This window comes from Terribacillus sp. 7520-G, assembly GCF_002271665.1.
In the GTDB taxonomy this organism is placed as follows: Bacteria; Bacillota; Bacilli; order Bacillales; family Amphibacillaceae; genus Terribacillus.
Genome location: NZ_NQFP01000011.1, coordinates 57,672 through 115,342, shown reverse-complemented (window position 1 = coordinate 115,342; position 57,671 = coordinate 57,672). Strand labels below are relative to the sequence as shown.

General features: G+C 47.2%; 60 protein-coding genes and 2 riboswitches (2 of these 62 cut by a window edge). Of the genes, 52 read left to right on the top strand and 8 right to left on the bottom strand.

Annotated features, from left to right (window positions below):
- Positions 1–12, top strand: partial view of a sugar-binding transcriptional regulator gene (locus CHH53_RS05255; RefSeq protein WP_095215073.1) — the final stretch only. 924 nt of this gene lie to the left of the window's left edge; 12 of the gene's 936 nt are visible here — the last part of the coding sequence; its start codon lies beyond the left edge, outside the window; its stop codon occupies positions 10–12.
- A 34-nt stretch (positions 13–46) separates the two neighbouring features.
- Here the strand turns inward: CHH53_RS05255 and CHH53_RS05250 are convergent, their stop codons facing one another.
- Positions 47–643 (bottom strand): TetR/AcrR family transcriptional regulator, encoded by a 597-nt coding sequence (locus CHH53_RS05250; RefSeq protein WP_095215072.1) that lies wholly within the window; start codon positions 641–643, stop codon positions 47–49.
- Between the two features lie 139 nt (positions 644–782).
- On the opposite strand from CHH53_RS05250, the gene CHH53_RS05245 reads away from it, so the two are divergent.
- The 5 genes from CHH53_RS05245 to CHH53_RS05225 all read left to right on the top strand — a co-directional run bounded on the left by CHH53_RS05245 (position 783) and on the right by CHH53_RS05225 (position 5,974).
- Positions 783–1,553: an SDR family NAD(P)-dependent oxidoreductase gene (locus CHH53_RS05245; protein ID WP_095215071.1), complete on the top strand. Its 771-nt coding sequence runs from the start codon at positions 783–785 to the stop codon at positions 1,551–1,553.
- Between the two features lie 116 nt (positions 1,554–1,669).
- A complete protein-coding gene (locus CHH53_RS05240; protein WP_095215070.1) occupies positions 1,670–3,298 on the top strand; it encodes an ATP-binding protein in 1,629 nt (542 codons plus the stop codon).
- Positions 3,264–3,965: a response regulator gene (locus CHH53_RS05235; protein WP_095215069.1), complete on the top strand. Its 702-nt coding sequence runs from the start codon at positions 3,264–3,266 to the stop codon at positions 3,963–3,965. Before CHH53_RS05240 ends, CHH53_RS05235 begins: the two co-directional genes overlap by 35 nt.
- A 123-nt stretch (positions 3,966–4,088) precedes the next feature.
- Positions 4,089–5,384, top strand: a complete 1,296-nt coding sequence (locus CHH53_RS05230) for a CitMHS family transporter (RefSeq protein WP_095215068.1) — start codon at positions 4,089–4,091, stop codon at positions 5,382–5,384.
- Positions 5,385–5,464: 80 nt separating this feature from the next.
- Complete coding sequence (locus CHH53_RS05225; protein WP_095215067.1) at positions 5,465–5,974, top strand: type 1 glutamine amidotransferase domain-containing protein; 510 nt, start codon at positions 5,465–5,467, stop codon at positions 5,972–5,974.
- Positions 5,975–6,011: 37 nt separating this feature from the next.
- Here CHH53_RS05225 and CHH53_RS05220 read toward each other — a convergent pair whose 3' ends face one another.
- Positions 6,012–6,650, bottom strand: coding sequence for an NAD(P)-dependent oxidoreductase (locus CHH53_RS05220; RefSeq protein ID WP_095215066.1), 639 nt, complete (start codon positions 6,648–6,650; stop codon positions 6,012–6,014).
- 146 nt (positions 6,651–6,796) lie between these two features.
- Between CHH53_RS05220 and CHH53_RS05215 the strand changes: the two genes are divergently transcribed.
- Positions 6,797–7,231, top strand: coding sequence for an Rrf2 family transcriptional regulator (locus tag CHH53_RS05215; RefSeq protein WP_095215065.1), 435 nt, complete (start codon positions 6,797–6,799; stop codon positions 7,229–7,231).
- A 37-nt stretch (positions 7,232–7,268) separates the two neighbouring features.
- Here CHH53_RS05215 and hmpA read toward each other — a convergent pair whose 3' ends face one another.
- Positions 7,269–8,444, bottom strand: a complete 1,176-nt coding sequence (gene hmpA, locus CHH53_RS05210) for an NO-inducible flavohemoprotein (protein WP_095215064.1) — start codon at positions 8,442–8,444, stop codon at positions 7,269–7,271.
- 159 nt (positions 8,445–8,603) lie between these two features.
- On the opposite strand from hmpA, the gene CHH53_RS05205 reads away from it, so the two are divergent.
- The 17 genes from CHH53_RS05205 to CHH53_RS05120 all read left to right on the top strand — a co-directional run bounded on the left by CHH53_RS05205 (position 8,604) and on the right by CHH53_RS05120 (position 25,344).
- Positions 8,604–9,035: an RrF2 family transcriptional regulator gene (locus CHH53_RS05205; protein ID WP_095215063.1), complete on the top strand. Its 432-nt coding sequence runs from the start codon at positions 8,604–8,606 to the stop codon at positions 9,033–9,035.
- 497 nt (positions 9,036–9,532) lie between these two features.
- Positions 9,533–11,278 carry a HAMP domain-containing sensor histidine kinase gene (locus CHH53_RS05195; protein ID WP_095215062.1) on the top strand — a complete coding sequence of 582 codons (1,746 nt, stop codon included), beginning with the start codon at positions 9,533–9,535 and terminating at the stop codon, positions 11,276–11,278.
- Positions 11,279–11,360: 82 nt separating this feature from the next.
- Entirely contained in the window at positions 11,361–12,032 is a 672-nt protein-coding gene (locus CHH53_RS05190; protein ID WP_095215061.1) for a response regulator transcription factor, read from the top strand.
- Positions 12,033–12,047: 15 nt separating this feature from the next.
- Positions 12,048–12,194: a teichoic acid D-Ala incorporation-associated protein DltX gene (locus CHH53_RS05185; protein WP_095215060.1), complete on the top strand. Its 147-nt coding sequence runs from the start codon at positions 12,048–12,050 to the stop codon at positions 12,192–12,194.
- Positions 12,195–12,211: 17 nt separating this feature from the next.
- Entirely contained in the window at positions 12,212–13,717 is a 1,506-nt protein-coding gene (gene dltA, locus CHH53_RS05180) for a D-alanine--poly(phosphoribitol) ligase subunit DltA (protein ID WP_095215059.1), read from the top strand.
- Positions 13,714–14,871 (top strand): D-alanyl-lipoteichoic acid biosynthesis protein DltB, encoded by a 1,158-nt coding sequence (gene dltB / locus CHH53_RS05175; RefSeq protein WP_095215058.1) that lies wholly within the window; start codon positions 13,714–13,716, stop codon positions 14,869–14,871. Before dltA ends, dltB begins: the two co-directional genes overlap by 4 nt.
- Before the next feature lie 15 nt (positions 14,872–14,886).
- Positions 14,887–15,123: a D-alanine--poly(phosphoribitol) ligase subunit DltC gene (gene dltC, locus CHH53_RS05170; RefSeq protein WP_095215057.1), complete on the top strand. Its 237-nt coding sequence runs from the start codon at positions 14,887–14,889 to the stop codon at positions 15,121–15,123.
- Positions 15,123–16,283 (top strand): D-alanyl-lipoteichoic acid biosynthesis protein DltD, encoded by a 1,161-nt coding sequence (gene dltD, locus CHH53_RS05165; protein ID WP_095215056.1) that lies wholly within the window; start codon positions 15,123–15,125, stop codon positions 16,281–16,283. Before dltC ends, dltD begins: the two co-directional genes overlap by 1 nt.
- A 101-nt stretch (positions 16,284–16,384) precedes the next feature.
- A complete protein-coding gene (locus CHH53_RS05160; protein ID WP_095215055.1) occupies positions 16,385–16,969 on the top strand; it encodes a DUF2238 domain-containing protein in 585 nt (194 codons plus the stop codon).
- Positions 16,970–17,164: 195 nt separating this feature from the next.
- Positions 17,165–17,818, top strand: coding sequence for a YczE/YyaS/YitT family protein (locus CHH53_RS05155; RefSeq protein WP_483316335.1), 654 nt, complete (start codon positions 17,165–17,167; stop codon positions 17,816–17,818).
- 138 nt (positions 17,819–17,956) lie between these two features.
- Positions 17,957–18,394 (top strand): GNAT family N-acetyltransferase, encoded by a 438-nt coding sequence (locus CHH53_RS05150; protein ID WP_095215053.1) that lies wholly within the window; start codon positions 17,957–17,959, stop codon positions 18,392–18,394.
- A 158-nt stretch (positions 18,395–18,552) separates the two neighbouring features.
- The gene (locus CHH53_RS05145; protein ID WP_095215052.1) at positions 18,553–19,749 is read left to right on the top strand and encodes an ornithine--oxo-acid transaminase; all 1,197 of its coding nucleotides are present in this window, start codon (positions 18,553–18,555) and stop codon (positions 19,747–19,749) included.
- A gap of 21 nt (positions 19,750–19,770) precedes the next feature.
- The gene (locus CHH53_RS05140) at positions 19,771–20,679 is read left to right on the top strand and encodes an aldo/keto reductase (protein ID WP_095215051.1); all 909 of its coding nucleotides are present in this window, start codon (positions 19,771–19,773) and stop codon (positions 20,677–20,679) included.
- A gap of 159 nt (positions 20,680–20,838) precedes the next feature.
- Positions 20,839–21,462: a TetR/AcrR family transcriptional regulator gene (locus tag CHH53_RS05135; RefSeq protein WP_095215050.1), complete on the top strand. Its 624-nt coding sequence runs from the start codon at positions 20,839–20,841 to the stop codon at positions 21,460–21,462.
- A 180-nt stretch (positions 21,463–21,642) separates the two neighbouring features.
- Positions 21,643–23,118 (top strand): DHA2 family efflux MFS transporter permease subunit, encoded by a 1,476-nt coding sequence (locus CHH53_RS05130; RefSeq protein WP_095215148.1) that lies wholly within the window; start codon positions 21,643–21,645, stop codon positions 23,116–23,118.
- Positions 23,119–23,353: 235 nt separating this feature from the next.
- Positions 23,354–23,848, top strand: coding sequence for a PH domain-containing protein (locus CHH53_RS05125; RefSeq protein WP_095215049.1), 495 nt, complete (start codon positions 23,354–23,356; stop codon positions 23,846–23,848).
- Positions 23,848–25,344, top strand: coding sequence for a PH domain-containing protein (locus CHH53_RS05120; protein ID WP_095215048.1), 1,497 nt, complete (start codon positions 23,848–23,850; stop codon positions 25,342–25,344). Before CHH53_RS05125 ends, CHH53_RS05120 begins: the two co-directional genes overlap by 1 nt.
- Before the next feature lie 34 nt (positions 25,345–25,378).
- On the opposite strand, the gene CHH53_RS05115 is transcribed toward CHH53_RS05120, so the two are convergent.
- Entirely contained in the window at positions 25,379–25,603 is a 225-nt protein-coding gene (locus tag CHH53_RS05115) for a YozQ family protein (protein ID WP_233134859.1), read from the bottom strand.
- A gap of 464 nt (positions 25,604–26,067) precedes the next feature.
- Between CHH53_RS05115 and CHH53_RS05110 the strand changes: the two genes are divergently transcribed.
- On the top strand, positions 26,068–26,583 hold the full coding sequence (locus CHH53_RS05110) for a GNAT family N-acetyltransferase (protein WP_095215046.1): 516 nt from the start codon (positions 26,068–26,070) through the stop codon (positions 26,581–26,583).
- On the opposite strand, the gene CHH53_RS05105 is transcribed toward CHH53_RS05110, so the two are convergent.
- Entirely contained in the window at positions 26,580–26,867 is a 288-nt protein-coding gene (locus CHH53_RS05105) for a hypothetical protein (protein ID WP_095215045.1), read from the bottom strand. The two genes, CHH53_RS05110 and CHH53_RS05105, sit on opposite strands and share 4 nt — an antisense overlap.
- A 226-nt stretch (positions 26,868–27,093) precedes the next feature.
- On the opposite strand from CHH53_RS05105, the gene CHH53_RS05100 reads away from it, so the two are divergent.
- Positions 27,094–27,306, top strand: coding sequence for a hypothetical protein (locus tag CHH53_RS05100; protein WP_095215044.1), 213 nt, complete (start codon positions 27,094–27,096; stop codon positions 27,304–27,306).
- Positions 27,307–27,339: 33 nt separating this feature from the next.
- On the opposite strand, the gene CHH53_RS05095 is transcribed toward CHH53_RS05100, so the two are convergent.
- Positions 27,340–29,082, bottom strand: coding sequence for a methyl-accepting chemotaxis protein (locus CHH53_RS05095; RefSeq protein ID WP_095215043.1), 1,743 nt, complete (start codon positions 29,080–29,082; stop codon positions 27,340–27,342).
- 124 nt (positions 29,083–29,206) lie between these two features.
- On the opposite strand from CHH53_RS05095, the gene CHH53_RS05090 reads away from it, so the two are divergent.
- The 3 genes from CHH53_RS05090 (at position 29,207) to CHH53_RS05080 (ending at position 31,978) form a co-directional block, all read left to right on the top strand.
- Positions 29,207–29,680: a VOC family protein gene (locus CHH53_RS05090; RefSeq protein WP_095215042.1), complete on the top strand. Its 474-nt coding sequence runs from the start codon at positions 29,207–29,209 to the stop codon at positions 29,678–29,680.
- A 176-nt stretch (positions 29,681–29,856) separates the two neighbouring features.
- Positions 29,857–30,672 carry an N-acetylmuramoyl-L-alanine amidase family protein gene (locus tag CHH53_RS05085; protein WP_158221490.1) on the top strand — a complete coding sequence of 272 codons (816 nt, stop codon included), beginning with the start codon at positions 29,857–29,859 and terminating at the stop codon, positions 30,670–30,672.
- Positions 30,673–30,889: 217 nt separating this feature from the next.
- Positions 30,890–31,978 carry an N-acetylmuramoyl-L-alanine amidase family protein gene (locus CHH53_RS05080; RefSeq protein WP_158221489.1) on the top strand — a complete coding sequence of 363 codons (1,089 nt, stop codon included), beginning with the start codon at positions 30,890–30,892 and terminating at the stop codon, positions 31,976–31,978.
- A gap of 37 nt (positions 31,979–32,015) precedes the next feature.
- On the opposite strand, the gene CHH53_RS05075 is transcribed toward CHH53_RS05080, so the two are convergent.
- Entirely contained in the window at positions 32,016–32,291 is a 276-nt protein-coding gene (locus CHH53_RS05075; protein ID WP_095215040.1) for a hypothetical protein, read from the bottom strand.
- Between the two features lie 253 nt (positions 32,292–32,544).
- Between CHH53_RS05075 and CHH53_RS05070 the strand changes: the two genes are divergently transcribed.
- From CHH53_RS05070 to CHH53_RS05035, 8 genes are all read left to right on the top strand, one after another.
- A complete protein-coding gene (locus CHH53_RS05070; RefSeq protein WP_095215039.1) occupies positions 32,545–32,760 on the top strand; it encodes an AbrB/MazE/SpoVT family DNA-binding domain-containing protein in 216 nt (71 codons plus the stop codon).
- Between the two features lie 15 nt (positions 32,761–32,775).
- A complete protein-coding gene (locus CHH53_RS05065) occupies positions 32,776–33,273 on the top strand; it encodes a cation:proton antiporter regulatory subunit (RefSeq protein WP_095215038.1) in 498 nt (165 codons plus the stop codon).
- Positions 33,274–33,276: 3 nt separating this feature from the next.
- Positions 33,277–34,494, top strand: coding sequence for a cation:proton antiporter (locus CHH53_RS05060; RefSeq protein ID WP_095215037.1), 1,218 nt, complete (start codon positions 33,277–33,279; stop codon positions 34,492–34,494).
- 152 nt (positions 34,495–34,646) lie between these two features.
- On the top strand, positions 34,647–35,615 hold the full coding sequence (locus CHH53_RS05055; protein WP_095215036.1) for an AAA family ATPase: 969 nt from the start codon (positions 34,647–34,649) through the stop codon (positions 35,613–35,615).
- Complete coding sequence (locus CHH53_RS05050; RefSeq protein WP_158221488.1) at positions 35,605–36,849, top strand: DUF58 domain-containing protein; 1,245 nt, start codon at positions 35,605–35,607, stop codon at positions 36,847–36,849. Before CHH53_RS05055 ends, CHH53_RS05050 begins: the two co-directional genes overlap by 11 nt.
- Positions 36,842–39,031 (top strand): transglutaminase TgpA family protein, encoded by a 2,190-nt coding sequence (locus CHH53_RS05045; RefSeq protein ID WP_158221487.1) that lies wholly within the window; start codon positions 36,842–36,844, stop codon positions 39,029–39,031. Before CHH53_RS05050 ends, CHH53_RS05045 begins: the two co-directional genes overlap by 8 nt.
- 251 nt (positions 39,032–39,282) lie before the next feature.
- Positions 39,283–40,803, top strand: coding sequence for a glutamine-hydrolyzing GMP synthase (guaA, locus tag CHH53_RS05040; protein ID WP_095215146.1), 1,521 nt, complete (start codon positions 39,283–39,285; stop codon positions 40,801–40,803).
- 103 nt (positions 40,804–40,906) lie between these two features.
- A complete protein-coding gene (locus CHH53_RS05035; RefSeq protein WP_095215033.1) occupies positions 40,907–41,710 on the top strand; it encodes a metallophosphoesterase in 804 nt (267 codons plus the stop codon).
- A 96-nt stretch (positions 41,711–41,806) separates the two neighbouring features.
- Here CHH53_RS05035 and CHH53_RS05030 read toward each other — a convergent pair whose 3' ends face one another.
- The gene (locus CHH53_RS05030) at positions 41,807–42,859 is read right to left on the bottom strand and encodes an FUSC family protein (RefSeq protein WP_095215032.1); all 1,053 of its coding nucleotides are present in this window, start codon (positions 42,857–42,859) and stop codon (positions 41,807–41,809) included.
- 178 nt (positions 42,860–43,037) lie between these two features.
- Between CHH53_RS05030 and CHH53_RS05025 the strand changes: the two genes are divergently transcribed.
- From CHH53_RS05025 to purN, 15 genes are all read left to right on the top strand, one after another.
- A complete protein-coding gene (locus CHH53_RS05025) occupies positions 43,038–44,549 on the top strand; it encodes a UDP-N-acetylmuramoyl-L-alanyl-D-glutamate--2,6-diaminopimelate ligase (RefSeq protein WP_095215031.1) in 1,512 nt (503 codons plus the stop codon).
- A 96-nt stretch (positions 44,550–44,645) separates the two neighbouring features.
- A riboswitch (purine riboswitch) is annotated at positions 44,646–44,747 on the top strand.
- A gap of 111 nt (positions 44,748–44,858) precedes the next feature.
- Complete coding sequence (locus tag CHH53_RS05020) at positions 44,859–46,193, top strand: NCS2 family permease (protein WP_095215030.1); 1,335 nt, start codon at positions 44,859–44,861, stop codon at positions 46,191–46,193.
- 164 nt (positions 46,194–46,357) lie between these two features.
- Positions 46,358–47,128 (top strand): tryptophan-rich sensory protein, encoded by a 771-nt coding sequence (locus tag CHH53_RS05015; RefSeq protein WP_095215029.1) that lies wholly within the window; start codon positions 46,358–46,360, stop codon positions 47,126–47,128.
- A gap of 66 nt (positions 47,129–47,194) precedes the next feature.
- A complete protein-coding gene (locus CHH53_RS05010; protein WP_369819862.1) occupies positions 47,195–47,749 on the top strand; it encodes a DUF2179 domain-containing protein in 555 nt (184 codons plus the stop codon).
- Positions 47,712–47,930 (top strand): NETI motif-containing protein, encoded by a 219-nt coding sequence (locus CHH53_RS05005; RefSeq protein ID WP_095215027.1) that lies wholly within the window; start codon positions 47,712–47,714, stop codon positions 47,928–47,930. Before CHH53_RS05010 ends, CHH53_RS05005 begins: the two co-directional genes overlap by 38 nt.
- 108 nt (positions 47,931–48,038) lie before the next feature.
- Positions 48,039–48,138, top strand: a riboswitch (purine riboswitch).
- Positions 48,139–48,239: 101 nt separating this feature from the next.
- Positions 48,240–48,731, top strand: coding sequence for a 5-(carboxyamino)imidazole ribonucleotide mutase (gene purE / locus CHH53_RS05000; protein ID WP_095215026.1), 492 nt, complete (start codon positions 48,240–48,242; stop codon positions 48,729–48,731).
- Positions 48,718–49,845: a 5-(carboxyamino)imidazole ribonucleotide synthase gene (purK, locus tag CHH53_RS04995; protein WP_095215025.1), complete on the top strand. Its 1,128-nt coding sequence runs from the start codon at positions 48,718–48,720 to the stop codon at positions 49,843–49,845. The genes purE and purK overlap by 14 nt, the downstream gene beginning before the upstream one ends.
- The gene (purB, locus tag CHH53_RS04990) at positions 49,842–51,137 is read left to right on the top strand and encodes an adenylosuccinate lyase (RefSeq protein WP_095215024.1); all 1,296 of its coding nucleotides are present in this window, start codon (positions 49,842–49,844) and stop codon (positions 51,135–51,137) included. Before purK ends, purB begins: the two co-directional genes overlap by 4 nt.
- A 25-nt stretch (positions 51,138–51,162) precedes the next feature.
- Positions 51,163–51,876: a phosphoribosylaminoimidazolesuccinocarboxamide synthase gene (gene purC, locus CHH53_RS04985; protein WP_095215023.1), complete on the top strand. Its 714-nt coding sequence runs from the start codon at positions 51,163–51,165 to the stop codon at positions 51,874–51,876.
- Positions 51,873–52,124, top strand: coding sequence for a phosphoribosylformylglycinamidine synthase subunit PurS (purS, locus tag CHH53_RS04980; RefSeq protein ID WP_095215022.1), 252 nt, complete (start codon positions 51,873–51,875; stop codon positions 52,122–52,124). The genes purC and purS overlap by 4 nt, the downstream gene beginning before the upstream one ends.
- A complete protein-coding gene (purQ, locus tag CHH53_RS04975; RefSeq protein WP_095215021.1) occupies positions 52,121–52,804 on the top strand; it encodes a phosphoribosylformylglycinamidine synthase subunit PurQ in 684 nt (227 codons plus the stop codon). Before purS ends, purQ begins: the two co-directional genes overlap by 4 nt.
- Positions 52,788–55,010, top strand: a complete 2,223-nt coding sequence (gene purL, locus CHH53_RS04970) for a phosphoribosylformylglycinamidine synthase subunit PurL (protein ID WP_095215020.1) — start codon at positions 52,788–52,790, stop codon at positions 55,008–55,010. Before purQ ends, purL begins: the two co-directional genes overlap by 17 nt.
- Positions 54,986–56,398, top strand: a complete 1,413-nt coding sequence (purF, locus tag CHH53_RS04965; protein ID WP_095215019.1) for an amidophosphoribosyltransferase — start codon at positions 54,986–54,988, stop codon at positions 56,396–56,398. Before purL ends, purF begins: the two co-directional genes overlap by 25 nt.
- 10 nt (positions 56,399–56,408) lie before the next feature.
- The gene (gene purM / locus CHH53_RS04960) at positions 56,409–57,434 is read left to right on the top strand and encodes a phosphoribosylformylglycinamidine cyclo-ligase (protein ID WP_095215018.1); all 1,026 of its coding nucleotides are present in this window, start codon (positions 56,409–56,411) and stop codon (positions 57,432–57,434) included.
- A protein-coding gene (gene purN / locus CHH53_RS04955; protein ID WP_095215017.1) for a phosphoribosylglycinamide formyltransferase crosses the window boundary here: on the top strand, positions 57,431–57,671 show its start. It continues 314 nt past the right edge of the window; the window shows 241 of its 555 coding nt (coding positions 1–241); it begins with the start codon at positions 57,431–57,433; the stop codon falls past the right edge of the window. The genes purM and purN overlap by 4 nt, the downstream gene beginning before the upstream one ends.

Sequence of the window (57,671 nt, the reverse complement as noted above, 5' to 3'; positions counted from 1 at the left end):
CTGTTGGAGTAATAAAAAAGAGTGTGCCCGGCGGGTACACTCTTTTCTAATGCCTGATCATGATACTTTCCGTATGAAACCGGAAGATATGCAGCAGCTGTTCAGCCATGAATGAAGCAGGTTTATCGAACCCTTTCTGTATCCATTCCACGATCAACCCGATCATGCCGTGGATACGGTACGTACAAAATAAATCAAGGTCTATTTCTGCGTCGATCTGGCGGAAGTAAAAGGCGTAATCAGTCCGGAAAAAGTGATGGAGCTGATTCGTCATCTTTTCCTTGAAGAAACTATCCGAGGCGCTGCCCAGCATCAATTGATAGAACACTCTATTTTCCAGGAAATGGTCGAACAAAACGATCGATTCTGGCGGGAGGCTTCGGAAGTCGACCATTTTTGATTGCTCATAAGGTTTCCGGAAAGAAATGGTCATTTCATCAAGCATATCCTCGGATAACTCCTCAAGAAGATCCTCCTTTTTTTCATAATGCGTATAAAAAGTCCCCCTGCTGACACCGGCGGCTTCGGTTATTTCAGAAATGTGTATTTTAGGCAGCGGCTTATTAGCCATCAGTTTCAGCAAAGCTTCTTTCAAAGCCTGCTGTGTCCTTTCGACACGTTTGTCTGGATAGGTGATACCCACACGCTTCCCTCACTTTTTTTGAACAGTTTGGTCTTACTTGTACAAGATAATCCGCCAACCCTATTATGGCATATTGCCGAGTGAATCGGCCTCTTTTATTCTTGAATTGTAAGCGTAGGACATGAAGGGGGAATGGAAGATGACATATCCAGTATTGGAAGGTAAAGTAGCTATCGTGACTGGTGCAGCAATGGGGATGGGGCTGGCAACAGCGAAACTATTCGCCGAAGCGAAAGCGAAAGTCGTCGTAGCTGATTTCAATGAAGAAAAAGGCAGAGCTGCAGTGAAGGAGATGGAAGCAGCTGGTGGTACAGCATATTTCGTGAAAGTCGACGTTTCCGATTCCGCACAAGTCAAACATATGGTGGAAGAAACGGTATCCAAGTTCGGGCGTCTGGATGCAGCCGTCAACAACGCAGCCCTTACACCGGATAATGCACCAGCAGCCGAATTCGATGAAGCATATTGGGATAGATTGATCGCAGTGGATTTGACAGGTACAGCACTTTGTATGAAATATGAATTGCAGCAAATGATCAAGCAAGGTGAAGGAGGCAGTATCGTCAACATCTCCTCTGTGAGCGGCTTCCGACCGCAGCCGAATAACATCGCGTATGTTGCGGCTAAGCATGGTGTTGTCGGCATGACAAAAGTGGCGGCGCTTGAAAATGGCCCGATGAATATCCGGGTGAACACAGTTGCTCCAGGAGCAATAGATACACCGATGCTAAGGGGATCTCTGGAGGAAACCGGCCAGACAGAAGAAGAATTTGCACCGAAGCTCAGCCTGCTGGGCAGATTCGGTCAGCCTGAAGAAATCGCGCAAGCAAGCCTTTGGCTGGCATCCGATCAGTCATCCTATGTGACTGGAACAACGATTCACGCCGATGCAGGATATACAAGCAGATAATGATCAAAGGCATCCGCTTAAAAGAGCGGATGCCTTTTTATTTTCACTGTCCTTCTTCTTTCTATAAGTCATAGGTAGTAAAATGATAGAAGAGGAGAATAAAGGGGACTACTTATATGAGGGGATTCCGTTTTGGCTTGCTCGGTCAGATTGTCCTGCTGGTGGCCATTCTGCTGATAGTGAGTCTATTGTTTGTAAGCGCTCTATTCGTGAGGAAGGTAGATGAAATAGTAGAGGAGGATGCCGGAAGTACGGCGATGGCTGTCGCAAAACTGGCAGCCAAGGACGAAACGATCCTGGAGCACCTGGAGAATAGGAGTAATGATGATATCATCCAGGAGGAATCGCTGAAAATCCAGCATAACAGCGGAGCGGATTATGTAGTCATCGCTGATACGGAAGGAATTCGTATCTCGCATCCAGAACCGGAGAGGATCGGGAAACCGACCAAGACGAGCAATGAATCTGTCTTGGAAGAAGGCCAGGAAGTCATCTATGAAGGATACGGTATTTCGGGCTATGCCATAAAAGCGAAAACCCCGATCAAGAATGAAGCCGGAGATATCATTGGTGTGGCATCCGTCGGCTTTCTGAAGCAAAACTTAAATCACCAGATCGTTTCATATCTGCAGGAAGTGATTGTCTGGTTCGTGCTCATTTTCGCTTTGGGGCTGGTTGGCGCCTATCTTGTGGCCAAGCGAGTGAAGAAGCTGATTTATGGGCTGGAACCTGGGGAGATATCCTTTTTGTTCAAGGAAAAGGAGACGACACTGGCTTCCATCAAGGATGCCACCATCGCTATCGATCGTAGAGGCCACATTACGTCGATCAATCGCAGGGCCAAGGAGATATTCAAGAAAAAGTCTGTTCTGGAGGATGCGATCGATCAGACCAATCTGCAATCTCTTTATCAGGCGGTTTTGGCAGACGGTCAAGGCAAATATAACAAATATACATTTGTTGCAGGCGATATTTATATTGTGGATGCTTCGCCGATAAAAGAAGCAGAGGAAACATTGGGAGTCGTATTCACATTGCGTCCTGAAACAGAAGTGATAGATGTCTCGGAGACCATTGCAAAAATGAAGCAGCAAGCTGATCAGATGCGTGCTTCCAATCATGAATTCATGAACAAGCTGAATACATTATATGGTTTGATCCGCCTGCAGGAATATGATAAAGCTCTGGTACTCATTTCAAAGGAAGTGGAGGAGCAGCAGAGTGTTGTCAACTTACTGATGACCAGCATAAAAGAACCAATGATTGCAGCAGCCTTATTGGGGAAATTCAATCGTGCCAAAGAGCTGAAGGTATCATTGACAATCGATGAAAGCAGCAGTCTGGATATTGATTTGGGAGCGGAAGCCACAGAAAAAATCGTGACAATCATCGGCAATATCCTGGAGAATGCACTGGAGGCCGCTTCAAAGTATCAGGGTACCGAAGGGAAAGTCTTTGTTTCTTTTACGGACTTAGGCGAAGAAGTTATATTCGATATCGAGGATAATGGCAAGCGGCTGTCTGATAAGGAAAAGCAAGCAATTTTGGTTGATGGTTATTCGACCAAACAGGAAACGAGCGAAGAACATGGAATCGGACTGACCATCGTCCAAGCGGCGCTCGAAAAGATGAATGGAGCTTTGTATTATGGAGACAGCGAAGCAGGAGGCACACTTGTGACGGTTGTTCTCCCGAAAGGAAGCGTGGAAAATGGATCGGATGAATGTCCTGATAGTGGAAGATAATGTGGAAGCATCGATCATATTCGAGAATTACCTGAATCAGATGGAAGGATACCGACTGACTGGGGTCGCGGAAAATGGGGAACAGGCGAAAAGTCTGATTCGAGTATTGCAGCCTGACTTGGTGCTGCTCGACGTCTACCTGCCTGATATGAATGGAATCGAAATCCTTTGGTTCATCCGTCGATATTCCCGCCGGACGGACGTGATTCTGCTGACGGCAGCGAATGATACAAATACAGTGGGAGAGGCAATGCGCGGGGGTGTATACAGTTATTTGATCAAGCCGATCGATGGCGATCGGTTCCAGCGGGTGCTTAAAGAATATGCTTCCTATAAGAAAGAGCTGATGACTGGCAATAAAGTCGGTCAGCAAGAAGTGGATTCGTTTTTCCATCCCAATTTACATACTGCAGAAACAACAGATCACGAGGTGTATCCAAAAGGAGTGGATCGGCACACCCTGGAGTCGGTCCGGCGGGTGATGAAGGAGCAGCACTCCAGTGAAAAGGCGGAAGAAGTAGCTGCGAAAGTAGGAGTAAGTCATTCCACGGTCCGGCGATACCTGGAGTATATGGTGTCGAAAAAGGAAGCAGAGGTGGAAATCAGCTACGGAACGGTCGGAAGGCCAGTGCGCAAGTATAAATACATACCCAAAAACTCTTCCTGATCCTCGTGAAAAAAATGAAAAAAATGCACTTAATGTAAGTAAACTGTGCATTTTGCGGACGGAATGTTACACTTCTTTCAAATGAAAGCGCTAACAAACATGCTGTTGAAGGAGGACTTTTTGTTGTTATCTTTATTGGGATTCTCCATGGTTGCCGTATTCATGTATTTGATCATGTCAAAAAAGCTATCGCCGCTTGTGGCGTTGACATTGATTCCGATCCTGTTCGGTATAATCGGGGGCTTCACCACTTCGCTGGGGCCTATGATGCTGGAGGGTGTCGAAGGAATTGCAGCTACCGCGATCATGATTTTGTTTGCCATTCTTTACTTCGGTGTCATGATCGATGCTGGTTTGTTTGATCCGCTGATCAATTTCATCTTAAAGGTTGTAAAGGGTGATCCGATGAAAATCGTTGTCGGGACATCCATCCTATCCATGATGGTTGCCCTTGATGGGGATGGTACAACGACCTATATGATCACTGTTTCAGCACTGCTGCCGCTTTACAAACGGCTTGGCATGAACCGCTTGATCCTGGCAACGGTCGCCATGCTTTCCATGGGTGTCATGAACATCACTCCTTGGGGCGGTGCTTCTGCTATGACAATGGCTGCATTGAATTTGGAAGCATCCGAGCTTTTCATTCCTGTTATACCGGTGATGGCAGTCGGACTTGTTTACGCTCTTACAGTGGCATTCATCCTTGGTAAAAGGGAAAGAAAGCGTTTAGGAGTCGCGCAGCTGGATAATCAAGCAGTTCAGGAAATCTCTGCAGCGGAAGAAGTACCTGCATATCGCAGACCGAAGCTCGTCTGGGTCAACTTGTTACTGACTATTGTATTGCTCGTCTGCCTCATCCTTGATTTTATTTCCTTGACCATCTTATTCATGGTCGCTTTCGCTGCAGCTTTGATGATCAACTATCCGCGTATGAGCGATCAGCAGGAACGGATGGCGGCACATGCCAAAAATGGATTGGCAGTCACAACCATAGTGATAGCTGCCGGGATCTTCACCGGTATCATGTCCGGGACAGAAATGATCGATGCAATGGCGAATACACTTGTTTCCATCATCCCAGAGTTCATGTCGCCTTACTTGGCTGTGATTGTTGCCATCATCAGTGCACCATTTACCTTCTTCATGTCCAATAATGCATTCTATTTGGGGGTGCTGCCGATCCTGGCCGAAGCTGCGCAGGCATACGGTGTCAGCAAGGTGGAAATCGGGCGGGCGGCATTACTTGGCCAGCCGGTGCATGTGTTAAGTCCGCTTGTTGCCGCCGCCCATCTTTTAATAGGAATGGTGGGTATCCAATTCGGGGAATTGCAGCGTTATGCCATGCTTTGGGCCTTCGGTTCCACGATTGTGATGACCATTGCAGCACTGTTATTCGGAGTGATCAGTATCGGGTGATATACTTTGAGCATGATAGTTGAATAAAGTGAAATGCTTCTGGTAATCTTGAATCAGAGTTGACAGAGGAGGGACTATATATGAGTAAAAAAATCGCAGTATTAGTCACAGATGAATTCGAAGATATCGAATATACAAGTCCGGTAAAAGCATATGAAGAAGCTGGCCACAGTATCGTGAACGTGGAGCTGGAAGCTGGTAAGGAAGTCACTGGTAAGCATGGTGAGAAAGTGACAATCGACAAAGCGCTTTCCGATGTGGACGCAAGTGAATTCGATGCACTATTGATTCCTGGAGGCTTCTCTCCTGATTTGCTTCGCGCGGATGATCGTCCTGGTGAATTCGCAAAGGCATTCGTGGAAAACGAAAAACCTGTATTCGCCATCTGCCACGGTCCGCAAGTATTGATCGATACTGACTTGCTGAAAGGCAAGGATATCACAGGCTATCGCAGTGTCCGCAAAGACTTGATCAATGCTGGCGCAAACTACAAGGATGAAGAAGTGGTTGTCAGCCATAACATCGTGACAAGCAGAACACCCGATGATTTGGAAGCATTCAACCGCGAATCATTGAATCTGTTGAAATAAGGGAAAAGCGCTGGATCAAAAGGTCCAGCGCTTTTCTTTATTTTTCGCCGACGACGGAGAAGCGTTCATTCGTATGGGCTGGATTTTCGATTTCGTCCAGCACAGCCATCGCATAGTCGGCGTAGCTGATGTAGCTTTCGCCTTGCTTATTGAGGACCATGGTATCTCCTCCTGTTTGATAGCTGCCAGTCCGTTTTCCATCAGCGTCGAAGACACCCGCAGGGCTGATATATGTCCATTGAATTCCTACACTGTTTTCAAGTTCCTTCAGATTTTCTCCCATATTGGTTGCTGTCGGTAAAAAGGCATCCGGGAAGTCAGGAGTTTCGAATACGCGCGTTGTCTTCTGTTCATCTACGAAGAGACTCCCCGCTCCGCCGACAACGACAAGACGAGTGGAAGGCGCATCTTTCAATGCTTGAATCAAAATGCGCCCAGCTTCGATATGCTGTTCTTCCTCACCGGCTGGAGCGTTAAAAGCATTGACGATTGCATCAAAGTCTTGGATATCCTCGGCTTTGATATCAAAGATGTCCTTTTGGATCACTTGGATATTGTCTTGCTTCACTTTCGCAGGATTGCGGACAATCGCCGTCACCTCGTGGCCGCGGCTTGCCGCTTCTGCTGTAATGAGGCTGCCTGCTTTACCTGTTGCGGCAATGATACCGATTTTCATAGTCTTCCTCCTTCATTTCCTGTAACGAAATCATTTACATGTAATATGTTAAGTTACAGGACGTGTTCTGTCAATACATTCCTCTTACCCGACTGTTTTTGCGTTATACTATAGATAGGAATTCATTAGAAAGTGAGCTGGAAGTTATGTCGATAAGCAGCCGTTTTGCGGTTGGTATTCATATACTGACACTTTTGGAAGTGAATAAGGATGAAGTCAATTCGTCTGAATTCATCGCCGCCAGTGTCAATACAAACCCTGTAGTAATCAGGAAGATCATGGGGATGCTGAAGAAAGCTGGATTGGTGAAAGTAAGGCCCGGGGTGGCGGGAGCAGAACTGGCGCGACAGCTTGATGAAATGACGCTGTTTGATGTATATAAGGCTGTGGAAGCAGTTCCGGAAAATGAATTATTCAGTGTCCATGGCAGTCCGAATCCGCAATGTACCGTTGGCCGCAATATTCAATCAGCGATACTGCCGATTTTTGCAGGAGCACAGTCGGCCATGGAGAAAGCATTGGCTCAGGTAACCATCCAGGATATCGTGCAAAGCATTGAAGAAAAAGAAGATAAGGATTGACAAAAAGCGCACTGCCTTGGCAGTGCGCTTAATTGTATTATTCAGCTTTTGAAAGATCGGCAGCGGGACCGAAGAACTCAAAGTGAATTTGTTCCTTGCTGAAACCAGCGCGGTATAGGGTGGAAATGACGAATTCCATGAACCCGGCCGGACCGCAAACATATACATCGCTATTGGCATTCACCTTATCCTTGAGGACCGTTTCATCGATTCGATTGCCTTCATAATAAGTTTGATATGTCAGATTGGGCATCTTTTCCTGGAAGCTTTGGATTTGCTCAGTGAAGGCAGCATAAGCAGGAGTGCGGGCTGCTTGAAGGAAGATGATTTCCCGGTTTGGATCCTTTTCTGCCAATGTTTCCAGCATACTCATGATCGGTGTGATACCGACACCGCCGGCAATGAATGTGATGGCTTTTTCCGAATTTCCCTCGAGCGTGAAATCACCAGCCGGTGCACTTATCTCTAGTTTGTCTCCTTCTTTTACTTGTTCATGTAAGTATACAGAGACTTTTCCATCCGGATCATTATCGTTTTCTTTTTTGACAGAAATACGGAACATATCCGGTGACGGTGTTTTAGATAGGCTGTACTGACGGATCATCATATATTTTTCGCCAGGGATGGATACCCTGACAGATATATACTGACCCGGTTGGAAATCAGGCACATGCTCGCCGTCAGCAGGCTTTAAGTAGAAGGAAGTGATGACATCACTTTCCGGTACTTTATTGGCGACGATAAAGTCTTTGAAGAATGCCCAGCCGCCTTCTTTCTTCTCATTTTCTCCATACATATTCGCTTCTACACCGATGAAAGCATCCGCGATCACACCATAGGCCTCTTCCCATGCTTTCAGGATCTCTGGTGTCGCAGCATCCCCCAGAACCATCTTGATTGCTTTGAGCAAGTATTCGCCTACGACTGGATAATGCTCTGGTTTCACCCCCAGGCTGACATGCTTGTGTGCAATCTGTACGACAGTCGGCAAGATGGCCTCCAGCTTATCGATATGTACTGCGGCCGCATAGACAGCATTGGCAAGCGCAGTCTGCTGTTTACCTCTTGCTTGATTGGCATGGTTGAAAATATTCAAAAGCTCAGGATGAGCCTTGAACAATTCCTCATAAAAGACAGTGGTGATTTGAGTCCCATGTTCTTCTAAAACTGGTACAGTGCTTTTAATAACGTTAATGGTTTCTTGTGATAGCATTCTGGATTCCTTCTTTCTTTGATCTATCTCTATCATAGAACTAATGATGGATAAAAGATATATTTTAAATACCACTTTAACAAAAGTGTCACATTCTCTATTTGCCCAATCATTTCGTGAGTTATGCTATAATCCTTTGGAAGAGGAGGATGTGAACCAATGCGATTAACGATGTATACTGATTTTTCCTTGCGAATCCTTCTTTATCTAGGGACAAAAGAAAAAGACAAACTGTCGACGATCCAGGAAATCGCGACAGCTTACCATATATCCAAAAATCATCTGATGAAAGTAGCGCATGAACTGCGCCAGGCTGGCTATATAGATGCGGTCAGGGGACGCTCCGGCGGCCTCCGTCTGGCCCGTGATCCGGAAGACATCAATATCGGGGCGGTCGTACGGCGGATGGAGGATGATTTTCACTTGGTCGAGTGCTTCAACCGGGAAAACAATACTTGTCCGATTGCGTCTGTCTGTGGATTAAGGGGGATACTCGGAAAAGCCCTGCATGCTTATTTGCAGGTGCTGGATGCATATACCCTGAAGGATCTATTAGGAAATGAAGCGGATTTACGGATGCTGCTGCGATAAACTTAGTCATGTACCAGTATTTTTGATATTTTAAATAGGAACAGCCTTTCCGACCGAAGGAGAGGCTGTTCCTATTTAAAACGATAATATTGATATCCGTCTGTATAGTAGGTTGAATTACCTGCCCCCTGCTCAGATAGATTTCCAGGAGGGATACGTTCCCGAGTGTATTTAAGACATCCCGGCCGAGCCGGTTGATATAGTTCTGGTTCTTCCGTGTGAATAGACGATTTTTGTTTACATCGATAAAGTAATGGGCATCCCCCTTGGCATAGTCCATATACTTATTTTCCCTCCCCAATAAACTTCCCTCTTTTCGGTATAAAAGACTCGATGATAGCGTATGGAGGAATCAGATTTTTTGTTTTTACAAAAAAAGGTTCCTTTATGATATAAAAGGATGTACGCTGATGAAGGCTGTGTGCGGACACACAGAAAACATATGCTTGATTTACAGTATTGCTTATAAATAGCTGTTTGATATAAAGGAGTGCAACATGAAAAAGCGAGGTATTACATTAAAGCTGTTTACTGTTACAGCTTTGATTTTTGTGGCATTTTACGCGATGATCATGATTTTTCAGCTCGTGTTCTTCGATAGTTTCTACCAGCACTATAAAACGAAAGAAGCTGCAAAGCACTTGGATTCACTGGCCCAGGCTTATCAAGACAATCCTTGGAGCGCAGAGCAGTTGACGAAGCAGACACTTTCTTATATGAGGGAGACTAAAAGTCCTTTGACGATTGTCGATGCAGAAGGATATCAGCTGGTGCAAGACCCATTACACATCATGCTGGAAACTGAAGATGGACAGGTTCTGGAAGTGGCGCTTTCCTTACTGGTCACGGATTATGGTGACGAGTTGAATGCATTGAACATCAAAAAGGGAGATACATTGGTTGTCAATGGGGAAAATGATATGTCGGTTTCTTCGGTGGTATATCCTTCGGTCATCACCAAGGGCCAGGATAGTGTAGGTGAACACCTGGAAGAGAATGAAGTGACATTCGAAGGAACAGTGAAGAGCGTATCGCTGCCCAAGGCTGTCATGTCGAATAGAGGATTTGGTCTCCTTTATGATGCGCTGCTGGAATGGTTCCCGCTCGATGAAAGTCTGCTCAAGAAGCTCAACAAAGGGGAGAGCCTGCAGCTTGACTGGGTGGAGTCATGGACCGGCAAGCACAATCTGGTACTGATTGAGCCTGTCAAGAAAGACGGGGAGATGCAATTGATGTTCTCGGTGACGTCCATTCAGGAAACAAAAGATACAAATGAAGCGCTGCGCGTGTTTTATTTATACATCGGCATCGCCGGTTTTGTCCTTATTTTATTGCTTTCCTTGATTTATTCCCGTCTTGTGAGCAGTCCGCTGATCAAGCTGAATGAAATGGCGAAAAAAATGGTGCATCTGGATTTCTCATCAGTGAAGCCGATCAAGCGAAACGATGAACTTGGCAGCCTCTCCAATAATATGCTCATCATGGCGCAGAATTTGGATCATGCAGTGGAGGATTTGAAGCAAGCCAATGACAAGCTGAAGCAGGATATGGAGAAACGCAAGCAAATGGAGAAAGCGCAGCGGGAGTTTTTTGAAAATGCCTCCCATGAGCTCAAGACACCGCTCAGCATTATCAAGAGCTTTGCCGAAGGGCTGCAGGATGGTGTCAGTCCGGATAAACAGGATCACTATATGGAGGTCATCATCGAGGAATCCGACAAGATGGAGATCCTGATCGGCGATATGCTGGATTTGGCAAAGCTTGAAAATGGTGTGATCAAATTAAAGAAATCATCCTTCTTGCTTAGCGAAATGGCAGAGAACCTATCGGATAAGCTGTTCTGCATGGCAAAAGAGAAGCGTGTTTCAATCGAAGTGATGCCGCGGAATGAGCTGCCGATCGTGGCGGATTATGAATGGATGGAGCGGGTTATCCGGAATCTGCTCGTAAATGCTGTTCGCCATAGTGAACCAGAGTCTGTCGTCACCATCCGGATTGAAACGGATTCAAAAGAGGAATGCAGTGTGTTCATGGTCGAGAACAAAGGGCCGCAAATACCGGAGGAGCAGCTTGCAAATATTTGGTCCCGTTTCTATCGCACCGAGTCTTCCCGGAGCAGAATGACCGGCGGAACAGGCCTGGGTCTCGCAATCGTACAGCAAATACTTGAATTGCACGGATTCAGTTATGGTGTGGAAAATATGCCGGAAGGAGTACGTTTCTTTGCTCGTTTCCATAAATGATGGGAAAAATTACTTATTTGGACACATGAAGGACATATGAAATTGTTAATTTATGCATATAAGGTGGAAGGGATGATTCGTGATGGGAAGAAAAGTGCTGCTTGTCGAGGATGAATCACGCATCCGGGAAGTAGTGGCGGATTATTTCAAAAAGGATGGCTGGGAAGTACATGAAACGGATAATGGCAGCAGTGCCATAAGCTGGTTTGATGCCGTTTACCCTGATTTGGTCATCCTGGATATCATGATGCCCGAGATGGATGGATTTGCCGTCACCAAGCAGGTGCGCAGCAAATCCGGTGTCCCGATCATCCTCTTGACCGCCAAATCCAGTGATAATGATAAAATTCATGGATTTGAGCTCGGAGCCGATGACTATGTAACCAAACCATTCAGTCCAAAAGTACTGGTTGCACGCGCGAATTCTTTGATGAAACGAGCTACGGAGCAGTATTTGCCGAATGGTCATATGATCCGTTTCGGTCACGCTGTTGTCAATACGAAAGCGCGTAACCTGGAACTGGATAATCAGCAGGTCGAGCTGACACCGAAGGAATATGAGGTCTTACTGCTTCTGCTCCAGCACAAAAATAACGTTCTTTCACGTGAAACAATTTTGAATCACGTGTGGGGAATTGACTTTGAAGGGGATAATCGGGTCGTGGATACGCACATCAAGAAGCTTAGAGCCAAACTTGGATATGAATCGCACCATATCCGGACTGTCATCGGTACCGGCTATAAATTCGAATAGAAAGCAGAGGGGAAAATGAATAAAATTAAGCAGCTGTGTACGCATACAGGTGTTCGTTTTGTCGCGCACACCTGTTTCTATCTGGCAATCCTGATCACTTTATTCATGCTGTATGGCTTCCATACAGCCAATACAGGTAATTACATCTATAACGATTTTTAATTGGAGAAGATAATACGATGAAACTATTAACAACCATTGCACAGCATGCGGCAGTGACTCCTGAACAAACAGCATTTCGCAATGGAGACGAAAGGGTCAGCTATGGGATGCTCTGGGACAGATCCAGCAGATTGGCTGGCCTTATCCGTAATAGCTGTCAGCTAAGACGTCAAACGCCGATTGTTGTGTACGGCCATATGGGAGCGGATATGCCGGTATCCTTCCTTGCCTGTGTAAAGGCTGGTCACCCATACATACCGGTTGATACATCCATTCCGATGGAACGGGTGCGTCTTATCGTGGAAAAATCAGGGGCGGGCCTGGTCATTGATACGACGGATAAGGTGCTGGAAGTGGACAATGCTGCCATCTTACATACAGCAGACATACAGCTGGAAAAGGAAGAGCCGATCGGACGGGAGAATTGGGTGGATGGAGATGAAGTATTCTACATCATTTATACATCCGGAAGTACCGGGAATCCAAAAGGTGTACAAGTAACGGCAGCAAATCTCCAATCCTTTACTGATTGGATGACTGGAGACTTTCCATTGGGAGAGGGAAAAGTATTCCTGAATCAAGCACCTTTTTCATTTGATTTATCCGTGATGGATTTTTATCCAGCGTTACAAAACGGCGGTACTGTTCATGCCTTGGATAAAGAAGTGATCAATAAGCCGAAGCTGCTTTTTGAGAACCTGGTTCGTTCTGGCATACAGAATTGGATTTCGACGCCATCCTTTGTCCAGATGTGCTTGCCGAATCAAGATTTCAATGCAGCGATGCTTCCAGAGCTTGAAACTTTTCTTTTCTGCGGTGAAGTGCTTCCGCTGACAGTGGCCAGGGAGTTGAAGGAGCGATTCCCGAATGCGAAGATTTTCAATACATATGGACCGACAGAAGCTACAGTTGCAGTCACCAGCATGGAAGTTACAGGAGAGTTGCTGGTAAAGGATGAAGCGTTGCCGGTGGGATTCCCGAAACCGGATATGCGCATCCTGGTCGTCGATGAAACGGGAACACCGCTGCCGGACGGCGAAAAAGGTGAGCTTGTCCTTGCGGGACCTAGTGTGACAAAAGGATATTTGGGAGAGCCGCTTCTGACAGAGAAGGCTTATGGCATCGTGGAGGGCATGCCGGCCTATCGGACAGGCGATGCCGGTGTGATCAAAGATGGAATGGTGTATTGTCAGGGAAGGTTGGATTATCAAATCAAACTTCATGGGTACCGGATGGAACTGGAGGAAATCGAATTCCATCTCAATCAATCCGTGTATATCGAATCTGCCATCATCATCCCCCATGCGCCAAATGAGGAGATCGAATACTTGATTGCAGCAGTCGTTCCGAAAGAACATGACTTTGACAAAGAGTATCAGCTGACAGCGGCCATTCGCAAGGATCTTGCCCTGCGCCTGCCAGCATATATGATTCCGCGAAAATTCACTTATCATGAAGTGATTCCGATGACGATGAATGGGAAAGCGGATCGGAAGAAAATGAAAGAAGAGGTACTCGCATGACCCCGTACAGTTCGTTCCTTTTCTTCATCATCCTGGGAATCCTGCTGCTTCCGACGATGATTCTCGGTATGATGGGCAAGCCCTTGCGCTATTACAATGTATTTGTCTCCATCGTCGTCTTGGCGATGATCTTTTCCGGCGGAGAGGAAGGATTTTATTCACTCGTCATCTTCACCATCCTGCAGCTGGTCCTCATCAAAGGTTACATAAGATACCGGCAAACAAAGAATGGCAGCCTTGTATTCTATATCATGAGTTTGCTATCGATCCTGCCGTTGATCTTATCGAAGATCCTGCCATTTTTGGCAGTGGATAATTGGGCTGCATTTCTCGGAATCTCTTATCTGACATTCCGTGCGGTTCAAATCATCATCGAAACAAGGGATGGTTTGATCAAGGAGCAGCTGTCGATTTATCAGCTGGTCAATTTCATGCTGTTCTACCCGACGATTTCATCCGGACCGATCGATCGGTTCCGCCGTTTTCAAAAGGATGAACAGAAAAGATGGACACCTGACGAATATAAGGAGCTGCTTTATAAAGGAATCAATAAGATATTTTTAGGTTTCTTGTACAAGTTCATCATTGGGTACGCCATCAATACTTATTTCATCATGAACCTCGACCATATCGCTGATGGCCGGATCAGCTATCATTTGCTGTATATGTACAGCTACAGTTTATATCTGTTCTTCGATTTTGCGGGATATACACTGTTTGCCGTCGGGGTGAGCTATATCATGGGCATAAGATCGCCCGAAAACTTCAACCTGCCATTTATCAGCAGGAATATCAAAGATTTCTGGAATCGCTGGCATATGTCGCTGTCGTTCTGGTTCCGTGATTATGTATTCATGCGTTTCGTCTTTCTGATGAAAAAGAAAAAATGGATACAGAACAAAATGCTTGTTTCCAATCTGGGTTATATCCTGCTGTTTTTACTGATGGGTGTATGGCATGGATTGGCGATCCAGTACATCGTTTACGGTGCTTATCATGCTTTGATGATGACAGCCTTTAATTTCTTCGAGACTTGGAACAAAAAACATAAACGCTGGCCGGCGGGGAAACTCATGACGGTTGTATCGATCGTCATCACTTTCCATGTCGTCTGTTTCGGATTCTATTTGTTTTCCGGAAGACCATTTCAATAAAAGGGGAATATACTAATGGATTTTAAAGAGAAAGTGCTGCAAGTTATTGCAGAAGTTTGTGAGGATGATGTTGTGAAGGAGGAGCAGGATCTCGATATTTTCGAGGCAGGCTTGCTGGATTCTTTTGCAACAGTAGAGCTGCTCGTTCAATTTGAAGAGCAGCTTGGCATCAATGTACCGATTACGGAGTTCGACCGCGATACATGGAATACACCGAGTGCGATCACCGATCGATTGAATGAGCTGAAATAATGAAGAAGAAGTATTTATTCGGACCGATCATACTTGCATTGGTCCTGTTCGCCAGCTTGGTCTTTGTACCGGCATCCTGGCTGGCCAAGCTGGTGCCGGCCGATCGTTTGGAGCAATCGGCCACCAGTCTGGAGCCGAATATGTTCCAGGGCACGTATTTGCAGGGAGAAATGCTTGCTGATCCGGAGTATGTACCAATTTACGGTTCCTCGGAGCTGTCCCGCTGGGATCCTTTCCATCCGTCCAATTATTTTGCAGTGAATGGGGCAGAGCATACACCATACTTGATCGGGAAAGGCGGTACAACCTCGATCATCCATGATTTGAATTTTGCCACGCATGCGGATAAGCTGAAGGGAAAAAAGATGGTCATCATCGTCTCGCCTCAATGGTTCGTCAAGCACGGTACCGATGAACAGCATTTCGCACCGAATTATTCCTCCCTGCAGGCATATCAGCTGCCATTCAATAAAGAGATGGATGAACAGGTGAAGCAGGATTTGATGAAAAGGCTGATGACATATGATGCGGTGAAGAATGACATGATGCTGTATCAGCTGTACGATGCTTACCTGGATGATAAGAAGATGAAGTTCAACATATTAAGTGCTCCGGCCAAAGCTTATATAGCGATGCTGGAAAAGAAGGATCTGTATTTCACACTCATCAAGGACAAGCCATCGAATCGCCATCAGTCGGATAAAGTGAAGGACAAGACTTGGGAAGAGCTGCAAGCACAAGCAGATGCTTACGGCGAAAAACGGACAAAGGACTCGAAATTCCATATCGCGACGAATGTATATAAGCATAAAAAGAATTACATCAAAGAGATGGAAGGCAAGAACAAAGGCCATTCCTATGCGGAATCACCTGAATATGCCGACTTTCAGCTGATGCTGGATATCCTGAAAAAGGCTGATGCCAAGCCGCTGTTTGTCATCATTCCTGTTAACGGAGAGTATTACGACTACACTGGCTTCCCGAAACAGGGCCGGGAAGACTACTATAATCGAATCAAAAAACAAATCGATGACAATGGCTTTACCTATGCTGATTATTCCGGTCACGAATATGATCCATATTTCATGCGTGATACCATTCATATCGGCTGGAAGGGCTGGGTCTACTTGGATGAGGATATGGAAAAATTCCTTCGATGACCTTTTGACGATTCACCATGGTGAATCGTCTTTTTGTTTTTTAACTAGAATCCCTTATAACTGGTTAGACTATGGAAAAAGAGCTTTAGGAGAGATGAGTATTGAAGAAAACGATCTATATCTTAAGCTTTCTATTCATATGCTTTATGCTGGTATCCTTTGTGATAGAACTGAAAAATGGAGATACGAATTCCTGGACCAAGGGCGGCGGCAGGGTAATCATGAGTGCATTGCCGCTGGGCCTGCTGTTTTTCCAGCGCACACCGTTCCGCGTACCGCATATCCTCGGCTATTATGGTTTGCTTGTCTGTACTTTCATACTTGGGGCCATTTTCCACTTTTATGATAAATACAAGTGGTGGGATGTGACGCTTCATGTTGTCGGCAGCATGTATATCGCCTGGCTGGCCCTGGCCATTTATCGCTATAAGGTGCTTCGTCCGGCGGGTATCTATATTTCGCGCTGGATCATATTCTTATTTGTATGCGGTATGGCAACGATCGGGAGTGCAATCTGGGAAAGCATCGAATTCATCGGGGATATGACCGTGACAAGCGTCATGCAGCGGAGCGGCAATACCGACACGATGACGGATTTGATTGCGGGATTGCTGGGAGGAGTCATTTTTGGCATCTATGCCTTGTTCCGGAATAAACCGCTTGAAGGAAAAGAGCTTCGTGACTGAGAGCTGCAAAATTGCAGCTCTTTTTTTATGAAATTTATGAGTTGTTTATTGATTAAAGCCAAATAAAGGGAGGTGGTTCCTTTTTATATTGTATTTGCAACAAAAAAGTGTTTGAATAGATTTATCAATATGGAAGGTGGGGGTTGCTTTGACTTCATACGACATCATGGTAATTAAAAATGATGGTCATTTGACATGAAGAGGAAGAGGATGGAATACGGGAGAACTAAAAGGTTGCGGACAAGGGGCGTGCTTTTCTTTTCAGGTCTGCTTTTTATGACTTTTGGTATTGCCCTTACTATCACAGCGGATCTAGGTACCTCACCGTTTGATGCTGTACTTGTAGGATTAGCAGATAAAGCTGGAATGACAGTCGGGAGCTGGGAAATTATTCTTGCAGGGTTTTTTATTGTGATCAATTCCTTGCTTACACGCACGGCTCCGGAATTAGCTGGTTTGCTGACGGCATTTGCAACTGGCTTGCTCCTTGACGGGTGGCTATTCCTGCTAGGGGGATTCCATTTGGAGAAGGTGGTCGGCCGGGTTGGTTTGTTTCTTTGTGCGCAGTTTTTCCTTGCAGCCGGGACAGCGTTATATCTTCATACGAAGTTTGCGCCTATTCCAATCGATCGGCTCATGCTTGTGTTAATCGAAAAATTTAAATCAAGTATCATCGTTATCAGGACGTTTATATACACTGTCTGCCTTTGTACTGCATTTTTGCTTGAAGGCCCGATAGGACCAGGGACAGTGATGACTGTTTTGTCAGGAGGCATTCTCCTGCAATTTGCTTTTGCAGTATTTCAGCGATTAGGGATACTCCCAGGCAATGAAGTGTCTAAGGTCTGAGTTTATATTTTAGCTATTCTTCAATCACTCTCGCAGGAGCTCGATTGGACTTGGAATATCGGCTGCAGGCGCATGATCATTATTTTTGTATGTGTTTTTATATTAAACTTCGACAAGCGGCAGGAGATGGATACAACGATGTCATTATACAAAATCATTCAAAACGAACAAGATCTTGAAATAGCCAAGGCAATGCGTGTGGCGATTTTTGTGGAAGAGCAAGGTGTACCTTTAGAGGACGAATTCGATCGGTTCGATGTGCTGGATGGTGTTTGCCGGCATATCCTCGTTTACCATGAAGGGGAGGCTGCCGGTACAGGCAGGCTGCGATTTGTCGGGGATTACGGGAAGCTGGAGCGGATTTGCGTTAGGAAAGAATATCGAAAATATGGGCTGGGCAGGGTCATTATCGAAGGTTTGGAGGAAAGTGCACGGAAGGCCGGTAAAACTGCTTTCAAACTGCATGCACAGGTACAAGCGAGCGGATTTTACAGGAAGCTGGGATATAGGGAAGCTTCCGATATCTTTGAAGAGGATGGCATTCCTCATGTCATCATGGAAAAGAAGGATGTGTAATGGCAGGAGTATAGGTGGAAAATCGCCTGATTTCGCGGCAGACGTTTTTTATATTTCTTGTTGAAACGCTTCCAATCAGCTGTCTCTTTGTTAGAATGAAAATATAATGATTGCGCTGCATCAGGGGCGCCAAATGAACCTGGAAAGGGGCAGTTGGGATGAGGACTACAGATGCACAGGAATTGATGCAATTGACAGAGCGATATGGGGCGAATAATTATCATCCGCTTCCGATCGTCATTGCGAAAGCAGAGGGTGTGTGGGTGGAAGATACCGAGGGAAAGCGATATATGGATATGCTCAGTGCTTATTCAGCGGTGAATCAAGGACATCGGCATCCCAAAATCATCGATGCGCTTCAGCAACAGGCCCGGAAAGTCACACTTACTTCCCGCGCTTTTCATAATGACCAGCTGGGTTCATGGTATGAACAAGTTGCTGCTTTGACTGGCAAGGATATGATTCTGCCGATGAATACCGGTGCTGAAGCTGTGGAGACGGCTTTTAAAGCAGCCAGACGCTGGGGATATGATGTGAAGGGGATTGCTGCTGATCAAGCAGAGATCATCGTATGCAGCGGGAACTTCCATGGCAGGACGATGACTGCCGTTTCGCTCTCTTCGGAAGCGGAATACCGCCGCGGTTTCGGTCCGATGATACCAGGCATCAAGATCATTCCTTATGGTGATTTGGAGGCTCTGAAGTCAGCGATCACATCAAGTACGGCAGCTTTCCTCGTGGAACCGATCCAGGGGGAAGCAGGCATCATCATTCCGCCGAAGGGGTATTTGAAAGCAGCTTCGGAATTATGCAAGCAAGAGAATGTCCTATTCATCGCGGATGAAATCCAAGTCGGCCTGGGGCGTACGGGTAAAACGTTTGCTTGTGACTGGGAGGATGTCAAACCCGATTTGTATATTTTGGGTAAGGCACTTGGCGGCGGAGTATTCCCGATATCCTGTGTTGCAGGCGATAAAGGAATATTGGGTGTTTTCAATCCCGGCTCGCATGGTTCGACTTTCGGTGGGAATCCATTGGCATGTGCGGTATCGATTGCAGCGCTTGAGGTCCTTGAGGAAGAGGATCTAGCAAGCAGATCCCTTCGTCTTGGAACCTATCTATTGAAAGAGCTGCAGAAGCTGACTTCATCCAAAATCAAGGAAATCCGTGGAAAAGGATTGTTTATCGGCATTGAATTGACGGAACCAGCCCGGCCATATTGTGAAAGGCTGAAGGAACTGGGCGTGCTTTGCAAAGAGACACACGAAACCGTCATCCGGATTGCGCCGCCTTTGATCATATCCGAAGAGGAATTGGAATGGGCAATGGAAAGGCTGAAGCAAGTATTGCAGTGAAACGAAAGAGGGGGAGACAAAATGAAATTGGGTACGAGTGGATTGGAAACAGCGCCTATTGCCCTTGGCTGTATGAGGATGAATGATCTGAGCAAGCAGGAAGCTGTCAAAGTCATCGATGCAAGCGTCGAAGCGGGAATCAATCTATTTGATCATGCCGATATTTACGGCGCGGGAGCATCCGAGGAAGTTTTCGCTGAAGCGTTAAAGGAGAGTACGGTGAGACGGGAAGATATCATTCTCCAGTCCAAATGCGGCATTCGCCAGGGTTTTTTCGATTTTTCAAAGGAACATATCGTGTCCAGTGTCGAAGGGATATTAAAAAGACTGCAGGCTGATCATCTTGATATCCTGCTTTTGCATCGGCCGGATGCGCTGCTGGAACCGGAGGAAGTAGCAGAGGCATTCCGCGTGCTGAAAGAAAGCGGAAAGGTGAGGAACTTCGGCGTCAGCAACCACCATCCATATCAAATAGAGCTGCTGAAGCAATATGTAAAAGAGGAATTGATTATCAATCAGCTGCAATTCAGTTTGATGCACACGCCGCTGCTCGACGCTGGATTGAACGTGAATATGCAGAACAGGGAGTCTGTTATGCGTGATAGCGGACTGCTGCCGTATAGTCAGCTGAACAAGATGACGGTCCAGGCATGGTCCCCATTCCAATTCGGTATGATGGAGGGAGTATTTATCGACCATCCTGATTTTCCGGAAGTCAATGCAGCACTTGACGAATTAGCGGGACGGTATGATGTAAGTAAATCTGCGATCGCGATTGCCTGGATATTGCGTCACCCTGCCAACATCCAGGCCGTTGTCGGTTCGATGAATCCAGAACGGATCCAGTCGATCTGTAAAGCGCAAGATGTCCAGCTGACCAGGGAAGAGTGGTACGAATTGTACCGGGCAGCTGGCAATAATGTACCTTGATTCGATCGTTATCCGGGGAAGCGGGTTGTCCTATGACAATTCGCTTTTATGATTATGGTAATAATTAGTAAAACGGTATTGACATATGACACTGTGTCACATATAATTTATTCATCATCAATTGTGACACGGTGTCATATGATTAGCAGGAGTGAAGATATGCCGAAGCAAACCTTTCTTCATTTACCGGAAGATAAAAGGAATACATTGATTCAAGCCGCCAAAAAAGAATTTTCGAGGGTCCCGCTGCATGAGGCGTCCATTGCCAACATCATCAAGGATGCCGGAATACCCCGAGGAAGCTTTTATCAGTATTTCGAGGATAAAGAGGATCTATACTATTATCTGCTGAATCAGCTTGCCCAGGAGAATAATAAGAAGCTGATCGCTATCCTGAAGGAGAAGAAAGGGAACTTATTGGAGTCCTTGGCGGAACAGTTCCGATATATGATTTCCCTGCGTCATGATGAGGAGCATAAGGATTTCTTCAGATATGCTTTCCTGAATATGAACCATAGGAAAGAAAATACTATGGCTAACAACATATATAAGGAGAGCATGAAAAAGGAGCGCTCCCAAACGCTTGAATTGGTGGATACTTCTTATCTGAATATAAAGGATAAGGATGAGCTCTCGCATGTCATCAGGATAGTGGGGGCAATCACTTTTCATAATCTTGTTCAGGTATTCGTTCATGATCTCACGGATGAAGAAGCCATTTCTGATTATGAAACACAGATCAGCTTGATAAAAAGAGGACTGCAGAAAGAAGGGGTCGACTGATGTACCATTCTGTAATCAAAAAAAGTGATGATTTCTTGAGGAAGCTGGCAGAGACGCTGCAAAAACAAGGGATCAATGCGAGCCTTTGCAAACGGCCGCTGCTGCAGCACTAAAAATTAAATAAAGGGAGATAGGATTTTGAACACGGAAGCAACACAACCCAGAAAAGCACCATATTTGATGCTGGCTATTTTATTTGTCGGAGCATTTGTCTCCTTCTTGAATAACTCATTGCTGAACGTTGCCTTGCCATCAATCATGGTTGACTTGAAAATCGAGGACTATTCGACTGTTCAATGGCTTGCAACAGGTTATATGCTTGTCAGCGGGGTACTGATTCCAGCCTCCGCCTTCTTAGTTACACGGTTCTCAAACCGTATGCTTTTCATTACAGCGATGATCATCTTTACGTTAGGTACCGCCTTGGCAGCTTTTGCACCGAACTTTGGCATACTGCTCACTGGACGGATGATCCAGGCAGCCGGCTCATCCGTGATGGGGCCATTGCTGATGAACATCATGCTCGTTAGCTTCCCGCGTGAAAAACGAGGGACGGCAATGGGGATCTTTGGCCTGGTCATGATTACAGCACCAGCCATCGGTCCGACATTATCTGGTTATATCGTAGAATATTATGACTGGCGTCTATTGTTTGAAATGATCCTTCCGTTGGCAGTGATCAGTGTGCTGCTTGCTGTCTGGAAGTTAAAGAATGTCATGCAGCAAAATACGAAAGCCACACTTGATTATCTTTCCGTTGTGCTGTCATCCATCGGATTCGGCGGATTGCTTTATGGTTTCAGTTCGGCAAGCTCCGACGGCTGGACAGATCCGATTGTATTGACTACCTTGATTGTCGGAGCGATTGCTTTGATCATTTTTGTCATCCGTCAGCTGCGCATGGAGAAACCGTTATTGGACTTGCGCGTGTATAAGTATCCGATGTTTGCACTTGGTTCCATCATCTCCATCGTAAATGCTGTGGCGATGTTCTCAGGAATGATCCTGACGCCAGCTTATGTCCAGAATGTACGCGGGATTTCGCCATTGGATTCCGGGTTGATGATGCTGCCAGGGGCCATCATCATGGGTGTCATGTCACCGATCACTGGCCGGCTGTTCGATAAATTCGGACCGCGTGTCCTGGCGGCGATCGGTTTGACGATCACAGCAGTTTCAACTTACATGCTTGCACATCTGCAGCTGGATTCCAGTTATGCATATATCATTTTCATCTACACATTACGGATGTTCGGTATGTCCATGGTCATGATGCCGATCATGACCAACGGGTTGAACCAATTGCCTACTGTGTTGAACCCGCATGGTACGGCGGTGAATAATACGGCTCAGCAAGTATCTGGTTCCATTGGTACAGCCGTTCTTGTCACAATCATGAACTCTGCGACTAAAAATGAAGCGGAGAGCTTGATGTCAGGAGTGGATCCAACGACATTGACAGAGGCAGCAACTGCTCTGATGACACAGAAGGCGCTGCTGACTGGGATCCAAACCTCCTTCTATGTAGCTTTGGGAATCAATATTGTAGCGTTGATACTCGCACTGTTCGTGAAGCGAGTGGACCCAAGCAGAGATGCGGTAAGTAAAATTGAAAAGCAGGATATCGGTCAGGTGAATCCTGAGCCTGCAAAATAAGAGGATGGATCCGGTCTTACCGGGTCCGTTTTTTTATGGATGACAGCTTTATTTTAAATGGCCCTTCCTTCAGTCTTTGCCTCAAATTCCCTTCCATGTCTTTCGGTTCTTCCTCCTTTGAGAATAGTTTACCAAAGTTATATTTTTTCGGAGGTGTACTATTTCCTTGGTACAATTTTGGAACCTATTCTTATTTGGTTTCGTAAAGAAAACATAGAGAAAGGGAGGGAAACCGATGCAGATACAAGTAAAGGAACCTCAACATAAATTGCCGAAGGAATCGCTGCGTGTCGGACTGATAGGTGATGTTATTTTTGATGTGGTGATGCTTTTGATTTTTGCTGTGTTGCTGGGGCTGGATTTTTATTTTGACTGGCCATCCTGGATCGGGACTGTACTTATGATATTGCTTATCATCTCCATCCCGTTTGGAATCATTGGCTATTTTGCGACTGTCATCAATCACCGTAACTGGCGCTATGATATGGATGAGGAATATGTACAGCTGAGGCAGGGAGCCTGGTTCCAAAAGGATCAGCTGATTCCCGTGACGAAAATACAATCCGTCGAAACGAAGCAGGGGCCGCTTTTAAGGAAATATAAGCTCCGGGAAGTAGAGATCGAGACAATGGCGGGCGAGTACAGCATCCCAGGGCTGCCGGAGATAGAGGCATATGCATTAAGGAATGAAATAGCAGCATATGCCAAGGCAAAGGAAGAGGATGACTGATGGAGAAGAAACGTCATCATCCGGCTATTTTGCTATTTGGGATCGCAAAGGCGATCAGGAATTGGATTGTACCCCTCATAATCGTCACTGTTTTCAATGATGCCGATAATTGGTGGGGGACATATGCGAAATACGTCGTTCTGGCTATCCTATTGCTATCCATTGTGAGTGAAGTTCTTACATGGTTCACAGAAACATACGCAGCTGATGAGCATGCGTTCCATTTATACAGCGGCATCTTTTCAAAAAACAGCCGCACTGTCCCGTATGAGAAAGTTCAACATGTAACCAAGCATACGAATCTCCTCCATAGGCTGCTTCGTTTGACTGCAATCAAGTTTGAGACAGGATCGAAGGAAAAAGCCGTGGAATTTAAGGTGCTCACGAAAGAGGAGGCCTTCCGGCTGGAGGAGCTGACCAAAACAGACAGGCAGGAGCCATCTGACATGGAGCAAATAACCATCGAGGGAAATGATGCGGAGCAGGGAGACGCAGAGTCCGGATTTCAAGTCGGGGATAGAATCACCCATTTCAAGCCGACAAAGAAGGAACTGATCAAGGCATCATTCACTTCCCTGAGCTTTTTGCTCGTTCCGCCGCTGTTGGTTTCTTTTATGCTGAAATTTGATATTTTCTTTGAATGGAGCGATATCCGTCCGTATTTGCCATTGTTGAAGACCTGGTGGATTACGATGCTTGGTCTTATCGGAATCCTGGCAGTCTCCCTTTTGACAGGAATGTGGCGAGTGCTGCAGAAGTATGGCAACTATGAGTTGGCCTCAGATGAATCACATATATACATCCAGACAGGATTGGTCAGCGAATCTGCTTATTCGATCCGTAAAGACCGAGTACAGGGAATCGAGATCAGCCAGCCGATTTTGCATCGTTTACTCGGACTGGCAAAGGTGAAGCTGATCAGTACAGGTTCACTGGACATTAGCGACGATACAGAAACGATCAATTCACTTTATCCATATTTTTCACTGAAACAGGCGCAGCAAATGATTGCTGAAATACTGCCCGAATATGAAGTGAAGTCCTCCATGCATGAATTGCAGCAGAAGGTATTGTTTTACCGTCTCCTTCAGCCAAGCATCCTCTGGCTGGCAGTGACCATCACTTTGTACTTTTGGCGCCCGGAAGTGTCAGGTTATCAGATTTCTTGGTGGATCGTGTCCATCCTTCTATTGATCCTGATTGAAGGCTATCGCTATTTGAATTTCAAGCATTCCAGATACCTGATCAGCGAAAAATTCTTCCAGATGAAGACAGGGGCTTTTACGACAAAACTTTTTGTGACAAAAAGAAATAAGATGATTGAGATTGCCAGGAATCAAAATCCGCTTCAGCGCCGGCTCGGATTGGCAACAATCGAATCCATCAACCGGGCAAAGCCGGTGCTGCATAATAAAATGAAAGATATTCCTGAAAAAGAAGCAGATCGTTTTTATAGATGGTTTCATCAGCGGACAAATGATGTCCGAAGGCAATAGAGAGAGGACAGCTCACGCGAGCTGCCCTCTCCATTTAAAAGCCTTCGCGGGGGATTTCCCTGTCTTTTCCGTTCGTCAGGGAGCCATCCTTCTCCACATTATCTATCTTTCCATCTACAGTACCTTCTGTGTACGTATCCGTTACTTGCTCATGGGTGATCGAGATCCCCTTATCGACTGGATTCGATGAATCATGATTTTGGGCATCGTACATCTTTTCAGCCACTTCATTGGCAGCTTTTTGCTTTGATTTATCCAACCTGTATTCCTCCTTCCATATATTCATTAGTTTCCCGAAACAGAGAAATAATATGTTTGGATTTTTGCAGGGTCATCCTTCTCATTTCTGTTATGCAAAGGACCGGTGGTGAGCTGAAAGGTTTATGTTGGGATTTTTAAGGGAAAACTAAGAGGAGGAAGGCGTATAGTGCAGAAATTTGGCAAAATGAAATCCTTTACCTTGTAAACGCTTTCACTATAAAATGTATGTAAGCAAGGAAAGCTGTTCTGCATCCTCATGAAAGAAGGAGTGGACAAGAAATGAAGAAAAATGAAAATAATTTTTTCGTAGGTTTGCTATATGGTACAGGTTTAAGCATACCGCTTTGGGTGACATTCTTTGCGGTTGTGAAGGGCATTTCCAAGGCAGTATCCTGACAGTTAAGGAAGCGTCGGCTGCGGCCGGCGCTTCTTTCGTATATACTAGTAGAAAAAGGATGTTTTATGATGCGCGATTTCGAATCTGTCTATGAGCTGATGAGTCGTTCCTTCCCCCCTGAGGAGCATCGGGGTTTCAGGCAGCAGAAAGCACTCTTGGACAGGGAGGATTATCATATCCATATTTATGAGGAACAGGGTCGGCTTGCTGCTTTTTGTGCAGTTTATTCTCTGCCTGAATTATCATTCATCGAACATATTGCAGTGAATGAAGCTTTTCAAGGTCAGGGAATGGGCAGTAAGATCATGCGGGAAGTCATGGCCATTTCAGAAAAGCCGATCATACTCGAGGTGGAGCCTCCAGCCGGATCTGAGACGGCAGCCCGTCGGGTGCGATTCTATGAGAAGCTCGGGTTTCATCTGCATGCCTATCCATATGAACAGCCGCCCCTGCGAGTAGGAGCGGCACCTCTTCCGCTGCAGCTTATGAGCTATCCTGCGATCTATGGCGAAGTAGCATTCGATCGCGTCAAACAGATGATTCTGCAAGAGGTTTATGGTGAACACCGTGTATCTCGTTAACGGTAATCGTGTTTATCTTTCCGATAAGCACGAAAAGCGGTGCGCAGGGCTGCATAGCTTCCGATCGCGGCATAGCCATAAAAATACCCCATGAAGATGGCAGCGATCAGATTGTGAGGATGGCTGAAAAAGATAGACAGGATCAATCCGCTCAATAACGCAATCGTTGGTGTGTACTTGCCGGGCAGCGGCAGGAGATGCTTCATGATTTGGGTAAAAATAAGAACGATGGGCACACCAAGCACGGCATCCCAGAAGTTCGTCATTATCATAGGAAATTCCAACGTCCCTACCTCCTTTGTATAACGTATGCTGGGCTGTCCAAACTTATTAAGGCTGGACATCATTTTCCTTATAAGCAGAAAACCGTTTCGGAAGCGGGAGGGCAAGGGAAACAGATTATTAAGAAAACTAGCAATATGGCAGAGGTGAATCTTTACGATTGACGTGCATATATGGGATGGTGTATAGTGTACGTACACTAGATATTGTGTTACGGAGGCCGGTAATATGCAAAGATACCTATTCGAGTACAAAGTCCTGCCAACTGGCGAAACAAGTGAATTCAGCTATGTTGCTGCTTCTGAGGAAGAAGCGCGCCAGTCCATCAAGGAACGTGTGGCGGATTTGGAATTCGTGGAACCAGAAGAAGTCGAAATCGGCAGCTTGCTTCGTACATTGGACGCAAGCAAACGCTATTACGAATGTGAAGGCTGTACCTGATAAAAAAGCGACCCATGCTCTGGGTCGCTTTTTTTATAACTTGAAAACAGCAATCGATTCGTTCAGCTGACGGCTTATATGCGTCAGTTCTTCTGCTGAGGATGCGATATTGGCAACCGCTTGGATTTGATCGGCAATCGAGGCTGCAATCTCTTCTACACTGGCAGCTGTTTCTTCTGACACACTGGATGCATTCTGGATGCTATCCGTAATATCATTCGTCTGTGCAGTGACCTGCTTTATTTCCTCGATTAGTCTGCTGCCGGCATTTTTCGTAGCTTCGGCAGCTGCTTCGATAGCTGCGAACTCGGCTGCAGTGGCAACGACAGAATGGTTCAGCTGTTCTGCCTGCTGCTTATTGGATTCGATTCGAGCTGCATTCTCCGCAGCTTCTTTCGTGATGGAGCTGATCATTTGCTGAATTTCCTTTGTGGCAGCATTGGACTGATCAGCAAGTTTTCGAACCTCGCTTGCAACAACCGCAAAGCCTTTCCCGTGTTCCCCGGCTCGCGCTGCCTCGATGCTTGCATTGAGGGCGAGCAGATTTGTCTCTTCGGTGATATTTTCGATGACATCCGTAATATGGACGATTTGCTGCAAGTTCTTATCAAGTTCCTGCATGCCTGCTGAAATAGCTTCCACCGATTGCATGGCAGCATTATTGGCCGATGTCAAATCATGCATCATATTGCTTCCTTTTGTTGTCGCTTCACTTGTTTGAAGTGCAGCTTGAGCGATTGCGTCGCTTTGTGCGGTCATCGTTCTGATGGAATCGTTGAACTTGCTTAAATGGTATGTCGTCGTTTCCAAATCGGATGCTTGTGATCCAGCTCCTTTGGCGATGTCATCCACTGCCACGCCGACTTGTTCACTGCTTGCGGATGTTTCTTCACTTACCGCGGAAAGCTCCGATGCTGCATCGGATACTTTATCGCTGGACTGGATGATGCTTTGCACGAGACTCCGTAATTCCCCGGACATCTTCATGAAAGCCTTGCTCAGGATACCGATCTCATCTTTTGTCTGTTTCAGATCCTGTTCCCTGAAATCGCCCGCTGCCAGCTGTTCTGCTGCATCTGTCACTGCCTTCAGCTGCAGCAGCTTCGGACGGATCATGAAGTAGAAGAGAACGAGAGTCAGTATGGTGATCCCTGCGGTTATCCCGATGATGATCCATTTTACTTTAACCAAATCATCATAGAACAAATCTGTGTAGACAGTAATGCCCACAGTCCAATTCCATGGCTGGAAGTAGTTCACATAAGCCATCTTTTCCCTGACTTCTCCCGTTTTTTCGTCGGTGTCATCGTAGCTCATGAAACTCTCATGATCATCTTTTGATTGTGCCAGCACTATCAAGTTTTCCCGATTTTCCTTTGTGCTGTCATCTGTTGGCGGTGACCCGATTTCTTCCGTAGGATGCAGCACCATATTCGCCTGGTCATCATAAGCAATGATATAACCGGCACCATTTTTATAATTGAAATTAGATTGCGATAAGTCATGGGAGCCATCTTCCATAGGGCCGTTCAAGATAGTACGTGCTTCTTCCTGAGCTTCCTCCAAAGTCATCTCCCCATTTTCCACGCGTTCATTCAGCAGCGTCAAGACGCTGGTTGCACTGTTTGCCATGTGCTGCAGATCCATCTTTCCAGCATCTATCAGCACATTCTTGGCTGTCAGGTAACTGATTGTACCGACAGCGGCACCGCAGAAAATCGTGATCATTGCAACCATGATCATCAACCTTGCTGCTAAGCTATTTCTCTTTTTCATGATAATCCCCCTCTGAACATTGATCCCCTCCCTTATATAATCGGTGTTTAAAAACGTTTATGAAGTGAAAAAGAAGAAGGATATGAATTTTTTGTAAATCAAAACAGGGAGAGGGAGATGCGAGATGACAGCAATAACGCATATCGGTATGACGGTTTCCAATCTGGATGCTGCAATCAATTGGTATAAGGAGGCATTAGGCTTCCGGATTATTGCCGGACCTTTCGATATGAAAACGGAGGAAGGTGATATGACACGCGATTTGCAAGGCCAGCAAGTGAAACATATACGGAATGTCCATATGAGTGCCGCAAATCAAGTGGGCATTGAATTATTTGAGTTCATCATTCCGGAAACGGAAGGGGAGACGGTCAGGAAACCGTGGGAACCAGGGATATTCCACTTATGTGTCGTGGCTGAAGACGGAGATGTGCATAGGCTGGCTAAAAAAATCGAAAGAACCGGCGGGAAAATCATCAGCCAAGCTTGGCCCCTGGATGAAGAGAAAGCATATCATCTTGTCTACTGTCAGGATCCGTTTGGCAACATCATTGAAGTCTATTCCCATAGTACAGAGCAGATATATGCGAATCGTTAAGCGTATGTAGCAGTTTTGTAATGGGAAGAAGGTTATGCGGAAGTGCCCATGTCTGGAAAAACAAGTATGTTCGCTAGAACGTCCGCACTCTTTACCGGTTTGGGTCTATCAGTCAATCAGGCAAGTCCTCTATAATTGTGACAACATCTGATTATAGTCAGCAGAGGAGGACATGCATGCATAAGAAACGACATTTATTGATAGGGATATTGATCCTTTTTGGCGTATTCATCCTGCTCTATCCTTCGACCAGTTTTGCCCAAAGCGGAACTGTGGATGTCGATACCACCCTGAATGTCCGGGCGGAACCGTCAACCTCTTCCGCAGTCATCGGCAGTTTGTATCCAGGAGATTCGGTTGATTTGGTGGAGGTTGCAGGCAACTGGGGAAAGATTACATATGATGGCCGGACAGGTTATGTAAGCATGACTTACATACAAACGGGGACAGGAACGCTTACAGGCAAGACAATAGCGATTGATGCCGGACATGGTGGCAAGGACAGTGGAGCTGTGGCAAATGGTGTACTGGAGAAGAATGTCGTTTTGCCTATCGCGCAAAAAACGGAAGCGAAGCTCGAGGCACAAGGTGCCGATGTGATCATGACAAGGTCCGGGGATACCTTCATCGAGCTGGAGGACCGTGCTGCCAAGGCGAATGCAGCTGGAGCCGATGTGTTCGTCAGTATCCATGCGAATGCTTCCTCCGCAACATCTGCAAGCGGTACGGAGGTTTACTATTATCCGGGATCATCCAGCGGTCAATCACTGGCTTCCAGTGTACAGAGCAATCTTGTGAATCAGCTGGGATCACGTGATCGAGGCATCAAGAGTGCTGATTTCAGTGTACTTCGAAACACAAGCATGCCAGCAGTGCTTGCCGAAATCGGATTCGTCACGAATGCTGCCGAAGCCGAGAAGCTGTCATCGGCTGCCTATCAGGACAAAGCAGCAGCGGGACTTGTGCAAGGAGTAAAAGAATACGCGGAATAATCCATTCCCTTACTTCGCAGTCAGGCAGTGAATCTAGTATTTGCTGCCTTTTTGTTTCTGAAACTTGGTCAAGTTGTCGGCAGAAAGTACAGGATTCTCAAGGGTTAGCGCAATTGTTAATTAAATGGCAAGACTATCAGACTATTAATTGGCAACATATTCATCTATAATGGATGGCGAATCTACAAAATTCCACAAAAAGCGGAAGGGGAAACGTATGCTAGAAAAACATCTGACGCATCGCTCATTGTTGGCCGTCCTTATTGCACTTATAGCAGTTGTTGTATTTTTACCGGTGACGAGCTATGCGGAAAGCGGAACAATCGATGTATCGACATCTCTCAATGTAAGGGCGGAACCTGCAGATGATGCAGAAGTGATTGGCAAACTCCAAGGCGGGCAAGCTGTGGAAATCAAGGAAGTCAGTCATGATTGGGGTAAGATAGATTATTATGGGCAAGAAGGATACATAAGTATGGTATTTGTCAGCGGTGCCCAAGACACGGGAGCATCAGAAGCTGATGTACAGCAGGCTTCCCAGTCTTCCGATACGACCAAAGGCTATGTCCAGGTTGCTACCTCGCTGAATGTCAGGTCGAATCCGGATATGTCAGCTGAAGTTGTGGACAGTTTATATAACGGAGATGCCGTTTCGATCCTTTCCATCGAAAATAACTGGGCACAGATAGAGCACAACGGTATAACAGGTTATGTGAGCATGGATTATATTTCGACGACCGAGAGCGAAGCATCTTACAGCCTTTCGCCGTTAAAGGGGAAAACGATTGTGATCGATGCAGGTCATGGAGGGAAGGATAGCGGGGCAATTGGTGATTACTTCTATGAAAAGTCAGTCGTCCTGTCCATTGCATTGAAAACACAAGCGCAGCTTGAGAACTTGGGGGCGAATGTGATCATGACACGTGATGATGATACATTCGTTGCTTTGGAAACAAGGGCAGCGATGTCAAATGCAGCAAATGCTTCCATGTTCGTCAGTATCCACCTGAACGCTACTTCCGAAGAATTCGTCAATGGAACGGAAGTATATTATTATCCTGATGGCGATACGAGTGTGCAGCTTGCTTCGACGGTACAGGAGAACCTGACCTCCCAGCTGGGTTCGGTGGACCGGGGGACGCAGGCTGCTGATTTCAGCGTCCTGCGCAACACCAATTCACCAGCCATATTAGCCGAGATTGGTTACCTCACCAATTCGGCAGAAGCAGCCAACTTGGCGACTGATAGTTATCAGGAAAAAGCTGCTTCAGGAATTGTGAAGGGCCTCGAGGGTTATTATCAATGAATAATAGACGATGCGGAAATTTTTCCGCATCGTTTTTTTATTTTGTCAATTCGACATCCGCTACATAATAGGAGGCATCATCCAGCAGTTCCTTATACATCTCGATATAGATTTGATTGATTTCCTGCCCGTTCTTATCGATGATGTTGCGCCAATCCTGCCGGACTTGCCCTTTATTGGTGTAAGAGGTCTTCTTGGAATAGAGTCGATGTGCATCCGGAATTGTTTCCTTTACATAATCGGAAATGCTTCGCTCCAGACTATGCCGGACAACTGCTTCCTTACCTGCAGTATATGCGTATCGAAATTGCATCGTGGTGTTCGTCCTCCTAGTATGAATCTGATGAATGGAACATGTGTTCTTATTCATTATAAAAGAAGGGCGGCGGATTGACTAGTGAAAATTGGAAAAATGACTGTGCTTGTTTGTGACAGGTCATTGAACTGTGCAGGCCGAAAATTACCGGAAATGAAGCGCGCCCTTTGCATCGGAACTGGATATATAGTACACTTAGTTTGTAAGGAAAGTAAAGAATGTAAGGAATACTTGAAAGAAGGGCGAAATCATGGAATTAGCAAAGCTTAGTTCAAAAGGGCAGATCACCGTTCCAAAACACATCCGGGATGTCCTGAACGTCAAGGAAGGAGAACATGTAGCATTCGTCGAAGAAGGCGGAATCGTGTTCATGGCGAAGGCGGATCTTGATTCGATCCACGATCTGCAGGAAATACTAAGTGATAGTAAGTTCAAGGAAGTCGTCCGCAAAGCAAAACAATTGTAATAGGAGGTATCTGATATGAATATCCGTGAATCAGATTTGCCGGGTATCGGGAGAAAGTTCGAACTTATGACGGAAAATGACGATAAAGTTGTCGTGATCATCCATGATGATGGCCGTCGGGAAGTTTATCATTACGATGATGAGGATTTGGATGAAAGCATCTCCGGTGTGACATTCACCGACTCCGAGGCAAGACAGCTCGCTTCCATCATCGGCGGCATGACCTATAAGCCGAAAGCGGTGGAAACGATTGAAGTCGCTTTTGATGACCTTGTGGTCGAATGGTTCAGGCTCGGACCGAATGCACCGATCATCGGAAAGACAATCGGTGAAATCGGTATACGCCAGAACTATAATATCAACATCATCGGGATCATTCGCAAAGATCGATCCAAACAGTTGAATCCTGGTGTCGATTCGATATTCAAAAGCGGTGACACCATCGTCATTTCCGGCGAGCGCGCAGATATCAAACGTGCCAGCAGTGAATTATTCTTGAAAGAAAGGGGATAGGCTATGGACCATTTAGTCTTCGAAGTAGGAACTGCGCTTGTCTTGGTCGCAATCGCAGCCATCCTTGCCAACAAGTTAAACTTCTCCATCATCCCGTTCCTCATCATCATCGGGATGCTGGTCGGACCGCATGCACCCAGTTTTGGCATCATCAATCTCCAGTTTGTCCACAGTGAGGATATCATTGCCTTCCTCGGACGGATAGGTGTCCTGTTCCTTCTGTTCTATCTGGGGCTCGAATTCTCCATCGGGAAACTGATCAAATCAGGTAAAAACATCGTTTTAGGCGGCAGTATCTATATCGGTATCAACTTTGCACTCGGATTCCTGTATCCTTTTGTACTGGGCTTTCCGATCAAGGAGACATTGATCATCGCAGGGATCATCACGATAAGCTCCAGTGCCATTGTCGCGAAGGTGCTTGTCGATCTGCGTCGCACCGGCAATACGGAAACAGAACTGATTCTGGGTATCATAATGTTTGAGGACATTTTCCTCGCTGTCTATTTATCCACGGTATCAGGTTTGGTTTTAGGAGACTCCAATTCCTTGGGAGGAACGATCCTATCCATTCTGATTGCACTCGGTTATATGCTGCTGTTCTTCGTCATCGCACGAAAAGCGGCACCTCTTATAAGCAAGCTTCTACGCATCTCCTCTAATGAGGTATTTATCATCGTCATTTTTGCAGCACTATTCTTTATTGCCGGCTTCTCGGAAACCATCCACGTTGCCGAAGCAATCGGCGCCCTCTTACTCGGACTTGTATTCTCTGAGACCGATCAAGGTGAACGAATCGAGCATATGGTCGTTCCATTCCGTGATTTCTTCGGGGCCATCTTCTTCTTCAGCTTCGGACTGAGCATCGATCCAACGACACTCGGTGACGCTGTCTGGCTTGCACTTGGAGCTGTTGCCATCACGATCATCGGTAACTTCGTCGCTGGTATGATTGCCGGGCGCCGGGCAGGCCTGTCACATAAAGCATCGACGAATATCGGTCTGACCATCGTCTCCCGGGGTGAGTTCTCCATCATCATGGCCAATCTAGGAATGGCCGGCGGACTCATGGGCGTACTGCAGCCGTTCTCTGCTTTGTACGTGCTCATCCTGGCGATCCTAGGTCCATTGTTGACAAAGGAATCCAAGCATATCTTCCATTTCCTTAACAAGATATTCAAATGGCAGGAAGCCAAACCCAAAAAAGCCCGTCAATCCTGAACATCAAGGAAGGTGCACAGCCGTGTACCTTCCTTTTTCGTTCCAATAAATTTACAAGTAAATAGCTTGCGGCATGACCGGTATGGCAGGTAACATAAAAGGAACACTTATCCAAAATTTTCTGTCGAATCCATTTTGAAGGGAATGCTCGTATGACCAAACTATCAATCTATCATCCTGCAGTGGCTCGGATCATAGAGAATATCAATAAAGTGATCATCGGGAAAGAAGAGCCGGTTGTGCTTAGCCTGACAGCGTTGCTTGCCGGCGGTCATGTCCTATTGGAGGATGTCCCTGGTGTCGGCAAGACGATGCTGGTCCGCTCTCTTGCCCGTTCTGTCGATTGTGACTTCAAACGAATCCAGTTCACGCCGGATCTCTTGCCCTCTGATGTGACGGGGGTTTCGATTTATAACCCGAAAACGCTGGAGTTCGAATTCCGTCCCGGGCCCATCCTGGGGAATATCGTGCTTGCCGATGAGATCAATCGTACGTCTCCCAAGACGCAATCTGCTTTGCTGGAGGCCATGGAGGAAAAGAATGTCACGGTGGAGGGCAATGCCCTGCCGCTGGCTGATCCATTCTTTGTCATGGCGACCCAGAATCCAGTCGACTATGAAGGCACTTATCCGCTGCCGGAAGCACAGTTGGATCGCTTCCTCCTGAAAATCCGGATGGGATATCCGAATGCCCAGGAAGAAATGCAGATGCTGGATGCTGTCGGAACCAAGCACCCAATAAGCGCCGTGGAATCCGTCATGACAAAAGCTGATCTGATAAGCATGCAGGAGGCCGCGGCAAATGTGTATGTCGATCCGCAGATACAGCAGTATATTGTGGATTTGGCACAAATATCGCGCAGGCATCCCGATGTTTATGTAGGGCTTAGCCCCCGCGGGTCCATTGCAATGATGCGGGCAGCCAAAGCGTATGCATTCATCCATGACCGCGACTATTGCATTCCTGATGACGTACAGACATTGGCTCCATTCGTGCTTGGCCATCGGATTTTGCTGCGTTCGGAAGCGCGTTACGATGGCTTGACGCCAGAGATGCTTGTCCAGCGGCTGATCGAGGCAGTGGATGTACCAGTGGAGAAGGAATCCGTACATGAAAGATAAGCTGCGCTTTGCCTTTAAGCTGGTGAGCATTTTTTTGCTGGCCATCATCCTGTTTTGTTACAGCATGTTTCAAGGTGGCTTTGTCAGCTGGTTCTTGTTTTATGCTTACGTACCTATTTTGTTATATGTGCTGCTTGTGCTGGCATACCCCCTTGACGGCTGGAGGGTGGAAAGGTCGTTCTCCAAGTACTATGTCAAAAGCGGCGGGGAAGTGACTGTCGAAATCACACTGTCTCGAGGTTTGCCATTTCCGCTTGTGTATTTACAAATTGAAGATTTATTTGACAAGACTTTGCTGAAAATGAGCAGACCGGATGGAACATTGCGGGCTGCTGAATCGAGGCAGCTAAAGCAGCATATCCTGTTTCCGGGCTTCCGCAGACATCTGCGTATCCAATATGTCCTGGACAGGCTCCCTCGGGGGGAGCACAGCTTCCATCAGATTCGTCTGCGTACTGGTGATCCATTTCAGCTGATCGAAAAAGAAGCGGTATTCGATATCAGTCAGCAGCTTCATGTCTATCCAGCTGAAAGGGAGATGACAGTCGGCAATCCGAATAGTGTGTTTGAGGAAGGGGCGGCTATTGCGTATGCACCGCGTTCGAAGCAGACGAGCGTCGTTTCTGGAATCCGGGAGTACACGCCGGGAGACCGATTCAGCTGGATCGACTGGAAAGCATCAGCAAGGAAGCAGGATATGATGACGAAGGAATTCGAGCAGGAAAAGAGCGCGGACGTGCTTGTCGCATTGGACAGAAGAGTGGGTCGGCAGGCCGAAGATCTCTTTGAATATGCAGTTGTCATTGCCTTTTCTGTCTATCGGAAGCTGAAAAAAAGAAATGAACAAGTCGGCTTCATGAGCCTCGGCCATGACGCTAAATGGCTGCCGGCAACAATGGGCAGCGCCCAGCTGCAGCGCGTGCAGCACTATTTGACTACCGTGAGCCGGGAAGTGGGGCGGCCGCATCTCCATGCATTGGCGGCAGAGCTGTCCAAGCAGCCGAAGGGCTCGACTGTTTACTATGTGACAACCGATCTGGATAGCAGGGATCTGCCATTGCTGCGCAAGCTAAGACAAACCGGCTATGTATTGACGGTTTTATACATCTGCTCTCATGCGGAACTTGGAACAAAGGAGAAAAACCTTTTGCAGGGAGTCCGCCAGCTTGGTCATCAGATGGATATCCATCCCGTACAAAAAACTGCCCGAACGGAGGTGCAGCGTAATGCGTAAGAGAGCCCGGCCGATGCTATGGATCCGCTATGTGATATATGTATGCGGGTTCCTCTTGTTCTGGGAATGGCTCCGGCCATTGGATGAGATCAGCGATACAGGCAATTTGCCGATCTTCATCCTTTTCACTGCGAGCTGTTTCATACTGTCAGCTATCAGGATGCCCTGGTGGCTACGTTTCGTGCTGAAGCTTGCCGCTTTGATGATCGTCCTGCAAGTATCCGTGATGGAAGAAAACCTGATTGCGGGGGGCTGGCTATCGTTCATCCGGACAGAACTCCCTGCAAATCTGCAATTGCTGTTTACTGGCGAATTTGCATCGCTTACGCCGTTTTTCAGGACCTTGCTGTTTTTGATCCTGCTATGGCTGATGAGCTATCTGCTTTATTACTGGTTCATCGTTGCCAACCGTATTTTCTTCTTCATCATCATGACATTCCTTTATATTGGGATACTGGATACTTTCACACCATACGATGGCAGCGAAGCCGTCGTCCGTGTCTTTCTGATCAGCTTTTTTGCGATGGGTATCTCTGCGTTTGCGAGGCTTTATCAGGGAGGGGAAAAGAAACAGTTTCCAAAGCAATTGCTGCTGTGGACCGTCCCGCTCCTGGTCATACTTGCAGTTTCGGCAGCAGTTGGATATGCAGCGCCGAAACTGCCGCCGCAATGGGCAGATCCAGTTCCATTCATCCAGACCATGTCAAATAGCAACGAGGAAAAGGAAGGGGAAGGCGGTATCAAAAAAGTCGGGTACGGGGAGGATGATTCCCGACTGGGCGGTCCATTCGAACAAGATAACACAATCGCGTTCTGGGCATCGACAGAAGCCAGTGGTTATTGGAGGGTGGATAGTAAAGATGTGTATACAGGAAAAGGCTGGGAACGTTCAAGGGAAGCGGAACCAGAAAATTTCCAGAGCGGGGAACCGGTCGGCATCGATCTTTACACCGGGAATGTAGCGACAGAGGCTCGGGAAGCCGTCATTCTTCCGAGCCCCAATCAAGTGCTGGACAGGCTTGTGTATCCTTACGGCGTGCAGACATTCTTCAGCGACCCGGTTGCTGCTGCGGTGGATCCCGATTTCGGTGTCGTGGAGACGTTCAATCGGGCTCAATATCCAGAGGAAAATTACACAATAGCATTCGAGGAACCGCAATATAATCTCGAGGACCTGCGCAATGATTCCGGGATGGATGATGCGAATACCCATTACCGCTATACCCAGCTGCCTGAAAATTTGCCGGAGCGCGTACGTGATTTGGCAGATGAAATCACTGCTGCCGGCGATACACGTTATGATAAGGCAAAAGCTGTCGAGCAATATTTCAACCAGAATGGCTTCCAATACCGGACGCAGGATATCCCGGTCCCGGAAGAGGATCAGGATTATGTCGATCAGTTCCTATTCGAAAGTAAAATCGGATATTGCGATAACTTCTCATCTGCGATGGTCGTCCTCCTGCGGGCTGCGGATATTCCCGCCCGCTGGGTGAAAGGCTTTACCGAGGGACAGGCTGCGTCCAATCCGAATTTCACCACTCCTGATGGCATGACAACCTATATGGTCACAAATGCCAATGCTCATTCCTGGGTGGAAGTATATTTCCCGGATACAGGCTGGGTTCCGTTTGAGCCGACACAAGGGTTCACTAACCCTGCGGAATTCGTCAGTGAGGAGGAGACTGCAAGTGAAACGCCGGAAACAGAACCAGAAACGCCTGAACAGGAGGATCCAGAGCCGGCTCCAGAACAGCCGGAGGAGCAGGAAGAAGCGCCTGTGCAGGATAATCGGACGGCTGCTTCCTCTGATTTTCATCCGCTGTATTGGATCATTCCGTCCATCGTGGTGCTGCTTTTGGCAATTATCCTATATCTGACTCGTTATAGATGGCTGACTGCCTATTACGTACGGAAATATCGAAAGGAGCAGTCCGAGGAAACATTCGGAAAGGCTTATCGTTATTTGCTGCGCCTGCTGTCGCATAAAGGTTTCAGCCGTCCTCCGAGTCAAACGCTGAGAGAATATGCACAGATCATCGATAAAGAGTTCGGCAATAAGCATATGTCCGAGCTGACCGCCGAATATGAACGAATATTATATCGGAACGAAAAAAGTGCCCAGGCGTGGATAAACGCTGTCGAATTGTGGGAAAATTTAATTAAACAAGCGACATCTTGACCCATTTTAGGCACATTGATAGAATAAGAGGCAATAAGCACCTTCAGATAGACGCGGCAAGCTGCTGCCGACATCCATTGAAGGCTTGAGCCGACTACGTTACTTTGCTGGATTCCGCCTTGAAACACGGCGCGGATTCAGCTTCTGTTTTTTTCATGACGTGATAAAGGTAAAATGTGGTGCTTGCACCCGACCTGCTTATATCTAGAGAACAAAGAAGGAGTGGACAGACTTTGGATATCGATACAGATATGATATTGGTACTGGACTTTGGCAGCCAGTACAATCAATTGATCACAAGAAGGATCCGGGAGTTCGGTGTATACAGCGAACTGCATTCCCACAAGCTGACAGCAGATGAGATCCGTAAGATGAACCCGAAAGGAATCATCCTTTCCGGCGGACCGCATAGTGTATATGATGAAAACAGCTTCCGCTGTGATGAAGAAATCTTCGAACTTGGCATCCCGGTATTGGGAATCTGTTACGGTATGCAGCTGATGACACAGCATTTCGGCGGAAATGTCCAGCGTGCTGACAGCCGGGAATACGGCCGCGCGGAAATCACGCTGACAAACCCTTCCGTCATTTACAAAGACTCACCGGAAAAACAGCTTGTTTGGATGAGTCATGGCGATAAAGTATTGGACCCAGCACCAGGCTTCAGCGTAGATGCAACAAGCCCGTCCACCCCAGTTGCGGCAATCAGCAATAAAGAGCGCAATCTTTACGGTGTGCAGTACCATCCTGAAGTACGTCATTCCGAGTACGGCAATCATTTGCTCAAGCAGTTCGTTTTTGACGTCTGTCATGCAAAAGCGGATTGGACAATGGAAAACTTCATCGAGATGGAGACCGAAAAAATCCGTCAGCAAGTCGGTGATCGCAATGTACTATGTGCATTGAGCGGCGGAGTGGACTCCTCTGTAGTAGCTGCCCTTATCCATAAAGCAATCGGCGATCAGCTGACTTGTATCTTCGTCGATCACGGTTTGCTGCGTAAAAATGAAGGTGCAATGGTCGAGAAAACTTTCCGTGATGAATTCAAAATCAACCTGATTGCCGTGCATGCACAGGATCGTTTCCTAAGTAAGCTGGAAGGTGTTTCCGATCCGGAGCAAAAACGGAAAATCATCGGTAATGAATTCATCTATGTATTTGATGATGAAGCTTCCAAGCTTGAAAACATGGACTTCCTTGCACAAGGCACGCTTTATACGGATATCGTGGAGAGCGGGACGGAAACGGCACAGACGATCAAATCCCACCACAATGTGGGCGGACTGCCTGAAGACATGCAGTTTGAATTGATCGAGCCGCTGAAAACATTGTTCAAGGATGAAGTACGTGAGCTTGGAACACAGCTTGGCTTGCCGGATGCAATCGTGCATCGCCAGCCTTTCCCGGGACCAGGTCTGGCAATCCGTGTAATCGGTGAAATCACGGAAGAGAAGCTTGAAATTGTACGTGAATCCGATGCTATCCTGCAAGAGGAAATCGCAAAAGCTGGTCTTGATCGAGACATTTGGCAGTACTTCACTGTACTTCCAGGCTTCAAGAGCGTCGGCGTGATGGGCGATGCCCGTACGTATGACTACACGCTTGGCATCCGTGCCGTAACTTCCATCGACGGTATGACATCCGACTGGGCACGTATCCCTTGGGATGTGTTGGAACGTATTTCTGTACGTTTCGTCAACGAAGTGAATCATGTGAACCGCGTCGTGTATGACATTACAAGCAAGCCGCCTGCGACTATTGAGTGGGAATAAAAAGCCCAAATAATATATACTGAAATCAAAGCCTATTTTACAGAGTTCTTTTTAAAGGAGAATCTATAAAATAGGCTTGTTTTTTTATGAAGGGGGAGTGCAAGTGACAAAGCTATATGCAATGAGTGACATTCATGGATGTTACGAAGCAATGATGGATACGCTGCATTTAGTTGATTTGGATGCCGGTGAGGAAAATAAATTGATACTTTTGGGAGATTATGTTGATGGCGGTGCAGACAGCTGCCAGGTGCTTTACCATATCAAACATTTGGAGGAAAAGTATCCAAAACAAGTTATCACATTATTGGGCAACCATGAAAAAATGTTCATTGACTGGTATACAACACTGGACGATAAGTCAAAATGGCTTGCACACGATTTTAACTTATTTACGATCAAAAGCTTCTTTTCCGGAGAACAGTTTGAAATGATGGAAAAACAGCCAGTGATGACAAAAGGCTCTTACTATGAAATAAGTCACTATATGGTACAAATGCTAAAAGAGAAGCATGGAGGGCTGTTGAATTGGCTCTCTGAAAAAAATAGACGGCTTCCGTATTACGAAACCGAAAATCAAATATATGTTCATGCCGGCATCTGTGAGGAAGAACATTGGAAGCAAGCAACGAGGACGAATGAATTCTTTTGGAAATATCCTGCAGAAACAGGTATTTTCATGAAAGATATCATTGCGGGTCATGTATCGACTGCAGAGGTTGCGGATGACAAAAGTTATCTGGGAAGAGTTTTTTGGGATAAATCGAGTCATTTTTATATAGATGGGGAAACCGTGAAAAGTAACATCATTCCTTTATTAAAGTATGATGCTAATAAAAAATCATACTCTGGCTACGAAAAGAAGAAAGATGGTTCTTGGCTGGAGTACCCGATCGTGAAGAGATGATTCATAGAAGTACGTAAGCAAAATTGCTTGCTATTCAGTATATCAATTCCTTGGATACATATTGAAATTATCCCAATATACCAAGAGGCCATGCCATCAATCAGATGGCATGGCCTCTTTTTGTGTAAGCATATGGTGTTTTTCGGATTGCTGGTTCTCGATGAGCTGATGGATGGACAGCAGCTCATACAAGTAGATGCTTTCAATCGGGAAGTATCCGTGCTCAGGATTTTTCGGCATGTCTATGCTCCAGAACAGCTTGAACAATTCCCGGAACTGCCTTCCGTCTGTCGGACTGCCATCTTTCGTCCAATGCTGCAGATTCAGCTGGACAGCTTCTGCAGCTTCGATGAAACGATGGCGCTGATTCGGACTCCAATGCAGCGGTTTGCCGCTTCGGCCAGCATGGATCAGATTCCAAAGATGATAATGGATAAGCTTCAATTTCTCAGCGAAAGCGGACTCTTCATCCAACAGTGCTTTCGCTTTCGAGTTCGGAAAATGATAACGCATTTCCCGCTCCTGCTGCTCTATGTACTGCTCCAGCAGTAGTCGTTCCTCGGTCAGTCGGCGAAAGGATCCTGTCAGGCTTTGAATCGGCTGGTCCACTCCAGTTTGCTTGATTCTCGAATCCACGAATGCTTGTAACAGCTGATTGGTATGTGTGATGACCACGTCCAGCTGTGAACGTGATTTCTTTAAGTAGTCAGGCGGAAAGATGAGCATATTCACGAGTGTGGAAATGATGATTCCGATGATGCTCCCGCCCAGACGGGACCAGAAATCAGCCCAAAGGCTCGTATGCTCCACATCGATCATGGCCACTGCTGTAATCGTTGCAACAATCAAGCCCGCATGCAGCTTCAGTTTATAGCAGACCAAAATCGTTAAAAAAGCCGCTGCCGTGTAGGTCAGCGGAGAAGCACCGAATAAATGGATCGAAAGGACGGAGAACCCTGCTCCGACCATACTGGCTGGCAGACGTATCAGACCTTTTTGGATAGAGGCATGGATCGTCGGCTCAATCGTTACGATGGCCGCGATGACTGCAAATGCCGGTGTTATGTTAAATACTTCACAAACTAGTGCTGTAAAAAACACAGCAATCCCCGTCTTCAGGACACGGCTGCCGATAAAAGATTTCTTCACTTTACGTCAACACCTTTGATGTAGCATGTTTACATTATAATGTGGATAAACCAGGTAATCAATGGTTTAATCTGGAATAACCTAGTTCCCGAATCATGATTTCCATGATGACTGTATAACCGCTGCATCTTCAGGGTAAAAGAAGAAAACACTTGGAGCGGAAATACAGGGGGTAGCCATGATTATCAATTTGATGAAACAGCATAAAGTGGAATTTAAACGGATTTACGGTGCTTCCAGTACAATAGCCAATATTGTCCGATTTGATTCCCGTCATGTGAACAAGAATGATGTTTTCATTTGTGTAAAGGGAGAAAATCATGATGGGCATGCCTTTATCGAGGATGCCATTGCAAAGGGTGCTTCCATCATCGTCGGCACAGATGAAGATTTGCTGAAATCCTTTTATCGCGAGCATGAGGATTGTACATTCCTTGCAGTGGAGGATGCCAGGCTGGCGATGGCGCAGATGGCAGTCCTGTTATCAGGGGAAGCTTGGAAGAAACTTGTGACCATCGCTGTCACTGGCACCAATGGGAAGACGACCGTAGCCGCATACGTCCGTTCGCTGCTGAATCAGCTCCAGTTTGCGACCACTTCCATTGGCACATGCGGCATATTTACATCAAAGGAAAGACTGGAGTTTTCCAAAAGCACACCCACCACGCCGGAATCCGCGGATTTGCATGCCCTTTTCAGACAGCTGAAATCAGTCGGGGAAAAGGCCGTTGTCATGGAGGCGACATCGATTGCCTTGGAGCAGAAACGTACTGCAGCGATGACATTCGATGTGGCCATTCATACAAATCTATCGCCTGAGCATTTGGAATTCCATAAAACGATGGATAAATATAAGCGTGCAAAGCTGATGCTTTTCCAGCAGGCAGCTTGTGCAATCGTGAACCTCGATGATGAGATGTCACGCGATATCCTGGATATGTTTGAGGGGAAGATATTGACCTATAGCCTCGACAGGCACAGCGGAGCTGATTTAATCGCACGGAACCTGAGGACGGACAGGCATGGCACACAATTCGATCTTCATGCTGATGGGGAATGCTATGCGGTTCACGCACCGATTTATGGGAAGTATAATGTTGCCAATCTGCTTGCGGCTGTCGGGACGGCAATCCAGCTCGGATTCGATTTGCAGGCGATTGTGGATGTTTTAGCTGCAATCGAAAGTCCAGAAGGGCGTTTTGAGGTGATGGAGCAGTACGGTAATAGAAAGATCATTCTCGATTATGCCCATACACCGGCGGCATTGGATCAGCTATTGGACGCCGTGAACACGATTCCGCATCGTCGTTTGATCGTCATGATCTTGGGGGTCGGCATTCGTGATTTCGGGAAAATGCCTAAAATGGCACAGACAGTCGAGGGACGGGCAGATGAAATTGTCGTGTCCGTGGATCACCCTGGGTTTCATGATCCCGACACCATCATTGCTGCAGTCTGCAAAGGGTTTTCCGATGAAGTGAATAATGTGTCGACAGCACGGACGAGAACGGAAGGTATCCGTCTTGCACTCGATCTCAGTCAAGAAGGTGACATGGTCCTGCTTACAGGCGGCCAGATCAATGGTGCCCAATTTGTCAGAGGGGAAGCGGTGCCGCATTCCGATCATGCTGTCATTCAATCCTATTTCGAAGAACACAATGCAGAAAAAGTGCGATCCACCATCAGCTGAATGAAATGGAAACGATTTCTAACACTATTATTAGGTTCATTTTCCGAAAAAACATTGACGAAGCGTGCAAAATGCTTTTATAGTGAAAGAGTATTGATACTATATATTTTTCGTCTTCGTATAATTTTGGGAATATGGCCCATAAGTTTCTACCAGGTTACCGTCATTAACCTGACTACGCTGACATTTCAATCTGGGTTACATACGCAGATGTGGTGTAGATAGGAAACGCTTCTTGCTTCAGGCAGAAGTGTTTTTTATTTGAAAGCTTATCCTGCCCAATCGAAGAAACAGGAGGAGTAACAAGTTATGAAACGTTTTTTCCGTTTTGACGAATTGAACACATCTTACCGCACCGAGATAATCGCCGGTATCACGACATTCTTGTCGATGGCGTACATCCTGTTCGTCAATCCGAATGTGCTGACTCTCCAGGGAGTGCCCGACAGCGCAATAAATGGCGGCCGTATGGATGCCGGCGCAATTTTCACTGCTACAGCAATCGCTTCTGCAATCGGGACCCTGATCATGGGTGTCTTTGCAAAATTGCCGATAGCGCTTGCTCCTGGCATGGGATTGAATGCATTCTTCGCCTTCACAGTTGTACTTACTTACGGAATTCCATGGCAAACTGCATTGGCAGGCGTATTTGCTTCCGGTGTGATTTTCATGATTCTTTCCCTTTCTGGTTTGCGTGAGCTTTTGATCAACGCCATTCCGCCGACTTTGAAATTGGCAGTAGGGGCCGGTATCGGACTCTTCATCGCTTTCATCGGCTTGAAAAACGCTAATCTCGTAGTGATGAGCGAGGATACGGTCGTGGCCCTTGGGGATATCCACAGCGGTCCGGCCCTGCTGGCCATCTTTGGTATCTTTGTTACGGCAATTCTTTTGGTGATAGGATTCCGTGCCGCAATCTTCATCGGAATGATCATTACAGCGGTAGCTGGTATGATTGTCGGCTTGATTGATCCTCCGACAGCAGTCGGGGATGTCGTCGGAAGTGTGCCGAGTCTTGCACCAACATTCGGGGCTGCCTTTGCGCACTTTGGTGATATCTTCACCATCCAAATGCTGACTGTCATCTTGACATTCCTATTCGTCGATTTCTTTGACACAGCAGGCACATTGGTTGCTGTTGCTACGAAGGCCGGCTTGATGAAGGATGGTAAATTGCCCAATCCCGGACAGGCATTGCTTGCCGATTCTGGTGCGACAGTTGCGGGTGCCGTTTTAGGTACTTCCAATACTACCGCGTATGTCGAATCGACAACTGGTGTCGGTGCAGGCGGAAGATCAGGCTTCACAGCAGTTGTCACTGCGATTTGCTTCCTTTTGGCATTATTCTTCAGCCCGCTGCTGTCCATCATCACCAATGAAGTGACGGCACCGGCCTTGATTGTCGTCGGCGTACTGATGTGCTCTTCCTTGAAGGATATCGAGTGGGATAAAATTGAATTCGCTGTCCCAGCTTTCTTCACGATTCTCATGATGCCGCTGACTGGCAGCATCGCTACCGGTATTGCGATTGGATTCATCTTCTACCCGCTTACTTTGCTTGTCAAAGGGCGCGTGAAGGAAGTCCACCCAGTCATGTGGTTCCTGTTCGTCGTATTCCTGCTATACTTCATCTTTTTGGCTTGACTGGAAGCCGCTCCGATCGGGGCGGCTTTTTATATGGGCGAAAAATACAGTTTTATGGTCGGATTTTACCTTTGTGCGTTGATTGCGGCGCTGTCGGGTATAATTGTATTATACTTACGAGTGACCATGATCGTCTGTCAAGCGGGCGAGGAGGAGGAATTTACATGAGTAATCGTTCAGTGAAGCTGGCTTGGTTCAGCTTACTGGCTTATATTGCAACAATCGCCGTCAATTATCTGTCCAATGCCTTGCCTCTTGGCGGAAAGACTACGCAGCAATTATCCGACCAGCTGGACGTATTGTTCCAGCCGGCAGGCTATGCATTCAGTATTTGGAGTGTCATCTATTTATTCGTCCTGATTTGGGTGATACGTTTATTTCTGCGATCCACACGGGAAACGGAATGGTATGCAAAAGCTGCAGGGACATTCATTGCCAGCTGTATCTTTAATATTGCTTGGATATTCTGCTTCCATTATGAGCTCTTCAGTCTCTCCATCATCCCGATGGCAGCGCTGCTCATCTCTTTGGTAATCCTGTACCAAACAATATCGACTTCATCCGATCGCCGGAAATTCGATTTGTTTCCGTTCTCCATCTATATCGGCTGGGTTTCCGTCGCTACCATGTTGAATGTCGGTATTCTATTTGTGTCTCTTGGGGTGGATAATGTAGGAGGCTGGCTTTTATCAGGTGAAGTTTGGACAATCATTTTGCTTCTTGCAGGTGCAATCCTGACAATTGGCGTTATGCATATATTCCGTGATAGTATTTATCCGCTCGTATTCGTCTGGGCGTATTTTGCAATCGCTGCTGCCAGGGCGGATAAATTCCCGGCCATCACAGCAGTGGCCGGTATCATGGCAGTGATCATCCTGATTGCGATACTGATTCATTTGATCAGGAGGAGAAAACGCAAGCAGTACGGCTATTGATACTGCAAAAGCAGCAATTTTTACGAGCAAGAAGGAGGAATCTAGTTGCTGGAGATACCAATCGTCATGGTATTGATCATCTTTGTCGTCAATATTGTTTATGTGAGCCTCAATACCTTGCGGGTCATCCTGACATTAAAAGGGAGACGCTATATTGCGGCCTTCGTCAGTGTTTTTGAGATTACGATCTATACGATTGGTCTCGGGCTGGTCCTGGACAATTTGGATCAAATTCAGAACCTGATCGCCTATGCACTTGGCTTTGGGATCGGTGTCGTCCTCGGTTCAAAAATAGAGGAAAAGCTGGCACTTGGCTATATCACCGTCAATGTCATATCTTCTGATCCAAGCATCGATTTTACGAGAAAACTCCGTGAGAAGGGCTATGGCGTCACAAGCTGGTTCGCCTATGGAATGGATGGGGACCGCCTTGCGATGCAGATCCTGACCCCGCGTAAATTTGAATTGAAGCTATACGAAGATATAAAGGGAATCGATCCGAAGGCCTTTATCATTGCCTATGAGCCGCGGCAGATTTTTGGCGGTTTCTGGGTGAAAAGCGTAAAAAGGGAGCGTATCCGCAATGCCAAAAGAAAAGAAGCCGGCAAAGAAACGTTTTGAGCTCGGTGAGAATGAGACGATCGATGCTTGTCTTGCACGTATCAAAGCAGAGGGTTATCTGCCAGTCCGGAAAGTGGAAGAGCCCATCTTCCGGGAAACGGTCGAGAACGGCAGTAAAAGGATAGAGCCGGTCGGAAAGAAAGTAAGCTTTGATACAAAATTACTAAAAACCGAACATTAAATATAACAAAATAATCATCGTTCGATTTTTTCATTGACGATGTGTGTCAGAATTGTTATCATAAACATGCATGAAAGACACGGCTAGTTTTGACATCATAGCACGTAGCTGTGCTTATAGATCGTACCTCATATATTTCCGGAAATATGGTCCGGAAGTCTCTACCTGCTACCGTAAATAGCGGACTATGAGGGAAGATGGACTGCATGATTATGAGCCTACGACACCCGTATGCCTATTCGTCTTCTCTCATTTAGCGGGAGGGTGAATAGGCTTTTTTTACGGGAAAAAATAGGAAAGAGGGATAAGATGGCGGAGATTGGAATCATCATGGGCAGCATCTCTGATTGGGAAACGATGGAGCATGCGTGCAAGCTGCTGGAAGAGCTGGATATCCCTTATGAAAAAGAAGTGATCTCAGCTCACCGGACACCGGAGGATATGTTTGAATATGCATCAAGTGCCAGGGATAGAGGATTGAAGGTGATCATTGCCGGTGCAGGCGGTGCAGCTCATTTGCCCGGAATGGTTGCCAGCAAGACGACATTGCCCGTGATCGGTGTCCCGGTACAGACAAAGGCACTGGACGGGATGGATTCCTTATTATCAATCGTCCAGATGCCAGGGGGTGTTCCGGTGGCTACGGTGGCAATCGGGAAAGCCGGCGCCAAAAATGCCGGTATCCTGGCAGCGCAAATGCTTGGCATCCATGACAGCGCGATTGCCGAGCGCCTGACAGCTTATCAGCAAGGGATGAAAGAACAAGTGGCAGAAATGAGGGATCAGCTTGCGACCAAATAATATCATCACCATCGGCATACTTGGCGGCGGTCAGCTTGGCCGTATGATGGCAACAGCAGCCAAGCATATGGGATACCGCATCATCGTCCTTGATCCAACGCCTGATTGTCCGGCTGCGCAAGTGGCGGACTTGCATATCGAAGCGGCCTATGATGATCGGGACGCTATCCGAAAATTGGAAAGCTTAAGCGATGTCGTCACCTATGAATTCGAGAATGTCGATCTGGGAGCTGCGAAGCTTTTGGAGGAAGTCGGGAAACTCCCGCAGGGCTCGCTTCTTCTGGAAATCAGCGGAGATCGTGCGAATGAAAAGAACCTGATGAAAGAACTGGATCTTCCGGTGGCGCCTTTTGCAATCGTAACGGACGAAAAGGAATTGTTGGCAAGCATCAGGGAGATCGGTTTCCCAGCTGTCGTAAAAACCTGCCGCGGCGGATATGACGGCAAGGGACAGCTAAAACTGAATACGAAGGAAGACTTGAAAGAAGCTGCGGAATTCGTCCGGCAGAACGGCCGCTGTATCATGGAAGCCTGGCTCACCTTCGATAAGGAAATATCGATTGTCCTGACGAGGGGGCAAGATGGGCAAATAACCTATTTCCCGGTAGCGGAAAATGAACATCGGGATCATATTCTATATCGGACCATTGCTCCGGCTGCTGTCGCGGACGAAGTGGCGGAGCAAGCACGCATCGCTGCCGGTAAGCTGGCTGAAGCCGCCGGTGTTGTCGGGACCTTCACCGTCGAGATGTTTGTATCAGGCAATGAACTGTATATGAATGAGGTGGCGCCAAGACCGCATAATTCGGGGCATTATACGATTGAAGCTTGTACGGTTTCGCAATTCGAGCAGCATATCCGCGCCATCTGCGGACTGCCTCTTTTGCCGGTCCATTTTATCGGGGCTGCCGTTATGATAAATTTATTAGGAGAAGCGCTGGACCAGTATTGGGGGCATCCTGACAGACCGCTTGCCCACATTCATGATTATGGCAAGCAGGAAGCCAAGCCGAAACGGAAAATGGGACATTTTACGATGGTTGGAACGTCAAGGAAATCCTTACTGGATGAAACCGACGCCTTTACACGATCACTAGGAGGAAACAATGCATGATTGAACGTTATACAAGAGAAGAAATGGGCAAAATCTGGACGGATGAAAATAAATATCAGGCATGGCTTGAAGTCGAAATCCTGGCATGTGAAGCATGGAGTGATTTAGGTGTCATTCCCGAATCCGATGTGAAGGCATTGCGTGAAAACGCGTCCTTCGATATCAACCGCATTCTGGAGATTGAAAAAGAAACACGTCACGATGTGGTGGCCTTCACGCGTGCAGTATCCGAGACATTGGGCGAAGAACGCAAATGGGTGCATTACGGCCTGACTTCCACCGATGTAGTGGATACAGCTTTATCTTATCTCTTGCTGCAAGCGAACAAAATCATCCGCAAAGGTATCGTCGATTTCATCGATATCCTGGAAGCAAAAGCAAAGGAGCATAAGCATACCGTCATGATGGGCCGCACACATGGTGTCCACGCCGAACCGACAACTTTCGGTTTGAAAATGGCGCTATGGTATGAAGAGATGAAACGGAACCTGGAGCGTTTCGATGCTGCTGCCGAAACAATCCAGTATGGAAAGCTTTCCGGCGCGGTTGGTACATATGCAAACATCGATCCATATGTAGAGAAATATGTGACGAAAAAGCTAGGCTTAAAGCCGGCACCGGTATCCACACAAACATTGCAGCGTGACCGCCACGCCCAATATATGAGCACATTGGCGCTGATTGCAACCAGCATCGAGAAATTCGCGACAGAAATCCGCGGACTCCAAAAAACAGAAACACGCGAAGTGGAAGAATTCTTTGCAAAAGGTCAAAAAGGTTCCTCTGCGATGCCGCATAAACGTAATCCGATCGGATCCGAAAACATGGTCGGTATGTCGCGTTTGATCCGCGGCCATATGATCACCGCTTACGAAAACGTGGCACTTTGGCATGAACGCGATATTTCCCATTCATCTGCCGAGCGCGTCATCTTGCCAGATGCGACAATCGCGCTGGATTATATGCTCCATCGTTTCTCGAATATCGTGAAGAACCTGACTGTCTTCCCGGAAAACATGAAGCGTAATATCGACCGCACATATGGCGTCATTTTCTCTCAGCGTGTATTGCTTGCGCTGATCGACAAAGGCATGAGCCGTGAGCAAGCATACGATATCGTCCAGCCGAAGGCCATGGAAGCCTGGGAAACAGAAACACAGTTCAAGCATCTTATCGAAGCAGAAACAGAAATCTCGGCATTCCTGAGCCAGGAAGAAATCGATGACTGCTTCGACTATACGTATCACTTGAAAAACGTGGATCAGATTTTCCATAAAATCGGACTAGAATAATACTTTGACAAACGGGGTGGAGAACGTGAAAGGTAAATTGCTGTACGAAGGAAAAGCCAAGCAAGTATTTCAATCAGCAGAAAAAGAGCAGGAGCTCGTGCTGTCTTATAAAAATGATGCAACAGCATTCAATGGCAAGAAGAAAGCAAGCTTCGAAGGAAAAGGCCGCTACAACAATCTTATCTCGACCCATATTTTCGAATACTTGCAGGAGCAGGGCATTTCCTCGCATTTCATCAAGCCGCTCAGCGAGACTGAGCAGCTGGTGAAGAAGACGACGATCGTACCGCTCGAAGTGGTCGTTCGGAATGTTGCAGCAGGCAGCATTACGAGAAGACTCGGTATTCCGGAGAAGACCGTTTTCCAGCCCGTTTTGACAGAGCTTTACTATAAGGATGACAGTTTGGATGATCCGATCATCAATGATGCGCATGCATTGCTCCTGACGGATCTGAATGAAGAGGAGCTCGCTTTCATCAAGCAAGCGGCTTTGGAGGTCAACCAGCATCTGCAGGCATTCTTTGACAGAGTCGGTCTGCAGCTGGTCGATTTCAAGCTGGAATTCGGCCGTGACCAAGATGGCTCCATCCTCCTTTCCGATGAAATCTCCCCGGATACATGCCGGCTTTGGGATAAGGAGAATGGCGGCAAGATGGACAAGGATGTGTTCCGGGAAGACCTGGGTGACTTGATCGACGTATATGATGCAATCTTAAATCGACTGGAGGCAGCAAAATGAAAAAGGTAAAAATCTTCATCACGCTGAAAGAAGGGGTCCTCGACCCGCAAGGTAAGGCTGTACAGGAAGCATTGCAGGCAAATGGATTCCCGGATGTGGCGGACACACGAGTCGGCAAATACATCGAAATGACGCTGCCGGATGAAGCTGATGTGGCATTGGAAGTACAGCGGATGTGCGATAAGCTGCTTGCCAATCCTGTCATGGAAGAATACAGCTATACAGTCGAGGAGGGTATACGCTCGTGAAATTTGCTGTCATCGTTTTTCCGGGTTCCAACTGTGACCGTGATATGTATCATGCTGTCCGTGATGGCTTGGGAGAAGAAGTAGATCTTGTATGGTATGAATCTGCCAATCTGGCAGACTATGATGCCATTTTGCTTCCGGGAGGATTCAGCTATGGTGACTACCTGCGTTCCGGCGCAATCGCGTCTGTATCCGATGTTCTGAACCAAATCAAACAAAAGGCAGAAGCGGGCACTCCTGTCCTTGGTGTGTGCAATGGCTTCCAGATCCTATTGGAAACAGGCTTGCTGCCAGGTGCAATGCTGCGCAACGAGAAGCTGAAATTCATGTGCCATTATGAAACGCTTGTTGTGGAAAGGGATGATACGATTTTCACAACCGGCTATGAAAAAGGGCAGGAAATTCAAATTCCGATTGCTCACGGAGAAGGGAATTATTATTGCGACGATGCGACATTGGAAGAGTTGAAGCAAAATAATCAGATTGTTTTCACTTACAAGAACAATCCGAACGGTTCCCGGGCCGATATTGCCGGAATCGTCAATAAAGCAGGCAATGTGCTGGGCATGATGCCGCATCCTGAACGGGCGGTCGAGGATTTGCTCGGCTCGAGCGATGGGCTGGCGATGTTCCGATCCGTACTACATCACTGGAGGGAAATGTATGTTACAACAAGCTGAAATCAGTCCGGAAAAAATCGAACAGGACCGTCTGTATCGGGATATGGGTCTGACGGATGAAGAATTCCAATCCGTCAAAAACATCCTCGGCAGGCTTCCGAATTTCACGGAAACAGGCATTTTCTCCGTCATGTGGTCGGAGCATTGCAGCTACAAGACATCCAAGCCATTATTGCGCAAGTTCCCGACGAAGGGGCCGCATGTGCTGCAGGGACCTGGTGAAGGTGCCGGAATCGTCGATATCGGCGATGACAAAGCAGTCGTATTCAAAGTGGAAAGTCATAACCACCCATCGGCTGTCGAGCCTTATCAAGGTGCAGCCACAGGGGTCGGCGGCATCATCCGTGATGTCTTCTCCATGGGTGCCCGTCCGATCGCTTTATTGAATTCCTTGCGCTTTGGCAACTTGACGACGCCGCGCGTGAAATATTTGCTGGAAGAAGTGGTTCACGGCATCGCCGGTTACGGTAACTGTGTCGGCGTACCGACTGTCGGAGGCGAAATCCAATTCGATGATAGTTACGAAGGCAACCCGCTAGTCAATGCCATGTGTGTCGGTTTGATCGACCAGAAGGACATCCAAAAAGGTATCGCTGCCGGTGTCGGCAATACGGTTATCTACGCTGGTGCACCAACTGGCCGTGATGGTATCCACGGTGCGACATTTGCATCGGAAGACCTTAGCGAAGAATCCGAATCGAAGCGCCCTTCTGTACAGGTCGGCGATCCATTCATGGAAAAGCTTCTCATCGAAGCATGCCTGGAAGTGATTCAGCATGAGGCGCTTGTCGGTATCCAGGACATGGGTGCGGCTGGTTTGACATCAAGTGCGAGTGAAATGGCAAGTAAAGCGGGCATGGGAATGGAAATGAACCTTGACCTCGTGCCGCAGCGTGAACAGCATATGACGCCTTATGAACTGATGCTGTCAGAGTCTCAGGAGCGTATGCTGCTTGTCGTGAAGAAAGGCCAGGAGCAGGGCATCATCGATGTATTCGAAAAATACGGACTGCAGGCTGTCGCAGTCGGAACCGTGACGGATGATAAACGTTTCCGTCTCCTGCATCACGGGGAGGTGGCAGCAGATATCCCGGTCGACAGCTTGGCTGAGGATGCACCGGTATATTACAAGGACTCCAAAGTCCCGGATTATTATACAGAATTCCAGACAATCGACTACAAGCCCGCTGTGGAAGATCATGCTGCTGCATTGAAACAGCTTTTGCAGCAGCCGACAATCGCCAGCAAGGAATGGGTTTATGACCAATATGATTCCATGGTTGGCGCTAGCACAGTAGTGGCGCCTGGAAGTGACGCGGCTATCGTTCGTGTGCGCGGGACAGAGAAAGCAATTGCGATGACAACGGATTGCAACTCCCGTTATATCTATTTGGATCCCGAAACAGGCGGCAAGATTGCCGTGGCGGAAGCAGCCCGCAATATCGTCAGCTCTGGTGCCAAGCCGCTTGCGCTGACAGATGGCTTGAACTTCGGCAACCCGGATAAACCAGAGAATTTCTGGCAAATGGAGAAGAGCGTCGATGGTATGAGTGCGGCATGCCTGGCATTGGAAACACCAGTTATCAGCGGAAACGTGTCCCTTTACAATGAGTCCAACCAGCAGGCGATCTTCCCGACACCGGTTGTCGGGATGGTCGGATTGGTCGAGAACCTGGCGCATGTGACGACAAGCCAATTCAAGCAATCTGGCGATGCCATTTATCTATTGGGCGAAACAAAAGCGGAATTCGGCGGCAGTGAGCTGCAGAATGTCCTGGAAGGTCGCTACTTTGGCAAGGCACCTGTAATCGATCTTGATGTGGAAGCCGGCAATCAGCAGGCAGTGTTAACCAGCATCCAACAAGGATTGGTTGCGTCTGCCCATGACCTTGCAGAAGGCGGCCTCGGTGTGGCGCTGGCGGAAAGCTTGTTCGGTACAGGGCTTGGAGCTGATGTGACAATCGGCGGCGATGCAACTGCAGCGCTCTTCAGCGAGTCGCAATCCCGCTTCCTTTTGACGGTTTCTCCGGAAAATCAGGCAGCCTTCGAACAGGCAGTGCCAAGTGCGAAGCAGATCGGCGCGGTGACAGAAGAAGCAGGGCTTGTCATCAAGCATGACGGACAGACCATCATCTCAGAAACTGTACCGACACTAGAAGCACTTTGGAAAGGAGCTATCCCATGCTTGCTGAAATCAAAGGCTTGAATGAGGAATGCGGCGTCTTTGCGATTTGGGGACATGAAAAAGCGGCAGAAGTGACGTACTATGGCCTTCACGCCCTGCAGCACCGCGGGCAGGAGGGAGCCGGCATCGTCACGACCGACAGGGAAAATCTTCATTTGCACAAAGGGATCGGTCTGATCAATGAAGTGTTTTCTGAAGGCCAATTCAACAAGCTGAACGGCAATGCGGCCATCGGTCATGTCCGGTATGCTACAGCAGGGGGCGGCGGCTATGAGAACGTACAGCCATTGCTGTTCCGTTCCCAAAAGGATAGCCTGGCCATCGCCCATAACGGAAATCTCGTCAATGCATACGGACTGAAGCAGCAGCTGGAAGCACAGGGCAGCATCCTGCAAACATCATCTGATACAGAGGTGATTGCCCATCTGATCAAACGCAGCGGACAGATAGAATTGGAAGATGCGATCAAATCGGCGCTTAGCATGGTCAAAGGTGCTTACAGCCTGACGATCCTTACCGAAACACAGCTGTTTGTTGCTGTCGATCCCAAGGGATTGCGACCATTGTCGCTTGGGCGCCTTGGTGATGCTTGGGTCGTTTCCTCTGAAACATGTGCCTTCGATGTGACAGGAGCTGAATATGTGCGCGAAGTGGAGCCTGGTGAGTTGATTACGATCAGCGATGCGGGTCTTCATACACAGCGTTTTTCTTCCATGCTGGAACGGTCGCTTTGTTCGATGGAATATGTATACTTCTCCCGTCCCGATTCCAATTTGAACGGACAGAATGTCCATGCATCCCGTAAGAAAATGGGGAAAGTCCTGGCGCAGGAAGCACCGATCGATGCCGATGTCGTGACCGGTGTGCCGGATTCCAGTATTTCGGCTGCTATCGGATTCTCGGAAGCAACCGGCATTCCTTATGAGCTTGGTTTGATCAAAAATCGCTATGTAGGCCGCACCTTCATCCAGCCTTCACAGGAGCTGCGTGAGCAGGGTGTGAAAATGAAGCTGTCAGCGGTCCGCGGGATCGTCGAAGGCAAACGCGTTGTCATGGTCGATGATTCCATCGTACGCGGCACCACAAGCAAACGGATTGTCAGGATGCTGAAGGAAGCCGGGGCGACGGAAGTGCATGTGCGTATCGCATCCCCGCCGATTCAGAATCCTTGTTTCTACGGAATCGATACGTCCACGACCTCTGAGCTGATTGCTGCCAATCACAGCATCGAGGAAATGCGTGAGCTGATTGAAGCAGATTCCCTGTCTTTCCTGACGGTTGAAGGTCTGGAGGATTGCATCGTCGGAGATAACGACAAGATGACCCATGGTATTTGCAAAGCATGCTTTACAGGAAACTATCCAACCGAAATCTATCCGGATACAGTACTTCCGGCGTACAAATGTTAGGAGGGCAAGCATGAGTGAACTTTACAAGCAAGCCGGCGTAGATGTCGAAGCGGGCTATCGCGCAGTGGATTTGATGAAAAAACATATCAAGCGTACGGACCGGCCGGAAGTGATCGGCGGTGTCGGCGCGTTTGCCGGACTTTTTGACTTGTCGTCCTTTTCCTACAAGGAGCCGGTGCTTGTTTCCGGAACGGACGGGGTGGGCACAAAGCTGAAGCTTGCTTTTGAGATGGATCGGCATGATACGGTCGGAATCGATCTTGTCGCCATGTGTGTGAATGACATCATCGCGCAGGGAGCACAAGCATTATTCTTTCTTGATTATATTGCCTGCGGCAAAAACGAACCGGAAAAAATCGAACAGATCGTCAAGGGTATTGCCGATGGCTGTGTCGAAGCGGGTGCTGCTCTGATCGGCGGCGAAACGGCCGAAATGCCAGGCATGTATGGAGCGGATGAATATGACTTGGCAGGCTTTGTCGTCGGTATCGGCGAAAAGGAAAAGCTGATCAGCGGAGCAGGTGTCGAAAAGGGAGATACGATCATCGGAATCGCATCAAGCGGTCTGCATTCCAATGGCTTTTCTCTGGTAAGGCGTCTGATCGAGCAGAACGGACTGAACTTGGAGGAAGTGTATGCACCATTCGATCGTCCTTTAGGGGAGGTTTTGCTGGAGCCGACCAAAATCTACGCCAAAGCAGTGCGAGCTGTCCAGGAGAAGATCGATATCCATGGTATCTCCCATATCACCGGCGGCGGCTTCCATGAAAACCTGCCCCGCGCAGTACCTGAGCATCTAGGTGTGCGAATTCAGACTGACAGCTGGGAGCTGCCGGCTGTTTACGAATTCCTGATGGAAAGAGCACAGCTTGTCTTCGAGGATATGCTCGGTGTATTCAATACAGGCATCGGCATGGCGCTTATCGTTTCCCCGGATGATGCGGAGCGGGTCATATCCATTCTGCGGGACGCTGGTGAAAGTGCCTGGATCATCGGGGAAGTGACGGATAAGCCAGGCGTGGAGTTTTCCGCATGATTGCCGCTGCCGTATTTGCTTCAGGAAGCGGCAGCAACGCCGAAGCAATTGTACAGGCATCCGACTTGCCTTGCTCGATTGCAGTGCTCGTTTGTGATAAGCCGGAAGCACCTGTTATTTTAAAAGCAAAACATTGGAATGTAGAAACTTTCGTCTGCGATCCAAAGACTTTTCCGGATAAACAGACCTATGAACAAGCCATTCTCGCAAAGCTGAAAGAAAAGCAGATAGAGTGGA

Coding starts and splice junctions, on each gene's coding strand:
- purL (WP_095215020.1), top strand. CDS start 52,788: ATGTTACAACAAGCTGAAATCAGTCCGGAAAAAATCGAACAGGACCGT.
- dltC (WP_095215057.1), top strand. CDS start 14,887: ATGGATTTTAAAGAGAAAGTGCTGCAAGTTATTGCAGAAGTTTGTGAG.
- CHH53_RS05135 (WP_095215050.1), top strand. CDS start 20,839: ATGCCGAAGCAAACCTTTCTTCATTTACCGGAAGATAAAAGGAATACA.
- purF (WP_095215019.1), top strand. CDS start 54,986: ATGCTTGCTGAAATCAAAGGCTTGAATGAGGAATGCGGCGTCTTTGCG.
- CHH53_RS05095 (WP_095215043.1), bottom strand. CDS start 29,082: ATGAAAAAGAGAAATAGCTTAGCAGCAAGGTTGATGATCATGGTTGCA.
- CHH53_RS05195 (WP_095215062.1), top strand. CDS start 9,533: ATGAAAAAGCGAGGTATTACATTAAAGCTGTTTACTGTTACAGCTTTG.
- CHH53_RS05090 (WP_095215042.1), top strand. CDS start 29,207: ATGACAGCAATAACGCATATCGGTATGACGGTTTCCAATCTGGATGCT.
- CHH53_RS05050 (WP_158221488.1), top strand. CDS start 35,605: ATGAAAGATAAGCTGCGCTTTGCCTTTAAGCTGGTGAGCATTTTTTTG.
- purS (WP_095215022.1), top strand. CDS start 51,873: ATGAAAAAGGTAAAAATCTTCATCACGCTGAAAGAAGGGGTCCTCGAC.
- purB (WP_095215024.1), top strand. CDS start 49,842: ATGATTGAACGTTATACAAGAGAAGAAATGGGCAAAATCTGGACGGAT.
- CHH53_RS05065 (WP_095215038.1), top strand. CDS start 32,776: ATGAATATCCGTGAATCAGATTTGCCGGGTATCGGGAGAAAGTTCGAA.
- CHH53_RS05140 (WP_095215051.1), top strand. CDS start 19,771: ATGAAATTGGGTACGAGTGGATTGGAAACAGCGCCTATTGCCCTTGGC.
- CHH53_RS05130 (WP_095215148.1), top strand. CDS start 21,643: ATGCTGGCTATTTTATTTGTCGGAGCATTTGTCTCCTTCTTGAATAAC.
- CHH53_RS05070 (WP_095215039.1), top strand. CDS start 32,545: ATGGAATTAGCAAAGCTTAGTTCAAAAGGGCAGATCACCGTTCCAAAA.
- CHH53_RS05060 (WP_095215037.1), top strand. CDS start 33,277: ATGGACCATTTAGTCTTCGAAGTAGGAACTGCGCTTGTCTTGGTCGCA.
- CHH53_RS05100 (WP_095215044.1), top strand. CDS start 27,094: ATGCAAAGATACCTATTCGAGTACAAAGTCCTGCCAACTGGCGAAACA.
- dltB (WP_095215058.1), top strand. CDS start 13,714: ATGACCCCGTACAGTTCGTTCCTTTTCTTCATCATCCTGGGAATCCTG.
- CHH53_RS05080 (WP_158221489.1), top strand. CDS start 30,890: ATGCTAGAAAAACATCTGACGCATCGCTCATTGTTGGCCGTCCTTATT.
- CHH53_RS05010 (WP_369819862.1), top strand. CDS start 47,195: ATGGTATTGATCATCTTTGTCGTCAATATTGTTTATGTGAGCCTCAAT.
- CHH53_RS05025 (WP_095215031.1), top strand. CDS start 43,038: ATGATTATCAATTTGATGAAACAGCATAAAGTGGAATTTAAACGGATT.
- purM (WP_095215018.1), top strand. CDS start 56,409: ATGAGTGAACTTTACAAGCAAGCCGGCGTAGATGTCGAAGCGGGCTAT.
- CHH53_RS05155 (WP_483316335.1), top strand. CDS start 17,165: ATGAAGAGGAAGAGGATGGAATACGGGAGAACTAAAAGGTTGCGGACA.
- CHH53_RS05125 (WP_095215049.1), top strand. CDS start 23,354: ATGCAGATACAAGTAAAGGAACCTCAACATAAATTGCCGAAGGAATCG.
- CHH53_RS05215 (WP_095215065.1), top strand. CDS start 6,797: ATGTCGATAAGCAGCCGTTTTGCGGTTGGTATTCATATACTGACACTT.
- dltA (WP_095215059.1), top strand. CDS start 12,212: ATGAAACTATTAACAACCATTGCACAGCATGCGGCAGTGACTCCTGAA.
- CHH53_RS05220 (WP_095215066.1), bottom strand. CDS start 6,650: ATGAAAATCGGTATCATTGCCGCAACAGGTAAAGCAGGCAGCCTCATT.
- hmpA (WP_095215064.1), bottom strand. CDS start 8,444: ATGCTATCACAAGAAACCATTAACGTTATTAAAAGCACTGTACCAGTT.
- CHH53_RS05120 (WP_095215048.1), top strand. CDS start 23,848: ATGGAGAAGAAACGTCATCATCCGGCTATTTTGCTATTTGGGATCGCA.
- CHH53_RS05185 (WP_095215060.1), top strand. CDS start 12,048: ATGAATAAAATTAAGCAGCTGTGTACGCATACAGGTGTTCGTTTTGTC.
- CHH53_RS05015 (WP_095215029.1), top strand. CDS start 46,358: ATGAGTAATCGTTCAGTGAAGCTGGCTTGGTTCAGCTTACTGGCTTAT.
- dltD (WP_095215056.1), top strand. CDS start 15,123: ATGAAGAAGAAGTATTTATTCGGACCGATCATACTTGCATTGGTCCTG.
- CHH53_RS05110 (WP_095215046.1), top strand. CDS start 26,068: ATGATGCGCGATTTCGAATCTGTCTATGAGCTGATGAGTCGTTCCTTC.
- CHH53_RS05240 (WP_095215070.1), top strand. CDS start 1,670: ATGAGGGGATTCCGTTTTGGCTTGCTCGGTCAGATTGTCCTGCTGGTG.
- CHH53_RS05045 (WP_158221487.1), top strand. CDS start 36,842: ATGCGTAAGAGAGCCCGGCCGATGCTATGGATCCGCTATGTGATATAT.
- CHH53_RS05055 (WP_095215036.1), top strand. CDS start 34,647: ATGACCAAACTATCAATCTATCATCCTGCAGTGGCTCGGATCATAGAG.
- CHH53_RS05145 (WP_095215052.1), top strand. CDS start 18,553: ATGAGGACTACAGATGCACAGGAATTGATGCAATTGACAGAGCGATAT.
- CHH53_RS05205 (WP_095215063.1), top strand. CDS start 8,604: ATGCGATTAACGATGTATACTGATTTTTCCTTGCGAATCCTTCTTTAT.
- CHH53_RS05005 (WP_095215027.1), top strand. CDS start 47,712: ATGCCAAAAGAAAAGAAGCCGGCAAAGAAACGTTTTGAGCTCGGTGAG.
- guaA (WP_095215146.1), top strand. CDS start 39,283: ATGATATTGGTACTGGACTTTGGCAGCCAGTACAATCAATTGATCACA.
- CHH53_RS05190 (WP_095215061.1), top strand. CDS start 11,361: ATGGGAAGAAAAGTGCTGCTTGTCGAGGATGAATCACGCATCCGGGAA.
- CHH53_RS05075 (WP_095215040.1), bottom strand. CDS start 32,291: ATGCAATTTCGATACGCATATACTGCAGGTAAGGAAGCAGTTGTCCGG.
- CHH53_RS05150 (WP_095215053.1), top strand. CDS start 17,957: ATGTCATTATACAAAATCATTCAAAACGAACAAGATCTTGAAATAGCC.
- purE (WP_095215026.1), top strand. CDS start 48,240: ATGGCGGAGATTGGAATCATCATGGGCAGCATCTCTGATTGGGAAACG.
- CHH53_RS05225 (WP_095215067.1), top strand. CDS start 5,465: ATGAGTAAAAAAATCGCAGTATTAGTCACAGATGAATTCGAAGATATC.
- CHH53_RS05235 (WP_095215069.1), top strand. CDS start 3,264: ATGGATCGGATGAATGTCCTGATAGTGGAAGATAATGTGGAAGCATCG.
- CHH53_RS05245 (WP_095215071.1), top strand. CDS start 783: ATGACATATCCAGTATTGGAAGGTAAAGTAGCTATCGTGACTGGTGCA.
- CHH53_RS05020 (WP_095215030.1), top strand. CDS start 44,859: ATGAAACGTTTTTTCCGTTTTGACGAATTGAACACATCTTACCGCACC.
- CHH53_RS05085 (WP_158221490.1), top strand. CDS start 29,857: ATGCATAAGAAACGACATTTATTGATAGGGATATTGATCCTTTTTGGC.